Source organism: Paenibacillus sp. J22R56, assembly GCF_056269375.1.
The window spans coordinates 114401-172071 of sequence record NZ_JBWDNV010000009.1; the positions used below are offsets into that span (position 1 = coordinate 114401).

At 46.3% G+C, this 57671-nt stretch carries 53 protein-coding genes (2 of these 53 running past the window's edge); all 53 read right to left on the bottom strand.

Annotation, left to right across the window (positions count from 1 at the left end; translation table 11 throughout):
- A protein-coding gene (miaB, locus tag AC0YNT_RS21655; RefSeq protein ID WP_475806503.1) for a tRNA (N6-isopentenyl adenosine(37)-C2)-methylthiotransferase MiaB crosses the window boundary here: on the bottom strand, window positions 1–636 show its 5' portion. It extends 936 nt beyond the left edge of the window; only the first 636 of its 1572 coding nucleotides appear in the window; the start codon lies at window positions 634–636; its stop codon lies beyond the left edge, outside the window.
- A 144-nt stretch (window positions 637–780) separates the two neighbouring features.
- The gene (pduL, locus tag AC0YNT_RS21660) at window positions 781–1356 is read right to left on the bottom strand and encodes a phosphate propanoyltransferase (RefSeq protein ID WP_475806504.1); all 576 of its coding nucleotides are present in this window, start codon (window positions 1354–1356) and stop codon (window positions 781–783) included.
- An 81-nt stretch (window positions 1357–1437) separates the two neighbouring features.
- Window positions 1438–2304 (bottom strand): 2-oxoacid:ferredoxin oxidoreductase subunit beta, encoded by an 867-nt coding sequence (locus AC0YNT_RS21665; protein WP_441889028.1) that lies wholly within the window; start codon window positions 2302–2304, stop codon window positions 1438–1440.
- 2 nt (window positions 2305–2306) lie between these two features.
- The gene (locus AC0YNT_RS21670; protein ID WP_475806505.1) at window positions 2307–4040 is read right to left on the bottom strand and encodes a 2-oxoacid:acceptor oxidoreductase subunit alpha; all 1734 of its coding nucleotides are present in this window, start codon (window positions 4038–4040) and stop codon (window positions 2307–2309) included.
- Between the two features lie 197 nt (window positions 4041–4237).
- Window positions 4238–5182 (bottom strand): dipeptidase, encoded by a 945-nt coding sequence (locus AC0YNT_RS21675; protein ID WP_475806506.1) that lies wholly within the window; start codon window positions 5180–5182, stop codon window positions 4238–4240.
- Between the two features lie 131 nt (window positions 5183–5313).
- Window positions 5314–5574 carry a stage V sporulation protein S gene (locus AC0YNT_RS21680; protein ID WP_005550495.1) on the bottom strand — a complete coding sequence of 87 codons (261 nt, stop codon included), beginning with the start codon at window positions 5572–5574 and terminating at the stop codon, window positions 5314–5316.
- 139 nt (window positions 5575–5713) lie between these two features.
- Window positions 5714–6511, bottom strand: a complete 798-nt coding sequence (locus tag AC0YNT_RS21685) for a TIGR00282 family metallophosphoesterase (protein ID WP_167280682.1) — start codon at window positions 6509–6511, stop codon at window positions 5714–5716.
- Between the two features lie 72 nt (window positions 6512–6583).
- The gene (gene rny / locus AC0YNT_RS21690; RefSeq protein WP_167280683.1) at window positions 6584–8125 is read right to left on the bottom strand and encodes a ribonuclease Y; all 1542 of its coding nucleotides are present in this window, start codon (window positions 8123–8125) and stop codon (window positions 6584–6586) included.
- Between the two features lie 182 nt (window positions 8126–8307).
- Window positions 8308–8988: a regulatory protein RecX gene (locus tag AC0YNT_RS21695; RefSeq protein WP_475806507.1), complete on the bottom strand. Its 681-nt coding sequence runs from the start codon at window positions 8986–8988 to the stop codon at window positions 8308–8310.
- A 123-nt stretch (window positions 8989–9111) separates the two neighbouring features.
- Window positions 9112–10167, bottom strand: coding sequence for a recombinase RecA (gene recA / locus AC0YNT_RS21700; protein ID WP_167280685.1), 1056 nt, complete (start codon window positions 10165–10167; stop codon window positions 9112–9114).
- Window positions 10168–10432: 265 nt separating this feature from the next.
- On the bottom strand, window positions 10433–11683 hold the full coding sequence (locus AC0YNT_RS21705) for a competence/damage-inducible protein A (protein WP_475806508.1): 1251 nt from the start codon (window positions 11681–11683) through the stop codon (window positions 10433–10435).
- 81 nt (window positions 11684–11764) lie between these two features.
- Window positions 11765–12343: a CDP-diacylglycerol--glycerol-3-phosphate 3-phosphatidyltransferase gene (gene pgsA / locus AC0YNT_RS21710; RefSeq protein ID WP_167280687.1), complete on the bottom strand. Its 579-nt coding sequence runs from the start codon at window positions 12341–12343 to the stop codon at window positions 11765–11767.
- A 219-nt stretch (window positions 12344–12562) separates the two neighbouring features.
- The gene (locus AC0YNT_RS21715) at window positions 12563–13054 is read right to left on the bottom strand and encodes a YajQ family cyclic di-GMP-binding protein (RefSeq protein WP_167280688.1); all 492 of its coding nucleotides are present in this window, start codon (window positions 13052–13054) and stop codon (window positions 12563–12565) included.
- A 23-nt stretch (window positions 13055–13077) separates the two neighbouring features.
- Window positions 13078–14031, bottom strand: a complete 954-nt coding sequence (locus tag AC0YNT_RS21720; protein WP_475806509.1) for a RodZ domain-containing protein — start codon at window positions 14029–14031, stop codon at window positions 13078–13080.
- Between the two features lie 18 nt (window positions 14032–14049).
- A complete protein-coding gene (locus AC0YNT_RS21725; RefSeq protein ID WP_167280690.1) occupies window positions 14050–14823 on the bottom strand; it encodes a DUF3388 domain-containing protein in 774 nt (257 codons plus the stop codon).
- 149 nt (window positions 14824–14972) lie between these two features.
- Window positions 14973–15224, bottom strand: a complete 252-nt coding sequence (locus AC0YNT_RS21730; protein ID WP_167280691.1) for a DUF3243 domain-containing protein — start codon at window positions 15222–15224, stop codon at window positions 14973–14975.
- A gap of 102 nt (window positions 15225–15326) precedes the next feature.
- The gene (ymfI, locus tag AC0YNT_RS21735; protein WP_475806510.1) at window positions 15327–16073 is read right to left on the bottom strand and encodes an elongation factor P 5-aminopentanone reductase; all 747 of its coding nucleotides are present in this window, start codon (window positions 16071–16073) and stop codon (window positions 15327–15329) included.
- The gene (gene yfmH / locus AC0YNT_RS21740) at window positions 16070–17368 is read right to left on the bottom strand and encodes an EF-P 5-aminopentanol modification-associated protein YfmH (RefSeq protein ID WP_475806511.1); all 1299 of its coding nucleotides are present in this window, start codon (window positions 17366–17368) and stop codon (window positions 16070–16072) included. Before yfmH ends, ymfI begins: the two co-directional genes overlap by 4 nt.
- A 5-nt stretch (window positions 17369–17373) precedes the next feature.
- On the bottom strand, window positions 17374–18648 hold the full coding sequence (gene yfmF / locus AC0YNT_RS21745) for an EF-P 5-aminopentanol modification-associated protein YfmF (protein ID WP_475806512.1): 1275 nt from the start codon (window positions 18646–18648) through the stop codon (window positions 17374–17376).
- Window positions 18649–18779: 131 nt separating this feature from the next.
- Window positions 18780–19583, bottom strand: a complete 804-nt coding sequence (gene sleB / locus AC0YNT_RS21750; RefSeq protein WP_475806513.1) for a spore cortex-lytic enzyme — start codon at window positions 19581–19583, stop codon at window positions 18780–18782.
- Between the two features lie 109 nt (window positions 19584–19692).
- The gene (locus AC0YNT_RS21755; RefSeq protein ID WP_475806514.1) at window positions 19693–22416 is read right to left on the bottom strand and encodes an FtsK/SpoIIIE family DNA translocase; all 2724 of its coding nucleotides are present in this window, start codon (window positions 22414–22416) and stop codon (window positions 19693–19695) included.
- 68 nt (window positions 22417–22484) lie between these two features.
- Window positions 22485–22712 carry a YlzJ-like family protein gene (locus AC0YNT_RS21760; protein WP_167280697.1) on the bottom strand — a complete coding sequence of 76 codons (228 nt, stop codon included), beginning with the start codon at window positions 22710–22712 and terminating at the stop codon, window positions 22485–22487.
- Entirely contained in the window at window positions 22712–23446 is a 735-nt protein-coding gene (locus tag AC0YNT_RS21765; RefSeq protein ID WP_475806693.1) for a ClpP family protease, read from the bottom strand. Before AC0YNT_RS21765 ends, AC0YNT_RS21760 begins: the two co-directional genes overlap by 1 nt.
- Window positions 23447–23590: 144 nt before the next feature.
- A complete protein-coding gene (locus AC0YNT_RS21770; protein WP_475806515.1) occupies window positions 23591–25270 on the bottom strand; it encodes a ribonuclease J in 1680 nt (559 codons plus the stop codon).
- 204 nt (window positions 25271–25474) lie between these two features.
- A complete protein-coding gene (gene dapA, locus AC0YNT_RS21775) occupies window positions 25475–26347 on the bottom strand; it encodes a 4-hydroxy-tetrahydrodipicolinate synthase (protein ID WP_475806516.1) in 873 nt (290 codons plus the stop codon).
- Between the two features lie 100 nt (window positions 26348–26447).
- Complete coding sequence (gene dapG / locus AC0YNT_RS21780; protein ID WP_167280701.1) at window positions 26448–27650, bottom strand: aspartate kinase; 1203 nt, start codon at window positions 27648–27650, stop codon at window positions 26448–26450.
- 203 nt (window positions 27651–27853) lie between these two features.
- Window positions 27854–28447, bottom strand: a complete 594-nt coding sequence (locus tag AC0YNT_RS21785; protein WP_167280702.1) for a dipicolinate synthase subunit B — start codon at window positions 28445–28447, stop codon at window positions 27854–27856.
- Window positions 28447–29343: a dipicolinate synthase subunit DpsA gene (dpsA, locus tag AC0YNT_RS21790; RefSeq protein ID WP_475806517.1), complete on the bottom strand. Its 897-nt coding sequence runs from the start codon at window positions 29341–29343 to the stop codon at window positions 28447–28449. The genes AC0YNT_RS21785 and dpsA overlap by 1 nt, the downstream gene beginning before the upstream one ends.
- 190 nt (window positions 29344–29533) lie before the next feature.
- Entirely contained in the window at window positions 29534–29977 is a 444-nt protein-coding gene (gene dut / locus AC0YNT_RS21795; protein ID WP_475806518.1) for a dUTP diphosphatase, read from the bottom strand.
- Complete coding sequence (locus tag AC0YNT_RS21800; protein WP_475806519.1) at window positions 29958–31223, bottom strand: M16 family metallopeptidase; 1266 nt, start codon at window positions 31221–31223, stop codon at window positions 29958–29960. The genes dut and AC0YNT_RS21800 overlap by 20 nt, the downstream gene beginning before the upstream one ends.
- Window positions 31224–31304: 81 nt before the next feature.
- Window positions 31305–32312, bottom strand: a complete 1008-nt coding sequence (locus AC0YNT_RS21805) for a polysaccharide deacetylase family protein (protein ID WP_475806520.1) — start codon at window positions 32310–32312, stop codon at window positions 31305–31307.
- 198 nt (window positions 32313–32510) lie between these two features.
- The gene (gene pnp, locus AC0YNT_RS21810; protein ID WP_167280893.1) at window positions 32511–34592 is read right to left on the bottom strand and encodes a polyribonucleotide nucleotidyltransferase; all 2082 of its coding nucleotides are present in this window, start codon (window positions 34590–34592) and stop codon (window positions 32511–32513) included.
- 278 nt (window positions 34593–34870) lie between these two features.
- Complete coding sequence (rpsO, locus tag AC0YNT_RS21815; protein ID WP_475806521.1) at window positions 34871–35140, bottom strand: 30S ribosomal protein S15; 270 nt, start codon at window positions 35138–35140, stop codon at window positions 34871–34873.
- A gap of 163 nt (window positions 35141–35303) precedes the next feature.
- Window positions 35304–36251, bottom strand: coding sequence for a bifunctional riboflavin kinase/FAD synthetase (locus AC0YNT_RS21820; RefSeq protein ID WP_475806522.1), 948 nt, complete (start codon window positions 36249–36251; stop codon window positions 35304–35306).
- Between the two features lie 35 nt (window positions 36252–36286).
- The gene (truB, locus tag AC0YNT_RS21825; protein ID WP_475806523.1) at window positions 36287–37189 is read right to left on the bottom strand and encodes a tRNA pseudouridine(55) synthase TruB; all 903 of its coding nucleotides are present in this window, start codon (window positions 37187–37189) and stop codon (window positions 36287–36289) included.
- A complete protein-coding gene (locus AC0YNT_RS21830; RefSeq protein WP_475806524.1) occupies window positions 37190–38182 on the bottom strand; it encodes a DHH family phosphoesterase in 993 nt (330 codons plus the stop codon).
- Complete coding sequence (gene rbfA / locus AC0YNT_RS21835) at window positions 38179–38535, bottom strand: 30S ribosome-binding factor RbfA (RefSeq protein ID WP_167280710.1); 357 nt, start codon at window positions 38533–38535, stop codon at window positions 38179–38181. Before rbfA ends, AC0YNT_RS21830 begins: the two co-directional genes overlap by 4 nt.
- A gap of 15 nt (window positions 38536–38550) precedes the next feature.
- Window positions 38551–41400 carry a translation initiation factor IF-2 gene (gene infB / locus AC0YNT_RS21840; protein WP_475806525.1) on the bottom strand — a complete coding sequence of 950 codons (2850 nt, stop codon included), beginning with the start codon at window positions 41398–41400 and terminating at the stop codon, window positions 38551–38553.
- Complete coding sequence (locus AC0YNT_RS21845) at window positions 41366–41716, bottom strand: L7Ae/L30e/S12e/Gadd45 family ribosomal protein (RefSeq protein WP_167280894.1); 351 nt, start codon at window positions 41714–41716, stop codon at window positions 41366–41368. Before AC0YNT_RS21845 ends, infB begins: the two co-directional genes overlap by 35 nt.
- The gene (gene rnpM / locus AC0YNT_RS21850) at window positions 41709–42023 is read right to left on the bottom strand and encodes an RNase P modulator RnpM (protein ID WP_475806526.1); all 315 of its coding nucleotides are present in this window, start codon (window positions 42021–42023) and stop codon (window positions 41709–41711) included. The genes AC0YNT_RS21845 and rnpM overlap by 8 nt, the downstream gene beginning before the upstream one ends.
- Before the next feature lie 48 nt (window positions 42024–42071).
- Window positions 42072–43175: a transcription termination factor NusA gene (gene nusA / locus AC0YNT_RS21855; protein WP_167280713.1), complete on the bottom strand. Its 1104-nt coding sequence runs from the start codon at window positions 43173–43175 to the stop codon at window positions 42072–42074.
- Between the two features lie 37 nt (window positions 43176–43212).
- The gene (rimP, locus tag AC0YNT_RS21860) at window positions 43213–43674 is read right to left on the bottom strand and encodes a ribosome maturation factor RimP (protein ID WP_167280714.1); all 462 of its coding nucleotides are present in this window, start codon (window positions 43672–43674) and stop codon (window positions 43213–43215) included.
- Window positions 43675–43857: 183 nt separating this feature from the next.
- Entirely contained in the window at window positions 43858–48174 is a 4317-nt protein-coding gene (locus AC0YNT_RS21865) for a PolC-type DNA polymerase III (protein ID WP_475806527.1), read from the bottom strand.
- Window positions 48175–48216: 42 nt separating this feature from the next.
- Window positions 48217–49665 carry a proline--tRNA ligase gene (gene proS, locus AC0YNT_RS21870; RefSeq protein WP_475806528.1) on the bottom strand — a complete coding sequence of 483 codons (1449 nt, stop codon included), beginning with the start codon at window positions 49663–49665 and terminating at the stop codon, window positions 48217–48219.
- Window positions 49666–49672: 7 nt separating this feature from the next.
- Window positions 49673–50938 (bottom strand): RIP metalloprotease RseP, encoded by a 1266-nt coding sequence (gene rseP / locus AC0YNT_RS21875; protein WP_475806529.1) that lies wholly within the window; start codon window positions 50936–50938, stop codon window positions 49673–49675.
- An 86-nt stretch (window positions 50939–51024) separates the two neighbouring features.
- Window positions 51025–52164 carry a 1-deoxy-D-xylulose-5-phosphate reductoisomerase gene (locus tag AC0YNT_RS21880; protein ID WP_475806530.1) on the bottom strand — a complete coding sequence of 380 codons (1140 nt, stop codon included), beginning with the start codon at window positions 52162–52164 and terminating at the stop codon, window positions 51025–51027.
- Window positions 52165–52491: 327 nt separating this feature from the next.
- A complete protein-coding gene (locus AC0YNT_RS21885; RefSeq protein WP_475806531.1) occupies window positions 52492–53286 on the bottom strand; it encodes a phosphatidate cytidylyltransferase in 795 nt (264 codons plus the stop codon).
- Window positions 53287–53313: 27 nt separating this feature from the next.
- Window positions 53314–54081, bottom strand: a complete 768-nt coding sequence (locus tag AC0YNT_RS21890) for an isoprenyl transferase (protein ID WP_167280720.1) — start codon at window positions 54079–54081, stop codon at window positions 53314–53316.
- Window positions 54082–54146: 65 nt separating this feature from the next.
- On the bottom strand, window positions 54147–54701 hold the full coding sequence (frr, locus tag AC0YNT_RS21895) for a ribosome recycling factor (protein WP_167280721.1): 555 nt from the start codon (window positions 54699–54701) through the stop codon (window positions 54147–54149).
- Window positions 54701–55429, bottom strand: a complete 729-nt coding sequence (gene pyrH / locus AC0YNT_RS21900; RefSeq protein WP_167280722.1) for a UMP kinase — start codon at window positions 55427–55429, stop codon at window positions 54701–54703. Before pyrH ends, frr begins: the two co-directional genes overlap by 1 nt.
- A gap of 106 nt (window positions 55430–55535) precedes the next feature.
- Window positions 55536–56186: a translation elongation factor Ts gene (gene tsf / locus AC0YNT_RS21905; protein ID WP_167280723.1), complete on the bottom strand. Its 651-nt coding sequence runs from the start codon at window positions 56184–56186 to the stop codon at window positions 55536–55538.
- A gap of 105 nt (window positions 56187–56291) precedes the next feature.
- Window positions 56292–56990 carry a 30S ribosomal protein S2 gene (rpsB, locus tag AC0YNT_RS21910; protein WP_015844998.1) on the bottom strand — a complete coding sequence of 233 codons (699 nt, stop codon included), beginning with the start codon at window positions 56988–56990 and terminating at the stop codon, window positions 56292–56294.
- A 184-nt stretch (window positions 56991–57174) separates the two neighbouring features.
- A protein-coding gene (locus AC0YNT_RS21915; RefSeq protein ID WP_475806532.1) for a hypothetical protein crosses the window boundary here: on the bottom strand, window positions 57175–57671 show its 3' portion. Its footprint extends 49 nt past the window's final position; 497 of the gene's 546 nt are visible here — the last part of the coding sequence; the start codon falls outside the window, past its right edge; the stop codon is at window positions 57175–57177.

Here is a 57671-nt window from a genome sequence, read left to right on the forward strand (position 1 = left end):
GTCGCCTTCTTTGGACCATACCTCAACGACCATCTCTTTGCTGAAATAAGCGTTTTGTAACAAATGCGGTAACCGATGAATGTTATGAGTACCAAAAATCATATCGACAAAAGCATGCTTTTGCAGGATTTTGCCTACTACCGACTCTTCCTGTGACATGCATCCGCAAACACCTAGCAGTAAACCTGGCTTTTGCAGCTTTAACGTCTTCAGATGACCAAGCTCACCAAATACTTTATCTTCGGCATTCTCCCGAATAGCGCATGTATTAAGCAGGATCACATCCGCCTGCTGGCGGTCTTCCGTGGCTGTATAGCCCATTTCTTCGAACATGCCCTTCATCACTTCTGTGTCATGCTCGTTCATTTGGCAGCCGTATGTTTGTATTAAGTAAAATTTCCCCTTACCGAGTGACTGAAGCTCCTCAGGAATGATGAAATCATAATGAACTTCAATGTCTTCTTTGCCGCGTTTCTTTTCTTCTTTGTAATCAGGCGTGGAGTTAATTTGAACGTTCCGGCCTTTAATCCGATAGGTCGTTACCCCGTCTTCCTCACTTAGTACCTTAGCATCCGAGAAGTCAAAGTATTTGGAATAGTCTTTAACCTTGTCGGCTTGAGCTTTACCCTTAGACATGGTTGTTCACTTCCCTCTACATGAAATATCCCTAATACAAAATTATAGCATAACTGCCACATTGATATCTATTAATCCGTGGCCGACAAAAGAGGCTGACAACGGTGTATGACCGCTTGTCAGCCTCTCTATCTACTCATCGACCTAATCGATGATTTCTGCTGTGTCGCCGTTCTTGATGCCTGCAGCGTTCGCCTCGTCGGTATCAATATGCATATCCAGTGCAAAGTCTGGAGATACACGAGCGATTACATGCTCGAATACAACGCCACGCTCGCCTTGGAAGCGAACTTTCAGCTGTTGTTTATCGGCAATTCCCCACTTGTCGGCATCAGAGGTATGGAAATGAATATGACGAGCAGCAACGATTACGCCCTCTTCAATTGTCACTTCACCAGCTGGTCCTTTAAGGGTAATGCCGGCCGAGCCTGCAGTATTGCCAGATTCCCGTACAGGCGGGTTTACACCAAGCGAGAACGCATCTGTACGCGATACTTCCAGTTGTGTAGACGAACGTACAGGACCTAGAATTCTTACTTTCGGGAAAGTACCTTTTGGTCCGATGACTGCAACCGTCTCATTAGCAGCATATTGACCAGGCTGCGACAACGGTTTAGCAACCGTCAGTTCGCTGCCTTCTCCAAATAATATAGCGACATGCTCCGCAGATAAATGAATATGTCTTGCCGATACGCCCACGGGCACTAATTTTTGTTCCATTGATTCTACTCCTTTGTAATCCTATCAAAATTAAAAAGCATACGGCTTTTTGTGAAAAAAGGCCGTATGCCCATCATACACTTATTTAAATTCTGCTACAAGCTTCGCGAAGTGCTCTTCGGACAGCGAAAGATCTTGTTTAGCCAGCGCTTCCGGGCGGAAGCCGGTAATCATATCCTCATACGACTTACGCACCGTATTCTGATAGATCAGACCCGTCAGCATGCCGTTTGTTTCCATGATTTTATTCATCGCGGTTACACGGTTCGTAGGATCGTAATCCGGGAATTGCTCCAGGTTAACGATATTTTCTTTGAACCAGTCGTATGTGTTGATTTTGTTAAACGTTACACATGGGCTGAATACATTGATCAGCGAGAAGCCTTCATGCTTAATACCTGCTTCGATCAAGGCAGTCAACTGTTTCAGATCACTGGAGAACGATTGGGCTACAAAGGTAGCGCCTGCTGATAAGGCAATCTCAAGCGGCGACAATGTCGACTCGATCGAGCCTTCAGGCGTCGATTTGGTCTTGAAGCCTTCAGCGCTTCGTGGAGACGTTTGCCCCTTCGTCAGACCATAGATTTGGTTATCCATTACGATATACGTAATGTTCAAGTTACGACGAATTGCATGCACGGTGTGACCCATACCAATTGCGAATCCGTCGCCATCACCGCCAGATGCGATAACTGTCAGCTCGCGGTTGGCAAGCTTAACACCTTGTGCGATCGGAAGCGCACGGCCATGAATACCGTGAAGGCCATATGCATTAATGTAACCGGAAATTCGGCCGGAACAGCCGATACCCGAAATGACAGCAAGCTCTTCCGGCTCCAGGCCTACATTAGCTGCCGCACGTTGAATAGCTGCTTGGATGGAGAAGTCTCCGCAACCCGGGCACCAGTTCGGCTTCACATTATTTCTAAACTCTTTAAACGTTGCCATAATTAGTCCAACTCCTTGCACGCTTTATAAACTTCAGATGGCAGGAACGGATTGCCGTCATATTTCAGCAGGTTGCGGATTTTTTCAGCAAAACCTGCATTCATTTTGATCTGGCCAGCGAGCTGTGCCGTCGCATTGTTCTCGATAACAACAACTTTTTTCGCCTGTTGCAAGTGAGGAAGCAATTGCTCTGTTGGGAACGGATGAATCTGACGGATCGTAATGTGGTTCGTTGTAATACCATCGTTTGCCAGCCATTCGCGGGCTTGATCGATCGTGCCGCCTGTTGAGCCCATGCCGATAATGAGAAGATCCGGTGTCTCGTTAGGAGTATCAACACGAAGACCTTCACGAATGAAGAGATCATCCAGCTTATGCAGACGTTTATCCATCATTTTCAGACGGTTAGTGGCACTCTCCGAAGGACGTCCTGTCTCGTCATGTTCCACGCCAGTAACATGGTGAATACCATTTTTGGCACCAGGCAGTATACGAGGCGATACGCCGTCTTCTGTGAACTCATAACGCTTGAACAGCTGATGCTGCTCAAGCTCAGGCCCTTCTTCTACCAGCTTGCCGCGGTTGATCTGGATCGAATTAAAGTCAAACGGCTCACAGGATTGTTTGCCGAGCGACAGCTGAAGATCCGTCATCACGATAACTGGAACTTGATACTGCTCAGCTAAGTTAAAGGCTTCGATCATATCATAGAAGCAGTCCTCGATCGATGCCGGTGCGATAACGATCTTTGGAATCTCGCCATGCGTTCCGTATACCATCGCGTTCAAGTCGGATTGCTCCTGCTTTGTTGGCAAGCCTGTGGAAGGACCACCGCGCTGCGTATCCACAATGACAAGTGGAGTCTCCGTCATACCTGCAAGGCCAATTGCCTCCATCATCAGCGACAGACCAGGTCCGGCAGATGCCGTCATCGTACGGACACCGGCATAGTTAGCGCCAATTGCCATCGTAACAGCTGCGATTTCGTCTTCCGTTTGAACAACTGTACCGCCAAGTGCAGGAAGCTTCTTAATAAGATATTCCATAATCTCAGATGCGGGAGTAATGGGATACGCTGACATGAGTCGGCAGCCTGCTGCAATACAACCAAGGCCAATTGCTTCGTTGCCAATCATAAACAGCTTTTGCTGGCCATCTGCATCACCCAGCTTAAACTCGTCAAGCGGTCCACCCGCTTGCTCTAGAACGAACTCCGCACCAAGCTTAACCGCTTCGATATTTTTCTCCACGATTGCTGCGCCTTTACGTCCGAACTCTTCTTCTACTGCTTTATTGAATACTTCAAGCGGCAGCCCAAGCAGTGCCCAGGATGCGCCGGAAGCAACCATGTTCTTCATTAGGGAAGTACCAAGCTCTTCTGCCATCTTCGTAATTGGTACTGCGAAGAGTCTAGCATCGATTCCTTCAGGTACAACCGGATTAAACTTCGCATCTGCCACGATTACGCCGCCGGTGCGAAGCTCTTTTGCATTCAAATCTATACTTTCTTGGTCGAACGCCACGAGGATGTCCAGATCATCGGAGATCGCCCGAATTGGGTATGTGCTGATTCGAATCTTATTATTCGTATGTCCGCCCTTAATTCGCGACGAGAAATGACGATATCCATATAGATAATACCCAAGCCGGTTAAGCGCCGTGGAAAAGATACGGTCCGTACTTTCGACGCCTTCCCCTTGTTGCCCTCCGATCTTCCAAGACAATTGACTAATCAAAACGCCCATCTCCTCTTTTTGATGGCTTAAGCCGCGTACATTACTAAGGCAATATCCAACAATAATTTATATTATGAATAAACAGTCACAACAAGTGTAAAGGTGTGGTTTGAAAATTGCAAGATGTAAACGCTTAATGATCACATAATCATTTTCGATTGAATTTATAGCGGATTAAGATCGGACAAAGCGGTTCATTACACCGGCAAATGGGCAGCTAAAAATGAAAGCGCATTACCCGATAAAAACTGCTTAGTCTGCTGTTCCGAGTACCTTTTCAGCAGAGCCTCCCGAAGCCTGTACACCTCACCAGGATGAGTTAAACCACTTACATATTTATCGATTCCGTCAAAGTCTGATCCAAGCATAAGATGCTGCTCACCGCCAAGCTCACATATGTGTTCGATATGTCTTAGCACATGATCGATTGTGACCTGCTCCCCTTCGGCTACGAACCAAGGTACATATGTCACACCGATTAAGCCCTGCAGAGCGAGAATAGCTTTTATTTGTTCATCCGTCAGATTACGGGGATGGTTAAGAAGCGCTTTTGCGTTTGAATGAGAAGCTATAATCGTCCTTGAGGCTAAATCCGCTACATCCCAAAACGCCCGCTCAGATAAATGCGATACATCCACCAGTATACCCAGATTATCGCATTCTTGGACGAATGCTCTCCCCTTCGCCGTCAGACCCCCTCCACGAGGCTCCATAACGCCGTCTGCGGCCCAGTTTGCATAATTCCAGGTTAGTCCTGCCGCTCGCACGCCAAGGCGTTGTAGAAGCCTTAGAATGGGGATGCTGCCCTGCAGACCGTCTACTCCTTCAAGGGACAGCAAGGCACCTATCTTTCCTGCAGCGAGACTCTCTCTTAAATCAGCTTGATTGCGAATAAGCATCATGTCCGGACAAGTAAGCACCTGTTCATAGAAATGATCGATACTTTCTAGAATAGGTTCAATAGAGCCATTAAGCTTTTCCGGTATGTAGACGGCAAACGTCTGAAGAACAGCACCTGATTCCTTTAATCGCTTATACGTCACATCAAGAGCATTAGATTCACTATCTCGAAAAGAAAGCCTCGGATCGACCAGCAGTTTGCTTAATACATCACAATGAAAATCCGCCACCGTAAAGGTCATTTCGCACCGCCTTTTGCAACCAAGATAAATAACTCGATTAACTCCAACAAAGCAAAAAACCTGTCTACTACGTAAACAGGTTCAAATACCCGGTCTAATTCAGCCCCGCACTTGACGTTTGGTTATTCGAATTACCTAGGTTCTACAATTAGCTTTATCGCTGTACGATCTTCTCCATCAATCACAATGTCAGTAAATGCCGGCACACAGATTAAATCCACCCCGCTCGGAGCTACGAATCCGCGAGCAATCGCTACAGCCTTGATCGCTTGATTTAGTGCACCCGCCCCGATGGCTTGCAATTCAGCGGCGCCGCGCTCACGCAAAACTCCGGCTAGCGCACCTGCAACGGAATTTGGATTGGACTTTGCTGAAACTTTTAATACTTCCATGAAAAAGGACCTCCTCGGGAATGATGGATGGATTCCACTATTTAGATAGTATTCGAGAGAGGTTAAAAAATTCCTGCTATTATCCTAATAACTTTCAACACAATTCAGAATTGACTAAACTTTTCGAATATTCATATAGCTACTGCATGAGCAGCCATTCATCTTCCGTCAACCGGATTTTCTGAATTTTCGTAGCTTCACCAGTCGCATCATCAATGTGAACCGATACCGCATGCAAATGCCAATCCCCTTCGTCCACGACGAATCGAGTAGGCAGCTGCGTCAAAAATTTATGAAGGACAGCATTACGATCCATACCGAGCACACCGTCACGAGGACCAGACATACCCACATCTGTAAGATAGGCTGTTCCGCCCGGCAGAATGCGGTCATCATTCGTCTGTACATGGGTATGGGTACCAACTACAATCGAAGCATGCCCAGCCAAATGCCAACCCATAGCAATCTTCTCAGAGGTAGCTTCTGCATGGAAATCAACCAAAATATTGTTGGTCTTCTCTTTCGCGAGTGTAACTAGATCTTCTGCCTTCCGGAATGGGCAGTCAATTGGCGGCAGGAATGTCCGGCCTTGCAGATTAATAATAGCTAACTGTTTGCCGTTTGCTTTGATTAGTGCATAACCTTGGCCAGGAGTCCCTTCCGGGAAGTTAGCCGGACGCACGATACGTGGCTCTTCATCTATCCATTCAAAGATATCCTTATTGTCCCAGGTATGATTGCCCATCGTAATACCATGAACGCCCCATTCAAAAAACTCACGGGCAATGGTCTGTGTAATGCCACGGCCTGCTGCAGCATTCTCACCGTTCACGATAATAATATGCGGATTATATTTACTTTTAAGTGCCGGAAGCACCTGCTTCAGGGCTTTACGGCCTACACTACCTACGATATCACCAATAAATAATACGTTCACTCTGCCACTCCTTTATTATGCAAAAAAAGTGGCTGACAAGCAGCCACTTTTCGTTCTTGCTATTTGCTTGTGTTACTTCGCATATTCAACTGCACGGGTCTCACGAATAACCGTAACTTTAATATGTCCCGGATAATCGAGTTCACTCTCGATTTTCTTCGTAATGTCGCGTGCAAGTCGGAATGCTTCCGTATCGTCAATCTTCTCAGGCTGAACCATAACACGGACTTCGCGTCCTGCTTGGATTGCGAAAGACTTCTCAACGCCGTCGAACGACTCCGAAATGTCTTCCAGCTTCTCCAGACGTTTAATGTACGTTTCAAGCGTTTCACGACGTGCGCCAGGACGTGCGGCAGATAAGGCGTCCGCTGCTCCTACTAACATCGCGATTACAGAAGTTGCTTCTACGTCTCCATGGTGGGAAGCGATACTGTTGATAACAACAGGATGCTCTTTGTACTTCTTCGCCAGTTCTACGCCGATCTCAACATGTGAGCCCTCAACCTCGTGGTCAAGTGCCTTGCCGATATCGTGCAGGAGGCCTGCGCGCTTAGCCAGAGTAATATCTTCGCCAAGCTCTGCAGCCATAAGGCCTGTCAAGTAAGCAACTTCCATCGAGTGCTTCAGCACGTTCTGACCGTAGCTTGTCCGATACTTCAGACGTCCTAGAATTTTAATCAAGTCAGGATGCAAACCGTGAACCCCAACCTCGAAAGTAGCTTGCTCACCGTATTCACGGATCCGCTCATCCACTTCCTTACGGGACTTCTCGACCATCTCTTCAATGCGAGCCGGATGTATACGACCATCTGCAACAAGCTTCTCAAGTGAAGTCCGAGCAATTTCACGTCTAATCGGGTCAAAGCCTGACAGAATGACCGCTTCCGGTGTATCGTCGATAATTAGATCGATACCAGTCAATGTTTCGAGTGCACGGATATTACGGCCCTCACGTCCAATTATGCGGCCTTTCATTTCTTCGTTAGGCAGCGTTACGACTGATACAGTCGTCTCTGCTACGTGATCCGCCGCACAACGTTGAATAGCGAGTGAAATAATGTCCCGCGCCTTACGATCGGCTTCTTCTTTAGCCTGCTGCTCGATCTCTTTGATCATCTGTGCTGTTTCGTGACGTACTTCCTGTTCCACATTCGACAAAATAATCGATTTCGCATCCTCCATAGTCAAGCTGGAGATACGCTCCAATTCACTAAGCTGCTGCTTGTAAATGGAATCAATTTGTTCTTGTGTGTCATCGATCCGTTTCTCTTTGTTGGCAACTAACTCTTCTTTGCGCTCGAGTGCTTCTATCTTTTTATCCAGCGACTCCTCTTTCTGGAGCAAACGTCTTTCTTGACGTAAAGACTCATTACGCCGCTCTCGGATGTCTTTTTCAGCCTCCGTACGGAGTTTGTGGATATCATCTTTTGCTTCGAGCACCGTTTCTTTCTTCTGAGCTTCTGCTTCCTTCTTCGCATTTTCTACGATGACAACAGCAGCTTGCTCAGCGCTGGAAATTTTGGCCTCGGCAATCGACTTGCGAATAAAATAACCAATCCCAAAGAAAATAACGCCAACAACGAGACAGATCAACACCGTCCAAATAGGGTCCATTTGTTCACCTCCTCGTTGCATTCACCAAGGCAATGCTTGGGATGATATTAGGTTTTTAGCCGGTTTCCATACCGATTCATTCTCAAAACTTATTGACGAAAATAATCGTTTCAAATCAACTTTTGGAAGGAAAATTGATCTGATATAAAAGGAATACAATTTTATTTTATCTTTTGGCAAAATCAATTGTCAAGCAAAAGCCCATCATCGTCATCTACCTGTTCCATTTCCGCTTCATCTATTGCTGCTTTTGCTGCCTCTTTGACGACATCCGAAGGAAACCCTCTTCGCATTAAAAAGGAGAGGAGTTTTTGACGTTTCTCTCTATTTTCTCCTTTAAGAGAGCGCCATTTCTTCTTTGCGGCATGAATCGCTGACGCAAGTTCATCATCCCGGTCGATGGCTTTCAGTGCTTCTGACGCAGCTTGATTTGTTACTCCTCGCTGCTGCAGCTCCTGCTTTATCCAACGGCTGCCCTTTTGACTATAACGGATACGCTGCTTGGCAAATTGCCGCGCATACTCTTCATCATCAACAATATGCTCCGATTCTAAACGTTCAAGCGCATAAGCAATTGGCTCCGGCTCGAACGTCTTGCGCATCAAATATTGCTCAATTTCTTTGCGAGTCCTTGCTTTGAACCCCAAATAGTAAATAGCGAGCGCATAAGCCCTGTAACGATCATCTTCTTCCGTTATCTCTGTAATTTCATCCGTGGTGAGCGACGTGCCCTTAAATAATCGGTGTTTAATTAATAAATCCTCGTGCACCGAGAATAAAGGCTCTTCCATGCCATTCGTAAAGATATTGTAACGCTTTCGTTCCTTGCGGTCCTGCTCGACCGCTGAAATCTCGATAACCATTCAGGACTCACTCCGTTCGTTATGGCGAAAAAGAAGCAACGCCGCCCTCAATGGGACGGCGTTGCTCCTAAGCTATTAACTTAACTTCCGCAGTATGGATTCATAGCTGCGAAAGTTGAATTATTAATCATCAAGTTCCGACTCATCGAAATCGTCGTCATCATCTTTCGAGAAGTCAGCTGGCTCTGCCGTAGCAGACAAGTTGCTTTGTTCACGGATTTGCTTCTCGATTACTGCAGCAATCTGCGGATGGTCCTTCAAGAACTGCTTCGCATTCTCGCGGCCTTGTCCTAAGCGATCACCGTTGTAGGAGAACCATGCTCCACTCTTCTGAACGATGTCCATCTCTGTACCAATATCGACAAGGCTTCCTTCTCTCGAAATGCCCTCACCGTACATAATATCGACCTCAGCCTGCTTAAATGGCGGAGCAACTTTATTCTTAACGACTTTAATACGTGTACGGTTACCGACCATGTCGTTGCCTTGTTTAATTGTTTCAATACGGCGTACATCAAGACGAACGGAAGAATAGAACTTGAGTGCGCGTCCGCCTGGCGTTGTCTCCGGGTTACCAAACATGACGCCGACTTTCTCACGCAATTGGTTGATGAAGATTGCAATTGTCTTCGACTTGCTGATTGCGCCGCCCAATTTACGAAGTGCTTGCGACATCAGACGTGCTTGCAGACCAACGTGGGAATCACCCATGTCGCCTTCGATCTCTGCTTTTGGTACAAGAGCCGCAACGGAGTCGATAACGATAATATCAACCGCGCCGCTGCGTACGAGAGCTTCTGCAATTTCAAGAGCTTGCTCGCCTGTATCTGGTTGAGACAACAGCAACTCATCGATGTTAACGCCAAGCTTATTGGCGTACGATGGATCGAGCGCATGCTCGGCATCAATAAACGCTGCTTGTCCGCCAATACGTTGTACTTCCGCAATCGCGTGAAGGGCAACTGTTGTTTTACCGGAAGATTCCGGTCCATAAACCTCGATAATACGACCTCTCGGCAAACCGCCAATTCCAAGTGCAATATCTAAAGCAAGGGAACCGCTCGGCACGGTTTCAACTTGCATATGTGTGGATTCTCCTAATTTCATGATGGAACCTTTACCAAATTGTTTCTCAATTTGACGTAAAGCCATCTCTAAAGCAGCACGACGATCCGACAAGCCACTCACATCCTTCATTCATTTATAATTGTATGATACCTTGTTTCTAGTCAAAAGCCAAGCTTTTTTTCGAACATACATTCGTCTTTTTATTTCCACGTCCTTTCATTCCTAGGGTGAAACGGTTTTCCCCATCTTAAGTAGCTTTTAAAAATAGACATAAAAAAACCGCAGCAAAGTAATCTTCGCCACGGTTCTTCCGTATACTGACAATTATAACGGAATTGGTACAATCAGGCAAGCTTTTTCACGTTAATCCGACAAATTACTGTTCGCTTAGTTTAAGCCATAATTGATATAACGCAGCTTTAACTGCTCGAATCCGGATAATCGCTCGAGTTCCTGAGAAGTGGCCGGTAAAGACCGCCGTCGGCTTGCCCCGCTCTGCAACGGCATAGTAGACAAGCCCTACAGGATGGCCTTCTGCTTGTGCCGGACCAGCAACACCCGTTAAGGATACACCAAAATCCGAATCACCAATCTGGCGCACTCGCTCAGCCATCATCGCAGCAGTGGACTCACTGATCGCACCTGGTGCTCCATCACCCTCCAGTTGGGCCATTGGAATGCCAAGCAGCTTATGCTTCATTTCGTTTGTATAGGTTACGACACCGCCTGAATATTCGCCGCTGCTGCCAGGAATGCCGGTAATTAGCTCCGCTAGCAGCCCTCCGCTTATACTCTCCGCTGTCGACAGCTTTCTTCTGGAAGCCCTAAGCATCTGTACAACCTGTTCTTCTAATGTGATCTCTTCTCTTGCATATAAGTGTTGACCTACACGCTGCATGATGTCCGCGGTGGTTTTATCGAGTTTCGCCGTTGCATCTGCTTCATTAGCCGCTTTCGTTGACACACGGATCGCTACTTCCCCCTCCTTCGCATAAGGAGCAATAGTAGGATCAGATTGTGCTTCGATAAGATCAATAAGCTTCGCTTCAAGCGTAGATTCGCCAATACCTGCAAACATAAGAACCCGTGAATACAGCGGCTCTTCCGTACTGAGGATAGATCGCAGCCACTCTGCACCCGGGCCTTCAATCATCGGCTTCATTTCGCGCGGCGGACCAGGAAGCAGCAAATAATGTGTCCCCTCTTCAGAAAGCCCATTCCCAACGGCGAGTCCCGCTTCATTATCGATTGGTGCGCAGCCATCAATCATCAACGCTTGCCGCCTATTGCTCTCCACCATATGAATGCCTCGGGAGCTGAACATTTGCTCGATCTTATCCATGGATGGCTGGTGGATAGACAGCCCCCGATTCAAATATGCTGCGAGCACATCCTTCGTCAAGTCATCCTGTGTAGGACCAAGACCACCAGTAAAGACGAGCAAATCTGCACGTTCACGCGCAATCTCAATTGCTTCACGAATGCGGGCGGGATTATCGCCAACTACCGTTTGGAAGTAAACATCAATGCCAAACGAAGCAAGCTTTCTTGACAAGTACTGTGCGTTTGTATTTACTATCTGACCAAGCAGCAGCTCCGTACCAACTGCAATAATTTCCGCTTTCATTCGATTTCCCCCTTGATTTTTAGCATTAGGAAGCAAAAGCACCTCTCCTCTTCAGGAAAGATGCTTTATCATTACTTATGTTTATTGCACAGGAATCAAATGTTTATTCTTGAAGAAATAATCAAAACCGGAATACACCGTAATCAGAACGGCCAGCCAGCTAATGATCTCGTCAAACGGAAAATCGATAAACGAGAACGGGAAGTTGTTGAGCAAGAGCGAAATAATCATCGTAATTTGAACAGCTGTCTTCCATTTGCCCCAAGTGCTCGCAGCCATAACACTGCCATCAAGCAAAGCAATCTGACGCAAACCTGTTACAGCAAATTCACGGCTGATAATCACGATCGCCATCCACGCCGCAAGCTTGTCCATTTGCACAAGTGAGATCAGGACAGCCGCAACAAGCAGTTTGTCTGCAAGCGGATCAAGCAGTTTCCCAAGATTCGTAACGATCTTGTTCTTACGTGCGATGTAGCCATCGAGCCCATCAGTACTTGCCGCTATGATAAAAATAATAGCAGCTATGATCTGATTGTATGTAATGGAGTAATCGTCGCCAAACTCAAGCGGCTTAATATCAATGTTGACGAGCAGAAATACCATAATGATTGGCACTAAAATAATTCTGGCCAGCGTTATCCTATTCGCCAGGTTCATTTGTTCACACCCCCGGTCAAATCCGAATTGCGTTTAGCCCTGTTCCTGCAATGATGCATGATTGCTTGTACTGTCATTTGTATGTCCCCCGGATCGTTTCCAAAAGCTATCAACTAGTATAATACATGCCATTTCCTGTGTCAAAACACGAAAGCATCATCGTTCGAAAGCCCTTCAACCGCCGCGTGGAGCGTCAGCGAAGGGCCGGATTAAGGCGTATTAACGGTAGTTCGTGAACTGCAGCTCGATTTTCAAATCCGCACCGCGAAGCAAAGCCATAACAGCCTGCAAATCATCACGGCTTTTTCCGGTTACACGGATCTGGTCGCCCTGAATTTGGCTCTTCACCTTCAGCTTGGAATCACGAATAAGAATATTGATTTTTTTGGAATCATCCTGCTCAATACCTTGCTTGAGCTTAATCTTTTGACGAACGGTATGCGCAGAAGCCGATTCGACCTTACCATACTCCAGGTTTTTAATCGGAACTCCGCGCTTAGCCATCTTCGACTTCAGAATATCAAGAACACTCTCCAGCTTGAAATCATCATCGGAAACAATGATAAGTTCTTCCTTCTCAAGCTTGATGCTGCTCTTGCTTCCTTTAAAGTCAAAACGCGTCTCGATCTCGCGTTCCGCTTGTGTAATGGCATTGTTTAATTCTTGCATATCCATCTTCGATACAATATCAAATGAACTTTCTGAACTCATCTTTAAACAACTCTCCCTTTGTTCTATTCCGTTCCTTGTTGGTTATCTGTGTCTGCTGTATCCCCAGGTGTTGATGTATTATCAGGACTTTGGCTTTGTGTTCCCTCTGTCCCTTCAGCACCCTCAGCAGGGTTTAGCTGGATTTTCTTCGAGCCGGCACGGTCGCCATCATTAATGGCTACGCCGTCAACTGTGATGGCACTGAGGTCTGCACGACCCACGTTAATGTAGAGCGGCTGATCAAGATCATAAGTAAATGCCGATCCATCAGGTGCTGTTTCCGCGATAACCTTTTCACCATCTTTACTGCCCTTACGCACTTCTGTCCAGCTTGGGCCGCCTGAGATTTTGATCTCCACTTTATGCAGCACACCTGCCGGAGCGACGTCATAATGATCCACCTTACCGATCTTAGACGAGAATGTTAGCGTAGTTGGGTCTTGACTTGGTGTTGGCGTAGGTGTCGAAGTTGGAGTTCCAGTACTTGTACCGCCATTCGACGTGTCCGGCGATTGAGTCTCAGCAGGCGGTGATGCCTGATCCGTAATATTGGTATCATCCATTTCTTTTGTATCACTGGATTTGTTATTAACGAAATAAACCCATACAACAACGACGATCAAGATCAAGAACGACCACATCATCACGTTGAAGCTGAGCTTGCTAATCCGTTCCGATGAGCGTGTTTGAACCCGCTTTGGCTGTCTGGCTGGTACCGCTTCAACAATCTGATCGGTCACCGAGGCAGGAACCTCATGCTGATAGAGACGCAGCACTTCATCTGCATCCAGGCCAACAGCTTCACAATAGTTTTTAACAAAAGCACGTAAATAGAAGGTTCCAGGCAGCACGCTGTGATCGCCGCTTTCGATTGCTTCCAGATAGCGTTTGCGTATTTTCGTCGTTTCCTGAACATCCTCAAGCGTTAATCCGCGTTCTTCCCTTGCTTGACGCAGTAACGCTCCTAAATCTGACATGGTGTCTACTCCTCTCTGCTAGAATTCATTATCAGAATAATTTGCTGTGAATGATTCATATGTAATTTCTTCGTCTGGTGTATTACGAAGCTCAATAATCATATCAAAATGGCTGTAGTCATATTGCGATTCCTTAATAAAAATGTCCGGATGCTCAATCACTTTCGTAGACGGCATCGCCATGATCTCCTGCAGCAGTGAGTAATGCTTCTCATTTGAGCGGATTGTGCTGACAATACCGTCAATGATAAAGATATTGTTATCCGTCATCTCATCTTCGGAGAGTTGACTTCTTACGGTTTGTCTGAGCAGCGTTGACGATACAAAGGTCCACCGCTTATTGGAGCAAACACTGCCCGCAATAATCGATTCCGTCTTACCTACACGAGGCATACCGCGAAGCCCAATCACCTGATTGCCATCCCGTTTGAATACTTCACCAAGGAAATCAACCAAGAGACCAAGCTCATCCCTTGTAAAACGGAACGTTTTACGATCATCGGAATCCCTTTCGATATAACGTCCATGACGAACAGCCAATATATCAACAATTGTTGGCGTACGAAGCTTGTTGACTGTAATATTATCGACCTTCTGAAGCATTTTGCCAAGCAGCACGATCTTCTCTTCGTCGTCAGTCTGAAGCAGCATCCCCCGTGTACGATCCTCTACACCGTTAATGGTCATAATATTTACTTCAAGCATCCCAAGCAATGATGCGATATCACCGAGCAGGCCCGGCCTATTCTTATGTATTTTATACTCCATATAATATTGCTGCTTTGATCCCATCTCACACCGTCCCTTGTTGTCACCAATCCCAATCGATTGAATCGCTTATAAAAATTTATTCTACAATTTTCGCCACATTCCTGCAACCTATACATAGACATTGCAGAAAAGCCTCCAATTTGGGAGGCTTTTCTGCAAGATGCCATCAATTAGGTTGTTTCGACCAATTTAACCATCAAACCAGCTACGGTTTTGCGTTCGTTCTCATCGCCCGCATCCCAAAGCTGCTTCAGCACGCGTTGCTGTTCATTCTTAGGATCGACCTTTTCATCAAGGAAGGATCCGATTTCATACGCCAAATTTTTAATGGTGTCTTCCGACATCCCGTTAGTTTTGGCTTGAGCTACGCGATCCGACAAAAACTCTTTCCAATTGTCGAAGTTAGAAAGGACGTTGGACATTTAGGTTCGCCTCCTGGAATAAGAACAATTTGAGAAGAGGTAAGTGAATTACGCTCAACAAATGTTATTCTGCGTAGAGGCGAAACGGATTATACCATGATTTTAAGTATGCCAGCCTCCGTTAGGACTTATGATTTGACCTGTTATGTAAGAGGATTCCGGTAAAGACAAGAAATAAACAAGGGAAGCCACTTCATCAGGTTGTCCAAAACGACCGAGCGGAATTTCCTGTTCCAAAGCTGCCTTCTCTTCCTCATTGAAGCTGCTCATCATCCTTGTATCCACCGCACCTGGAGCAACTGCGTTAACGGTAACACCGGATGGTGCAAGCTCTTTGGCAAGAGCCTTTGTAAAGGCATTCATGCCGCCTTTGGTTGTAGAATAAAGAACCTCACAGGATGCGCCGGATATTCCCCAAATTGACGATACATTGATAATTCGGCCAAATCTGTTCGCTATCATATTCGGCATAAAAATTTGGCTGCATAAAAACATGCCCTTCAAATTAACCGCCATCACATCGTCCCATTCCTGCTCCGTCACATCCATCAGCATACCATAATGGGAGATACCACCATTATTAACGAGAATATCAGGAAGCATATTATGGGCTTCAAGCTTCTCTTTCATGCGAAGAAGCTGCTCACGGGAACGCAGGTCCGCGGATATAGTCATCACGTTTGCCCCAAATCTCATGCAGGTACGTGCTGTTTCATTAGCCGCTTCATGTGATTCACGGTAATGAATGACGATGTTAAGTCCCTCCGCGGCAAAGCGCTGCGCGATGGCAGCGCCGATGCCCCGGCTTCCCCCGGTAATTAACACCGTCATTTCTTTAATTGTCTTCATGAAACCGGTTGGTCGTCTGGTTTCTCCACGATCGAAACCGCCAGTTGATTAAAGTCAAAATGCTCGCGGAGCCGTTCATTGACTTGCTCCAGTGTACAGTTCTCATACAGAGACAGCAAATCAAACATATCGCTGTCACGGAACCGATAACGTGTAAATTCACCAGCAATTGCTTCAGGGGAGTTCAGCATTCGTAAATATCCGCCGATTTTTTTCTTCTTCGAACGTTCGAAGGTTGCCGGCTCAATTCCTGTACGGAGCGCTTCTTCTACAGCTGTTCGAATCTGGTTCAGTAATTCATCTGGATTTGGCGTATCGCCGCCGATGACGGAAAAGGCATAATCCGTACTTACATTAAATTCTGTTCCAAAGGAATCAGAGATTAAATTTTGCTCATACAAATCTTGATACAAGGCTGTGCTCGCACCAAACAAAGCATCAAGCATAAGTTTGGTCGTCACTTCATGGCGAAGCAGCGCTTCACCGGTGTGTCCTGTTTGCTTTTCTTTAAAGCCGAACATCACTTTCGGGAGCGATACAGGAAGTTTCGTTACCTTCCGCGGAATCTTCACACTCACCGGTTCCTCTTCGAAGAAACGCTTGATTTCCCCTTGCGGCCTAAACGTCTTGCCTTCCTGGTTATTACGAACAAGCTCAAATACTTCATCCGCCTTTACCCCGCCTACGACAAAGAGCAGCATGTTAGACGGGTGATAAAACGTTTCGTAGCAGCGATACAGCGTTTCCTTGTCGATCTGATAGATCGACTCCACCGTACCTGCAATATCGATATGAATCGGATGGTTATGATACATGGCATCGATGAGGCCAAAGTATACGCGCCAATCCGCATTGTCTTTGTACATATTGATTTCTTGAGCGATAATGCCTTTTTCCTTATCAACATTAGTATCCGTGAAGTAAGGATTTTGCACAAAATCAATCAAGGTCTCCAGGTTAGCCGGAATTTGTTCGGTTGCGGAGAATAAATAAACGGTTCGGTCAAAGCTGGTAAATGCATTTGCGGATGCACCTTGTGAAGCAAAAGTAGCGAAAATATCGCCTGTAGGCTCTTCGAACATCTTGTGCTCTAGGAAATGGGCAATACCGTCTGGCACACGAATAATGTCCTCCGTACCTACTGCGAACTGATTATCTACTGAGCCGTATTTCGTTGCGAAAGTAGCATACGTCTTCTGAAAGCCTTCCTTCGGCAGTACGATCACTTCGAGGCCGTTATCCAGCACTTCGCGGTATAGCGTTTCTTGAACGCCTTTGTAATCGAGCGTCTCCATTGCTGTTACGCCTCCTTCTGGTCACGTAAAAAGTAAATCGTATCCAGCTGCGCCAAATGCGCAACTCGAACGATATCGTCTGCCGTTACGGCTTCTATCTGATCAAGCAGCTGCTGAGCGGTTCTTTCCTTACCGGATAACACCGCATTGAAATCATAAGCGATCATCTCATAAGCCGAATCCTGCAACTCTCTAAGATGATTCGCAATCATGGCTTTCGTCTGGTTCAGCTCAAGATCAGTAAGCTGGCCTTGACGCATAGATTCAAGCTGCTGCTTAATAATCGTTACTGCCTTCTCATAATTCTCGATTTCAATACCAGACTGAATGGTCAGCAAGCCCTTATGTCCGTCAAGCCTTGATGCTGCGTAATAGGCCAAGCTTTCTTTTTCCCGGACATTTAGGAACAGCTTCGAATGAGGATAGCCGCCTAATATGCCGTTATACATTAAGGAAGCGGCATAGTCTTTGTCTCCGTAACCAACATTAGTCCGAAGCCCCAGATTCAGCTTGCCTTGATTGACATCCATTCGCTCCACGATCGTCTTCACGTTTCGTACTTCATGTGAAATAGAAGGTGTAGAGTAGCTTGCTGGCGTCCCTTCTTCGATTCGGAAAGCTTCCTGCGCTAACGCCTTCACTTCTTCCAAAGAGGTATCGCCAACTACATATAGATCGAATGCAGCTTCACTTAGCCACTGTTTATATTGACTGTATAGAGATTCAGGTGTGATCGATGCAATCTCATCAAGTTTACCCAGCGGATGCAGTCGGTAAGGCTCATCTGCACACATTTCCTCCATGCAGCGTTCTGCCGCATAACGGATTTTATCATTAACGATAGATTCCAGCCGCTTGGTCAATGTTTGCTTCTCTGCATCAACATACTTGCGGCGGAAAGCCCCATTCTCTGTTACTGGTTCTGTAACGACCTCTCCAAGAAAACGCAAGGAAGAACTGAGCAGCGGTACATCAGACGATACAAAATGATCGTTAATAACGTCCATACGGAATTGAACGATCTGCGAATCGCCTCTCTTATATACATCAAAGCCGAAACCGGCGCCATATAAATCATCAAGCCTCTCACGGAAAGCTTTTGTCTCTGGTGTAGACACCGTTCCGCGGCGTAATACAAATGGGGCAAGCGCGGTCTTCGTTACAGCGTTTTCAGATAAAGGCAGTCCTGCGAATAACGATATTGCAAACGTCTTGAAACGTTTTGTTGGCAGCACATGTAACCTAATTCGGCCTATTTGCCCTCTTTCGAATAATGTCACTACGTTTGCTCCTTCCGAGTGAAATGGAATATAGTAATGTATTCCATTTTCTTGCTTCCTATACCATTCTAACCGATACGAAATGGAAGAAGCAACCTGCCTGCCTAGGGCAGAAAGGCTGCTTCTCGTCATTACATACAGAAGATATGCTTGCCAATCGTTTTCACTTGTGGTCTAGACCAAATCCACTTGGATGTAGCTGTTTCTGGGTTGAAATAGTACGTGCATCCGCCAGTCGGATCCCAGCCATTTATGGCATCCTGTACAGCTTTACGAGCCGATTCATTAGGAGTCAGCCAAATTTGTCCATCAGCAACCGCAGTAAATGCGAGTGGCTGGAATATTACGCCCGATACTGTATTCGGGAAGCTTGGTGACTTCACGCGGTTCAAGATAACCGCAGCAACAGCAACTTGACCTTCATAAGGTTCCCCGCGTGATTCACCATACACGGCATTCGCCATGATTTTCAAATCGCTTTCAGAAAATCCAAGGTTATTCGATTTCGAAGGTGTACTTCCAGAGCTGCCCGAGTTCGAGGAGCCAGAATCAGAGCCGCTGTTACTGCTGCCCGATCCGGAAGAGCTGCTGCCTGAATCTGCAGCTGTTGGTTTCCAGCTCTTTGTTGCTTCCCACAGCTTCAGCTTGGTCTTTGCCCCAACTACACCATCGGATTTCATTCCGAATTTCCATTGGAACCATGTAACGGCATTTTTCGTTTTTGTACCAAAACTGCCGTCAATCGCACCATTATAATAGCCCAAATATTTGAGCCTTCCCTGCAGCTCATATACATCCTGACCGGAGGAACCTACCGTAATTGTAGCGTTACTGAACGTTGCTTCTGCACCATCTTGCGTGTACCTCTGAAGGGAATACATTCCGAACAATATGGTTACAAGGATGGTGGTCACGACAATTAATCGATTTTTCATTAGGAATCTGCCTTTCTCTTGCAAGTTAGTCCGCGATTAGCTGCGTTACCTAACTCTAGTATGAGAAGGGATTCCTGCTTCTATTCATCAACTATTGGATGCAATCCCTCTAGGATGGGATGCGGCTCGCTTGATATTGCTCGATTGACATCAATACTTCCCTCGGCTTACTGCCTTCATAAGGGCCAACTATGCCGCGTGCTTCCATCTGATCAACAAGCCTTGCTGCCCTTGTATAACCGACACGCATACGGCGTTGCAGAAGGGAAACAGAAGCTTGCTTCGCTTCAACAACGATTTGTACGGCCTGATCATAAAGCTCATCCACTATTTCACTAGGGTCTGTCGATTCTTCCTCCACTTCGGGCACCAAATCTTCTTTGTATTCCGCTTCAGCTTGTCCTCTTGCATACTCGACAAGCGCCTCCACTTCTTGATCAGACAAGAAGGCACCTTGGACACGAATCGGCTTGGACATGCCAACCGGCAAGTAAAGCATATCCCCTCGACCCAGTAGCTTTTCTGCACCGACCATATCAAGAATGGTACGCGAATCGACCTGTGAGGATACCCCGAAGGCTATCCGTGAAGGAATATTCGCTTTGATTACACCTGTAATAACGTCAACCGAAGGGCGCTGTGTAGCGATAATGAGATGGATACCCGCGGCACGAGCCATTTGGGCAAGCCTTGCAATCGAATCCTCAACGTCGTTAGAAGCTACCATCATAAGATCGGCAAGCTCGTCAACAATCACCACAATATATGGAAGTAAAGCTTTTGGATTTTCGGCCATTAAGGCATTATAACCCTCAATATTACGCGTAGCGGACTTGGAGAATAATTCGTAACGCTTCTCCATCTCAACTACAATCTTTTTCAGAGCAAGTGCAGCACGCCGTGGATCGGTCACAACCGGTGCCAGCAAATGCGGAATACCGTTATAGACATTTAACTCAACCATCTTCGGATCGACCATTAGGAACTTCACTTCATCCGGAGCGGCTTTGTACAAAATACTTGTAATGATCCCGTTGATACAGACGGATTTACCTGAACCTGTTGCTCCTGCTACAAGCAAATGGGGCATTCTTGCCAGGTTGCCGATAATCGGCTGACCCGAAATATCACGGCCAAAAGCGATCGACAGCTTGGAAGGTGCATTGTGGAACGTTGTTGTCTCCATGACTTCACGCATCGTAACGACGGACACTTCCATGTTCGGCACTTCAATCCCGATAGCAGATTTACCTGGAATCGGCGCTTCCATCCGAATATCCTTCGCTGCCAGCGCTAAGGCAATATCATCCGTTAAGCTGACAATACGGCTTACCTTCACACCTGTTGCAGGTTGAACCTCGTAGCGTGTAACCGCTGGCCCTCTAACCACATCAAGCACCTTCGCTCGTACGCCAAAGCTTTCTAGCGTTGCCTCAAGCTTCCGCTTTGAATCGATAGCATCCGTACCATCACCGCCTCTTCCCATCATGCTTGGCTTAGACAGTAAAGAGAATGGCGGTAGTAAATACGGCTTCTTGGCCGGGATATCCGATACCGGATTAGGTGTTGGGGCTGCTGGTTTAGGTTTATTCTCACCTGCCGCCTCTTCTTTCAAGTCATCACCATCAAGTTCCTCACCTAAGCCAGGATCAAGCTCCTCGTTATCCAGGTCATCCGTATATTGCACTGGCACAGCAGGAATCGGTGTAAACTCCTCTTGCTCATCTTCATCGTATGTATCTGCACGAGGTACAATCCTTGTTATAACCTCTGGCACATCATCTTCCTCAAATTCATTATAAACAGGATATACCGGAACAGAACGCTGCTGTTCTGGCTGCTGCTCCCAAGGCGGGGTATCATCTTCTTGTTCTTGTTTTATTGCAGCATTCACTTGTTCCCCATTACGATCCCATTCTTCTTCCCACGCCTCAGCATTCGCCCAATGAGGCTTGACAGCATTATCATGACCACCGCTATAATGCTCGTCATTCATGGTCCAGTCATCCTGTGAAGTCTGTGGCTCTTGCTGACTAGGCTGTTCTTGATTCCTCCAGGAGAAAAATAACGACTTCTTCCTTCTTGGCGGCATGGATGCCGCATAATCGTCATCCTCATCGTCATCAATGGCATCGGAATGAACAAATACCGGTGGCTTAACCGGCTTCGATGTCTTGTTGGATGAACTTCGAAGTGATGCACCTTTTGACCATTTGGCAGACAGCAGCTTATACACCCGTATACTCCGGTCTCTCCCGATTCGTGCTAATTCCACATAAGATTTGCCTGTTAGCAGCATAAGCGCGATGGCATACATGACACCTGCGATAAGCTTCGAACCGAAGTAGCCAAATAACGAGTACAGCATCGAATATTCCATTGCGCCTACATATCCCCCGCTAATTGCCCGTTGGCTAATTGGCCGGGTATCTGTGCTGTCAAAAGACAGAAGTTCATCCTTCACATCCAAACTCAGCTGATGCAGAATCTCCCTTCCACTCAGCTCTGTTACTGGCAGCAGCTTACGGTCAATTTCTGCGATGGAGCTGGATAAGGTCAATGCGAGCACAAACACAAGCAGGCCTGTCCGCCGATTTGTCCAACCACGCGGCCAAGCCCTTTTGACCATAACAACTAATCCTACATATATGCCAACTAGCGCCAATACAAAATAAAACTTGCCGAGGAATAAGCCAAACAGCTTGGACAAAGAGCGGCCAACCGTTGCTTCCCCCGACATTGCGATAACCGACACTGTAATTAATAAAATCCCATAAACTTCATATTTTAAGTGAGTCGCTATCGATTTCTTTTTCCGTCGTTTCTTAGCCAATGATTCGTCACCTCTGGGTAACATTATACCATATGTTACTAACGGAGATAAGAACCTTTGTACGTATTTTATGACGTCGGAGGATGTCCGAACATGACGACATTGCCTGGTGTAAGCTCTGGCCTTAGGTAATCATCCAAGGAGCATTGGAGCAGGCGGACGATTTTACCCATACCTGGCGCAATTGGCTGCACTTGCATATATACGCCGTTAACCCATACCTCATGGGAAGCCTCCGGCTCCGTATTTAATCCGTCCAGCACGGCTTCAAGCGGCATAATCGTATAGATCGTCATTAGTTATATACCCCCGTTTGAGGAGCAGATTTCTGTTCTGAGATCCGACGGTTAAGTTCTCTCAGGGCATCTCCCAAGCCGCCAACAGCATCAATCAGTCCATGTTTAACCGCATCAGAACCAATAACTGTCGTACCGATATCTCTTGTCAATTCACCTGTCTTAAACATCAGCTCTTTAAAGGTTTCTTCTGTCACATTGGAATGCATCGTAACGAATCGTAAAATTCGCTCCTGCATTTTATCGAGATACTCAAAAGTTTGAGGTACACCAATCACAAGACCATTCAGGCGGATAGGATGGATCGTCATTGTAGCTGTAGCAGCAATAAAGGACATGTTGCCTGCCACTGCAATTGGAACCCCAATGGAATGACCGCCTCCTAGAACAAGGGTAACGGTTGGTTTAGATAATGAGGAGATCATTTCTGCTATTGCAAGTCCCGCTTCCACATCGCCGCCTACTGTGTTAAGAACAATAAGGATCCCTTCAATCTTTGAATTCTGCTCTGCGGCAACAAGCTGTGGAATGAGATGCTCATACTTTGTTGTTTTATTTTGCGGCGGTAATACGATATGTCCTTCCACCTGACCGATAATAGTCATGCAAAATATATTTGATTCGGATGCAGGTGTTGTGGTTTGTCCTAATTGCTGAATCGTCTCTACGATTGAATTTTGCTTCTTCTTTTCATCGGATACAGGCTCTTGCTGCGGCTGCGCTTCTTCGTTCATATAGTTCATATTAAATCCCCCCATCAAGATATAGCTCGTCATAGTATGAGGTGGAACGACGAATTTATACCGCTTCCAGCGCACACAAAAAAAGATCGCCTTGCAGGGATACTTCTCCCCTTAGACGATCTCTAAAATTTAGGATTAGACTTCCATAATGATCGGAAGGATCATGGGACGGCGTCTGGTTTGCTCATATAAGAATCGGCCAAGTGCTTCCTTGACCTGTGTTTTGAGTGAAGCCCATTCATTCACTTTATCATGCATCAGTTTATTTAATGTTAAGGTGACGATCTTGTTGGCCTCTTCCAATAGTCCTTCGGATTCCCGAACATATACAAATCCACGGGAGATAATATCCGGTCCAGATACGATTGACCCACCATCCTGCTTACTTAAGGTTACGACAACCACAAGAATACCATCTTGTGATAAAAGCTTACGATCACGCAGCACGATATTGCCAACATCCCCAACACCAAGGCCATCAATCAGCACGTTGCCTGCTTGTACTTTTGCTCCTTTACGGCCAATTCCGCCTTGGAATTCAACCGTTTCACCATTCTCAATAACGAATATTTGATTCCGTGGAATGCCCACATCTTCACCAAGCTGAGCGTGCTGCTTGAGCATGCGGTGTTCACCATGAATAGGTATAAAATATTTCGGCTTTATTAAATTAAGCATCAGCTTTAATTCCTCTTGGCTTCCATGACCCGATACGTGAACACCAGATACAGAACCAGGACCATAAATGACATTAGCTCCAAGCCGGAACAACTCATCGACGGTTCTTCCAACATAACGTTCATTCCCCGGAATCGGAGTTGCAGCAATAATGACCGTATCTCCTGGTAAAATGTCCACTTTGCGATGCGTTGAGCGCGCCATACGTGTCAGAGCCGACATAGGCTCTCCTTGACTGCCCGTACACAAGATAACAACTCGGTCCGCTGCAAGCTTGTTTACTTCCTCTGGCTCTATGAGCATGCCATCTGGAATTCGCAGATAGCCAAGATCAGAAGCTATTCCCACCACGTTCACCATACTGCGCCCAATGACTGCTATATGACGATTAGTCGCAATTGCAGCATTAATCACCTGCTGAATGCGATGAACATTCGATGCGAATGTGGCCACAACAACACGTTGTATAGATTTATGAAAAATATCTTCCAGTTCTTCCCCTACATTTTTCTCCGAAGGAGTGTAGCCTGGACGTTCTGCATTTGTACTATCCGACAATAACGCTAGAACGCCACGTTGACCAATCTCTGCCATCCTCTGCAGATCGGCATACTGATCATTGACTGGAGTATAATCAAATTTAAAGTCACCTGTATGAACAATGGTACCTTCAGGTGTATCCAGCGCAACCCCGACCGAATCCGGAATACTATGATTAGTCTTGAAGAAGCTTGCCTGGATCGAGCCTAATTGAACTTCAGAATCTGCTTGGATCAGAATACGCTTGGTCTCGCCAAGTAAGCCCGCTTCCTTCAGCTTTCCTTCGATTAATCCTAGTGTCAGTTTTGTTCCATACACAGGAACATTTAACTGTCTGAGTAAATACGACAAGCCGCCAATATGGTCTTCATGACCATGTGTGATAAGAATACCTCTAACCTTCTCGCGATTTTCTAACAAATAGGAAATATCCGGAATGACAATATCGATCCCGAGCATATCTTCTTCCGGGAATTTAAGACCTGCGTCTACGACAACAATATCGTTCTCGTATTGAATGACATACATATTTTTCCCAATTTCGCCTACTCCGCCAAGGGCAAATACAAGTAATTTATCCTGATTTTTTTTCGACAAGTGCTTACCTCCTTCGAATGTACAACCATTCTCCGTTCCAGCCAATTGATGAAATTGAATCATTTTCCGTCCGTTTCACTTGCATTCATTATACATGAAGAAAAAGATGGAATACAAGGAAATACCTGATGCTTGTACAAATCCAAATAAGCAGGTCGGAGTTGATCTCCGCCTGCTTGAGTTATTTGGGTTGAAATGATGAAATTAGACCAGTTTGCTAATAAAAGCTGCCTCAGCCTCAGTTACCGTTACGAGAGGAAGTCTTACACCGCCGACCGGCATACCACGTAAGCCAAGCGCATATTTAACCGCAACAGGATTCGGTACCGGGTGAGGACATTCGAAGAGTCCTTTGAAGACCGGATAGCATTCAGCATGCAGGCTGGCTGCTTGCTTTACATCGCCGCTCAAATACGATTCGATCAACTTTTTCATCTTAGCACCAATAATATGGCTGGCTACACTAACAATACCGTAACCACCAATTGCAAGTGTAGTAAGTGTTGCACTGTCATCGCCGCTGTATACTCTGAAGCTCTCAGGTGCAGCCGAAATAATCTGTGTCAGCTGCTCGAAAGAAGCGCAGTCCTTCGTCGCTACCACATTGTCCAGCTCTGCCAGACGAAGAGTGGTTTCAACCGAAATATTAATGCCTGTACGTCCAGGAACGTTATACAGCATCACAGGTAATTTGGTAGATTCAGCGATTGCTTTGAAATGCTGATACAAACCTTCTTGGTTTGGCTTATTGTAGTATGGTGCAACAAGAAGCACCCCATCTACTCCCGCATCTTCTGCTACCTTTGTCAGATGAATCGAATGAGCAGTATTGTTGCTGCCAGTGCCAGCAATAACTTTGCAGCGGCCTGCTGCATGCTCAACGACAAAACGGAACAACTCCGCTTTCTCATCTTCTTCCAAGGTTGGAGATTCTCCAGTCGTACCGGATACAACAAGCGAATCGCTTTGCTGTTCTTCAATCAAATAATCGATCAAACGGCTGGTCGTGTCCCAGTCAATTTGACCATTCTCATCAAAAGGCGTGACCATTGCAGTAATTAATCTACCAAATTCCATTGTTATGACCTCCTGAAAAGTTTACGAAGTAAACTTGACTTCGTAAGCGTAAGCTAAAGAGTTTGCAGAGCTAACTCTGCATCGTAAGCATTAACTTAAACTATATATGAAGCTCGAACTTCGTATGAAGAGCTCTTACCGCTGTGACCATATCCTCTGCTCTCACCAACACCCATATCGTTGTATTGGAGTCTGCGGACTGCATGATCGTAATCCCTTCCTCTGTCAGTGCTTCAACGATGCGAGCCATGACACCCGGTACACCGTTCATCCCTCCGCCGATAACGGAGACTTTCGCACAGCCTCGGATAGCTAGCGGATCATATCCGCAATCTTGAAGGACGGAAACAGCTCGTTCGGCATCATGATCAAATACGGTATATACAGCACCACTTGGCGTTACATTAATGAAATCGACACTAATATGATGCCTAGCCATCGTCTGGAATACCTGTAGCTGAACATCGTTTCTGCCCTCAATGGCTTTCACCGATATTTGGGTAACGCCAGATACATGTGCAATTCCTGTCGCCTGACGATCCGACACAGGAGTCAGAACCGCATCGGAGACAAGTGTACCTTCATCCATCGAAAACGTTGATCTCACACGAACCGGTATCCGGGCTTGCTGTGCGATCTCAACTGCACGAGGATGAATAACTTTAGCCCCTTGCCTTGCCATATTGCATATTTCAGCGTAGCTGACAATCTGCAGTGGCTTTGCATTTTCTACAATACGCGGGTCTGCGGTCAGTATACCATTAACATCGGTATAAATATCAACCATCTCTGCACGAAGGGCGGCACCTAATGCGGTAGCCGATGTATCACTTCCGCCTCGTCCAAGAGTAGTCATATCGCCATTCTCTGTACTGCCTTGAAAACCTGTCACAATAACGACCTTGCCATCCCTTAATTGGTGCAAAACTTTCTCAGGACGAAGCTCTTTAATACGAGCATGGCCATATTGATCATCTGTAACAATTCCTGCTTGGCCGCCGTTTAACACGACGGATGGTATTCCTTCAGAGCAAAGTAAACTGCACAAAGCTGCGGCTGAAATAATTTCCCCGCAGCCGAGCAGCATATCCCGCTCTCGCGGCGGCAGCTTATCGCCGTTGTTACGAATGAGTTGCAGCAAAGTATCCGTAGCATACGGATCACCTGTGCGTCCCATAGCCGATACAACGACCACAACGCTGTAGCCATTTGCGAGCTCTCTTGCAATATGTTGAAGACAAAAGCTTCTAGCATGATCGGTCGAAAGTGAAGTGCCCCCGAATTTTTGTACCAGGATGCGCATTACGGTCTTTCCTCCGTTACCGATGCAAAGATGTCTTCTCTAAGGCATCTTCCAGATCGTAGTTGTTTTGTACTGCAAGGTAATTAGGGATTATCAATAGATGGAAAAACAAGCGGCGTATAAGGTCCATAAAGCCCCGGCGAAATCACCAGTTCCTTACTTCCATCGCCGCCTGCTTGAATGATAAACCATATAAGGGCTTCTTAGTAATTAAATCGCTCAATCAATAACGGCTGCAGTTGTTTCCCTTGCAATGCTGCTTCACATGTTTCCAGAGCCAGATCCATTCTCGCAACAAGCGAGTTTGGCTTTTGAACCGGGTTATCTTGGCCAAATGGCACAAAATAAATATGTTTAGCTGCCAACAGTTTTGCGATATTAGCAGCGTTCAACCCGAGACCATCATTCGTAGAAATGGCGAGTACGACAGGTCTTAAATTACGCATTTGGGCTTTCGCCGCCATGAGTACAGCACTATCGGTGATCGCATTAGCAAGTCTGCTAGTTGTGCTTCCCGTACATGGCGCAATCAGAAGCACATCAATCAGCTTCGATGGTCCAAGAGGCTCAGCATCTACAATTGTGTGAATAATATCGTTGCCGGTAATCGCCTTAAGCTGCGTCTGCCAGTCTGCCGACTTTCCAAAGCGCGTATCAGTTGTCATAATCGTGTTTGACACGATAGGCACAACATTCGCACCAGCGTCTACAAACCGTTGAATTTGCGGCATAATCTCCGCCAATGTACAGTGCGAGCCAGACAACGCATACCCGACTGTTTTTCCCGTCCAATCCATTACCCATTCCCCCGCTTTATCGAATCGTCCGTAATCAACTGAGTCAAGCATTCCGCTATGATTCGTCCAGCTGTTTTGGGTGCGACGATACCGGGAAGTCCGGGCGCGAGGATCGCTTTAATGCCTCTCTTCTCAGCAAAGCGGAAATCTGTTCCGCCTGGCTTCGTTGCAAGGTCAATAATAACGGTTCGCGAGGGCAAATTTGCTATAATTTGCGCTGTGACTATCATAGTCGGAATTGTATTAAAAAGCAAGTCAATATTACCCGTATTTTGGAGTAGTTGACTTGTGTAAAATGGCACAAAACCCATCTCAGCAGCCCTTGCAAAATGCTCACTCCGCCTTACTCCCACAAGCACTTTTGCTCCTAAGTTAAGAAGCGTGCGTGCCATCGTAAAGCCAGTTCGCCCAAAGCCTAGAACCATACATGTAGAACCATGTATCGTAATGTCGGTGTTCTGAATGGCCATCATAACGGCGCCTTCTGCAGTAGGTATCGCATTATAAATCGCTACATCATCCCGATCAAACAGTTCGACGAGAGCAATCTGATGCTGTGCACAAAGTTCCCGCAAATAAGGCTTTGCCATTCCAGCATATACTTTGCTATGCTTAGGAAGTTTTGCAATATGTTGATCAAGCAGCTGCATTTGCCGATCGCTGAATACAGCATGAATAAACCCATTATCGTCCGTCCCCACTGCCGGCAGCAGCAATGCGTCTACGTCAGTAAACAAGCTATCGTCAAATTCTGCGTGCACCGCCCCGTCAAGGGAGGAATGCAGTCCGTCAAAGCCGGACACCGTTACAGTCGCATCCAATTCGGTTAATTTGCGAATAACCTCAAGCTGTCTTGCATCGCCTCCTAGCAGCAGTATTCGAACGCCTGTTAGCATATAGGCTTCACTCCTTTCTGCGCACTAGTTATAGACCATCTTATGCCCTGTGCCCAGAATGGTGAAAACCAATATTTTGGAACGCAAAAAAACGCCAAAACCATTACTTTGGTTTTGACGCTTTTATTGTCTTTTGGAAATTGGCCAGTTGACAGGGACTTTACACCACAAGCTTCCAAATGAAGACCAACTACACGCCGGTATGCCCAAATCCACCGGCGCCGCGAACCGTATCCGGCAGCTCATCGGCTTCTTCAATCGTAATTTCCGGAAGCTGCTGGATCACCATCTGAGCAATCCGCTCGCCGCGATTGATTGTAAATGGCTCTTGCCCATGATTAATGAGCAGTACCTTCACTTCACCGCGGTAATCCGCATCTATGGTGCCTGGTGAATTCAGGCAAGTAATCCCATGCTTGAATGCCAGCCCGCTTCTAGGGCGTACCTGAGCTTCAACTTGCGGTGGCATAGCCATTGCAAGTCCAGTAGGAATTAATTTGCGCTCACCTGGTGCAAGCACAACTGGCTCGCTTACCGCTGCTTGCAGATCAAAGCCTGCTGCCCATTCGGACATTTTACTCGGCAATGCTATATCTTCGTTACCTTCCAGCCGTTTAAATAGAATTTGAAACAAAACGGTCCCTCCCGATCTGTGCTGCAGCTTTATCGTTTGTTCCAACCATCGCAACGGCAAATGGGACAGACAACAGACGTTCCGTTACATCACGTACATCCTTCATCGTAACATTATCAATGCGTTGCAGCATTTCATCTAATGTAAAGTGACGCCCAATCATCAACTCGTTTTTGCCTAGACGGTTCATTCGGCTGCTTGTGCTTTCCAGACTTAAAATCAAGCTGCCTTTCAACTGCTCTTTGCCGCGGTGAAGCTCTTCATCGCTAAGGCCTTTCACCGCAAGCTCTTCCATCTGAGCAAGAGTCAGATCCAGTACCTCTTTCGTTTGCTTAGGAGCAGTACCGGCGTACAGGGTAAACAAGCCGCTGTCTGCATACGAAGTGTGGTAGGAATAAACGGAATAAGCAAGTCCCCGCTTTTCGCGAATTTCTTGGAACAGACGAGAGCTCATGCCTCCGCCAAGCGCGTTGTTTAACAAAATCATAGCATACAGTTGCGGATCCGAGTTCGAGCAGCCAGGGAACGACAAACAGATGTGATTTTGCTCTGTCTTTTTCTTAAAGAATACATAATCGCCGTGGAACTTCGGAACTTCAATCAAGCTGCTCTGTCCTTTGTTCTGGAAACGGCCAAAATATTTCTCAAGCAGTTCAAGAAGCTTACCTTCCTCAACATTGCCTGCCACGCTGATAACCGTGTTTTCAAGTGTATATGTATCATTCATATAACCGCGGAGCGAATCAGAATTCATCGCTGTAAGACGTTCTTCAAGCCCCAGAATCGAGTAAGCAAGCGGATGATCACCATACGCAGCACGGGACGATTCATCATGTACTTTGTCATCCGGAGTATCTTCGTACATCGAGATTTCCTCAAGGATAACATTTTTCTCCTTGGCCAGCTCTTCTGCATCAAGCTTCGACTCGAAGAACATATCCGCCAGGGCGTCTACCGCGATCGGCAGATGCTCATCAAGAACTTTTGCAAAATAACAAGTGTACTCTTTAGATGTAAATGCATTCACATTGCCGCCAATTCCATCAAATAAATCAGCAATATCTTTGGCTGAACGACCATTTGTTCCTTTGAACAACATGTGCTCGACAAAATGAGAAATACCGTTGTTCTCGGGTGTTTCATTCCGTGAACCTGTTTTTACCCATATGCCGAAGGATACCGACCGGAAAGTTGGCAGATATTCCACAACGACGCGGAGGCCATTGCTAAGCGTATATTTATTCACTTCGTATCCTCCTCGAATGAAATTTGGTAATTCATGCTACGTAAGCATGGTCTAAACATGAATGATTTCACTATAACAAATTTAGGGAGCATGCTCAACCGCAGCCGGAATTCGATCCGAAGACAAGGTCTCACTAACTGTCCCTAATGCATAACCTTGACGCTTAGCTTCTCGAATCATCCCTAGCAGAGCATCTCTTGACGATGAGGTTGGATGCATAAGGATAAGAGCACCTGGTTCGAGCTTAGATGATATTTTCTGAATGATCCAATCAGGGGACGGTTTACGCCAATCCACAGTATCAATCGTCCAAAGCACCGTCATTAAGCCTTGTTCCCCTGCCACCTGAACCGTCATCTGATTGTAGGAGCCGGACGGTGGTGCGAACCATTTGTTTTGTACGCCAAGTGTTCCTTTTAGAAGATCTTCTGTTCGCGAAATCTGGGTATAAGCAGTTTGTCTGCTTAGGGTTTTCATATCGGGATGAGAATACGCATGATTCGAGATTTCGTGGCCTCTCTCTTGAATTTGCTTCGCGACATCCGGATACTTCTTGAGCCATGAGCCATCAAGAAAAAAAGTCGCTTTTACATTTTCCTTATCAAACGTATTTAAAATAGCCGGCAAATATTCATTTCCCCACGCTACATTGACCATTATCGCAATCATCTTCTTATTGGGATTACCCTTATAGATTGGCCACGGCCCCAGATCTCTTAATGAGATTTTTGGCGGAATTTCCTTGTACACAAATTGAATTGGAGAGGTTTTACCGCTTGCGATTGTTTGCTGAAAGGTCTTCTCTACATCTACTTCAAGTCCGTTATAACCTGGGATCGCTTTCCACACGCGGTCAATACGTGCATCAATAGGCTCAATATATTGTTGCTGAGCTGCTGCTTCTATTGTCTCGCGTAGTGTGGCCTTATCCTGATCTGATAATGCGGCTTCCGTGCCGGCCTCAACAGATTCCTGTCCTTTGACAGATTCAATATAGTTCATAACGCCCCCGACATTCAGTCGGATAAAAACAAAAAGTACGATAAAGGAAGCACATAGAGCAATGATCTTGTTCCGCATCTGCATCATTCCAGCTCCTACCTATCGGTATACGCCACTCAACAATGGCTTGGCAAACGCAGCATGCCGCTGCGCTTGTCTAATAGGTATGAATGCTTGGACGAGATTATTCCGGGATAGGTGGACAAAACAAAAAAGACGCAGACAAAACAAAAAGAGACAGATCTTATCTGGCTCTTTGCTTCATTTCTATAGAAGCGCAGTTGATTACTGCGCTGGTACTTCTGGTGTCAAAACAGCTTTACGGGACAGATTAATACGACCCTGCTGATCGATTTCAGTTACTTTTACCGTAATTTGGTCACCAATCGCAACAACGTCTTCTACCTTCGCTACGCGCTCGGTAGACAGCTGAGAGATATGAACAAGACCGTCTTTGTTCGGCAAAATTTCAACAAATGCGCCGAATTTCTCGATCCGTTTAACCGTTCCGAGGTAAACCTCGCCAATTACGACTTCTTTCACGATGCCCTCGATAATAGCTTTCGCCTTCTGGTTCATTTCCTCGTTCGAAGAAGCGATGAAGACCATGCCATCCTGTTCGATATCTATTTTTACGCCGGTTTCTTCAATAATTTTATTGATGATTTTACCGCCGGAACCAATAACGTCACGGATTTTATCAGGGTTAATGCGGAGTGTCAAAATTTTCGGAGCATATTTAGACAAGTTCGTGCGCGATTCAGACATTACTGCCGTCATTTTGCCGAGAATGTGCATACGGCCGATACGTGCTTGTTCCAGTGCTTGCGACAAGATCGCACGGTCAATACCGTCAATTTTGATATCCATTTGAATAGCCGTTACACCTTTCGCAGTACCAGCAACTTTAAAGTCCATATCTCCAAGATGATCTTCCATCCCTTGAATATCAGACAAAATCGAGAAATGCTCGCCGTCTTTGATCAGACCCATTGCAATACCCGCTACAGGAGCTTTAATCGGAACGCCGGCATCCATCATCGCAAGTGTACTTGCGCAAATACTAGCCTGGGAAGTCGAACCATTCGATTCAAGCACTTCTGATACAAGACGAATTGTGTAAGGGAATTCTGTCTCATTAGGAATAACCTTCGACAAGGCACGTTCACCAAGTGCACCATGGCCAATCTCACGGCGGCCCGGAGGACGAAGTGGACGAGCTTCACCTACGCTGAATGGCGGGAAGTTGTAATGATGCATGAAGCGTTTGGTCTCTTCAGGGCTGATCCCATCCAAGATTTGAACATCGCCAAGTGCACCAAGTGTACAAATACTAAGTGCTTGAGTTTGTCCACGTGTGAACAAGCCAGAGCCGTGTGTACGCGGAAGCAGAGCTACGTCACATTCAATCGGACGAATCTCGTCAAGTCCACGTCCGTCAGGACGTACTTTATCATGCGTGATCAAGCGGCGAACTTCTTCTTTCACGATATCATACAAAACTTCTTTCACATCGCTCAGAAGCTCAGGTGTCTCTGCATACACTTCTTCAAAATGAGCAACCGTCTCACTATTAGCAGCGTCAATTGCTTCTTGGCGTGCATGTTTCTCAGGGATACGAATTGCTTCAACCAATTTCTCCGAAGCAAATGCACGAACAGCAGCGTTCACTTCAGCGTTAACAGCATGAAGCTTCACTTCCATCTTCGGTTTGCCGGACACAGCTTGAAGTTCTTCGATGGTTGCTACGATTTTCTTAATCTCGTCATGGCCAAACATGATTGCTTCGAGCATCACGTCTTCCGCTACTTCATTGCCTTCTGCTTCTACCATCATGATCGCATCTTTCGTACCTGCAACCGTAAGGAAGATTTCAGTCTCCTGTGCTTGCTCTGCAGTCGGGTTAATGATGAATTGACCATTAATACGACCCACATTCACGCCTCCGATAGGACCGTTAAACGGCACATCAGAGATACTCAGCGCTGCAGAAGTACCAATCATTGCTGCGATTTCTGGCGTGCAATCTTGATCCACGCTCATTACGATATTCGCCACTTGAACATCATTACGGAAACCTTCCGGGAACAGTGGACGAATCGGACGGTCTGTTAAACGGCTGGACAAAATCGCTTTTTCGCTAGGGCGTCCTTCGCGTTTAATAAATCCGCCAGGGATTTTGCCTACAGCATATAAACGTTCTTCATAGTTCACGGTTAATGGGAAAAAGTCCAAATCTTTCGGTCCAGTGGAAGCTGTAACCGTACAAAGGACAACTGTATCCCCGTAGGTAACCGTTACTGCAGCATTAGCCTGCTTAGCCAAACGGCCTGTTTCCAGCACAAGCTTTCTGCCGCCCAATAACATCTCTACTCGTTGCAAACGTATTCCCTCCTAAAAAGAATTGTGAAGCAATTCTTACTTCGTAAGCTTGTGCTTAAAGAATTGTGAAGCAATTCTTACGTCGTAAGCATTTGCTTAAAGAATTGTGAAGCAATTCTATGTAGCCATTGCTTTTCATACCATTCGTGGGCAGCAATGGTATATCCTGCTGAATCTTGTGATATTACAAAAAGCAACCCGATTCTGCCGGCTCCGGTAGCCCGGACGGCAAGACAACCAGGTTGCTTTTCATGAAACATGTTCTAGCGGCGAAGGCCGAGTTTTTCGATCAATGCGCTATAACGTTTAACATCTTTGTTTTTCAGGTATGCCAACAGCTTACGGCGTTGACCAACCATCTTGAGCAGACCACGGCGGGAATGATGATCTTTCTTGTGCTCCCGCAAATGTTGCGTCAAGTTCACGATGTTTTCCGTCAGGATAGCCACTTGAACTTCCGGGGAACCCGTATCGCTCGCATGTGTTTTGTGAGTGTCGATCAGTTGTGTTTTACGATCTTGTGTAATTGCCATCCTCGTTCACCTCCTATTTCAGTTAATCGCCATTAGCCTCGAAATCGCCGGTGAGAGCAGAGATCCAAGCTAAGGTTCGTTTGTGCGCTGTAACGGACAAGCCGTACTCGCTCACAACGTTGTCTAGTATACCATAATTGATTAGGCAAGTAAATGCCAACGCTTAGGCAATACCAAAGAATTGCTTCGCCTCTACAGCGTCAGCACCTATTTGTTGAATCAATTCATCAATAGATCCAAATCTTTTCTCCGAACGGATAAAGGAATGGAACTCAATTGTAATTGGCTCTCCATAAATATCTTGGTGGAAATCAAACAAATGAGCTTCTAGTACCGGGCGAATCTCTTCCTTATTAAAGGTTGGCTTCATCCCATGGTTTAATACTCCACAAAATGTCTTGCCGGCAACCGTTACTTTTACAGCAAATACTCCTAAACAAGGCGTAACATACGGCTTAGACAATTCAACGTTTGCTGTTGGAAATCCAATTGTTCTGCCACGAGCATCGCCGTGAACAACGATGCCATCCAATTCATATGGACGTCCAAGCAGCGTGGTTGCAAGGGCAACGTCGCCTTTTTCCAATGCTGCTCGAATTGCAGTGCTGCTCACCTTTTCCCCGTTCTCATAAAGCGGCTCAACAATATCCACTTTAATATCAGGATTACCTAAACTTCTCATCATTTCAGCATTCCCTCTTCCTTTGGAGCCGAATGTAAAGTCAAACCCGACAATTACATGCTCCGCTTGAAGCGGTCGCAGCACTTCATCCACAAACTGCTGTGGGCTGATTGAAGCAAAATTCAGGTCAAACTTCACAACGAGCATAATGTCTACACCTAGTTCAGCAAATAAAGCCTGCTTCTCTTCAGGTGGCGTTAAACAGCTGTAATAGTGATCCCCATGGCCAAGCACTTCTTTTGGATGTGGCAGAAAAGTCATCACAGCAGATAGTGATCCTGATTGCTTCGCAATTTGTACCGCTTGGCGAATCACATTCTGATGACCGCGATGTACCCCATCAAAGTGCCCGATCGCTACGGCTAGCTTCTTATTCTGAAGCAAGTCTGAGCAATCATTCAAAGGGTAAGTAAGTGATATAATTTCCATGCTGATACACCTGCAATTCCTCTATATAATCCCGGTTAGGAGAATACTTTGACCGGTTTAAGTGCCAATGCTTCGTCATCGGCCTTGTATATCCCGATAAAAGCATCATTCTCGCCATATAGGCGTACGAGACTGCTGGAATCGAAGGAATCGGTAAACCGATTGTAAGGTATTTTCTGCCCTCGAAGCGCCATTTCTGTAACAGCAGCATCTGCTTGAACTCGAGCAAGATGTTCAATCGCGATTTCAGCCGGCAGCATACGCTCTTCTAAACGGCCCGCCGCCTGAAGCTCCTCAAGCTCTTCCAGTGTTACGCATTGCTCTCTTGTAATACCGCCAGACATCGTCCGGATCAATTCAGCCATAGCAGCAGGTACACCAAGTGCTCGCCCGATATCCACGCATAATGTACGAATATAAGTACCCTTTGAGCAAATCACTGAAAAAGAGAATCGAGGACGGTCTGAATCCAGATCACATGAAAGCAAATCGATTTGGTGAATAGTCACCTTACGCGATTTCCGTTCAACCGTCTTGCCTTCACGAGCTAGTTCATACAGTCGTTTGCCATCCACCTTCACAGCCGAATACATCGGTGGAACTTGGTCAATCTCGCCAACAAAGCTTTGCAGCACTTGCAGTACCTGCTCTTGCGTGACTTTAATGTCCGACTGTTCTTCAAGCACTGTACCCGTCAAATCCTCTGTGTCCGTTGCAATACCGAGCTGAATGACTGCTTCATAGGCTTTTGGCCGTTCTTGCAAGTATTCCACAACCCGTGTCGATCGCCCTAAGCATAACGGTAGTACGCCAGTAACCATTGGATCAAGCGTGCCCGCATGCCCAATACGTTTCATCCGAACGATTCGCCGTACCTTCGCCACTACATCATGAGAGGTCCAACCAGCAGGCTTCCATACGGCAATAATTCCGTCCATCTATCCATTCAACGCCTTTCTAACCGCTTCAACAAGCTCTTCAATCGCTTCTGTTAGCGTCCCTTGTATCCGGCAGCCAGCTGCACGGATATGTCCGCCTCCACCGAAGGATTGTGCAATAGCCGCCACATCTGCCTTGCCGGCAGATCGAAGGCTGGCTTTGACGCCACCATCTTCCGTTTCCTTGAAGAGGATGCCAACTTCAACACCATCTATATTAAGGGCATAGTTGACGATCCCTTCCATGTCATCGGAAACAGCTCCGGTGTCCTTCATATCGTCTTTGGCGATATAGAGCCAGCCAATTTGCTGATCTTCGGTAAACGTCAGTCTAGCCAGGCTGCGTTGAAGCAGCTTCAGCTTGGCCATTGTCATCTTTTCCAGCAAATGATCGGCAAGTTTATGACCTGGTGCCCCTAATGCTAGCATACGTGATGCAACATCCATAACCTTAGGGCTTGTATTCGAATAGCGGAAACCTCCCGTATCCGTCAGCAAACCTGTATAGATAGCCGTTGCACACTCAACATCTATCGCACAACCAGACTTTTCTATGATATCGAATAAAATTTCAACCGTTGCTGCAGCTTCTGGAAGAATAACATTAACGGTACCAAACCCGTTATTGGTAGGATGATGATCAATATTTAGCAATTTCACATCCTGCGCAAACAAGGCTGAAACCTCGCCAATACGCCGAAAATCGGCGCAATCGACCGCAATCACATGCGTGTACGTCTGCACCGGTTTATCCTTGCGATAATTAACGATTTGATCATAGCCTCTTAAGTAGCTGAGTCGTGAAGGTGATTCCCCTTCATTAATCAGTGTTTTGGATTTGCCTAGTTGATCAAGCAGCCAGCCGATTACCGATGTGGAACTGATCGCATCTCCATCGGGCTGCACATGGGAGACGACTAAAAAGTCGTCTCCTTCCTGCATAAATGCAAGTGCAGCTTCTAGCTGTTGCCCGTATGTCGCGCCGGCCGTCATTGACCTTTGCTTCCGCGGTTAATCTCTTCAAGCAGCCCTTCGATGCGGCTGCCATACTCGATACTGCTGTCGAACTTGAACAGCAGCTCTGGTGTATGACGGAGACGCATCCGCTTGCCAAGCTCCGAACGGAGGTATCCATTCGCTTTGCCAAGCGCTTTTAGGGTTTCTTCCTTTTGTTCCTCGCTGCCGAGTACGCTGAGGTAGACACGCGCCTGAGACAGGTCGCTTGTCGCCTCAACACCTGTGACGGTAATAAAACCGATACGAGGATCTTTAAGCTCTGATTGAATAATGAGGCTCAGCTCTTTTTTAATCTGTTCGCCGACCCGTCCTACACGAATTTTAGCCATGTGTTATTTTCCTCTCTACCGCTCTACCGATTCCATGATGAAGGATTCAATAATATCTCCTTCTTTGAAGTCGCTAAACCGCTCGATCGTAATACCACATTCGTAACCTTGCGCGACTTCCTTCACATCGTCTTTGAAACGTTTCACTGTATCCATTTTACCTTCGAATACAACGATACCGCCGCGGATGACGCGAACTTCGGAGTTACGAATAATTTTACCGCTAATAACCATACAACCAGCGATAGCGCCAACTTTGCTAAGTTTGAAGACGTTGCGGACTTCAGCTTGGCCTTGTACAGCCTCTTTGAAGATTGGATCCAGCATACCTTTCATTGCTTGCTCGATCTCTTCAATCACGTTATAGATAACGCGATGCAGACGAACATCAACTTTTTCTTGTTGTGCAGCCAGATCAGCTTGTGGTTCAGGACGAACGTTAAAGCCGATTACGATTGCATTAGATGCCGCAGCCAAGTTAATATCAGACTCGGTAATTGCACCTACACCGCTATGAATAATTTTGATACGAACGCCTTCGATTTCAATCTTCGCAAGGGAGCCTTTAAGCGCCTCTGTTGAGCCTTGAACGTCAGACTTAACAATAATGTTGAGATCTTTGATCTCGCCTTCTTGGATATGCTTGAACAGGTCGTCAAGAGTAACACGGGAGTTTGCGCCAAGTTCCGATTGACGTTGCTTGATCGAACGACGATCTGCAATCGCTCTTGCTTTACGCTCGTCTTCGAATACCATAAACGGATCGCCAGCAAGAGGCACTTCTGTTAAGCCTGTGATCTCTACTGGTGTAGATGGACCCGCTTCTTTGATACGGCGGCCTTTGTCGTTGACCATTGCACGGACACGACCGAAGCAGTTGCCGGCAACAAATGCATCACCGATCTTAAGCGAACCATGCTGTACAAGGACGCGTGCTACTGGACCTTTACCTTTATCCAGCTCGGCTTCAATAACCGTACCACGTGCACGTTTGTCTGAATTCGCTTTGTAATCATTTACTTCAGCTACGAGCAGAATCATCTCAAGCAATTCTTCAAGACCAAGACGCTGTTTCGCGGATACGTTAACGAAGATCGTGTCGCCGCCCCACTCTTCTGGTACCAGTTCATATTCTGTCAAAGCTTGTTTGATTTTATCAGGATCCGCATCAGGTTTATCGATTTTGTTAACCGCTACGATAATTGGCACGCCAGCCGCTTTCGCATGGTTAACTGCTTCAACCGTCTGAGGCATAACGCCGTCATCGGCTGCTACTACGATAATCGTAATATCCGTTACTTGAGCACCACGTGCACGCATAAGCGTAAACGCTTCGTGACCTGGTGTATCGAGGAACGTAATTTTCTTCTGGTTAACTTCAACTTGGTATGCACCAATATGCTGCGTGATACCGCCTGCTTCGCCGCCAGTTACGTTTGTATGACGGATAGCGTCAAGAAGCGTTGTTTTACCATGGTCAACGTGACCCATAATAGTTACAACTGGAGGACGAGTAGACAGATCCGCTTCGTCATCAACCTCTTCCACTGTTTCGAAAGTATCTTCTTCAACAGGGATCTTCACTTCAACTTCAACACCAAATTCAGAAGCAATCAGAAGGATCGTATCCATATCTAGCTCTTGGTTGATTGTAGCCATTACACCAAGAGTAATAAGCTTCTTAATAACTTCAGATGCATCTTTATGAAGCAGTTTAGCCAAATCGCCTACTGTCATTGTACCGCGTACAATAATTTTCTTAGGCGTGTTGTCAATTTTCTCACGTGGAGGCTGTTGCGAATGGTTACGGTTATTTCTTCCGCCTCTGCCGCGATTATTCGGGTTCGTTCTATAGTTTGGTTTGCCATCGTCAAAACGCTTTTGGCTGCCATTGTTTGTATTTGACTTCGCTTTATTGTTTACGTTATTGCTTTTGCGATTCGTTTCTGCTGCTGCAGTACCACGCGATGTTGGAGCTGGACGCGATTCGAATGAACGCGCTTGGCCGCCGCCTCCACCACCTTGGCCTTGTGGACGATTGCCACCTGGAGCACCGCCGCCTTGTGGACGGTTGAATCCACCGCCTTGGCCGCCGCCTTGACCTTGTGGACGGTTGAATCCGCCGCCTTGACCTTGCGGACGACTTCCGCCTTGGCCGCCACCTTGACCTTGCGGACGGTTAAACCCGCCGCCTTGACCTTGTGGACGACTTCCGCCTTGACCGCCACCTTGACCTTGTGGACGGTTGTACCCGCCTCCGCCTTGTGGACGACTGCTGCCTTGGCCGCTGCCTTGACCTTGCGGACGGTTGCCTTGGTATGACGAACCACCCTGACGGTTACCGCTGTGCTGCGGTCTATTGTTGCCGGAATTGCTGGAGCTATTTGAGCTAGCGCTGTTCGTGCTTGCGCCTGCATTAGTCGTGCTTGCATTAGTTGTAGGTGCGCTTTCCTGCTGACTTTGTGCCGGACGTTGTTCTTGTTGCGATTGGTTAGTTTCGGATGTCGTTTTAATAGAATTCATAGGCCCCTGTCTGTCCTGAGATAAATTTTTGTTTGCTTGTGGTGCTTGCGTCTGCTGCGGCTTGCTTGACGACTGAGCTTGTGGCTGAGGCGTGGCAGATACCGTCGCGTTGCCTGATTCTTGAGCACGCTTCGCTGCAGCATTTGCTTTAATATCGCGGAAGAAGCCTTCCACTTTATGAACCATTTCGTTTTCCATAACACTCATATGATTGTTAACAGGCAAGTTAAGCCGCTTAAGAATCGTTATAATTTCTTTACTGCTCATGTTTAGCGATTTCGCGTATTCGTATACACGTGTTTTATCTTTATTGTCCTTGCTGTTGTCCTGTTGTTTGCTCAATATGATCCACCTCCGAATTTTGACTCAGATGACCTGCAATCATTTTTCCGAACTTTGCGTCAGTTACCGCCAGTACGACTCGTTCCGGCTTTCCTATGGCCTTTCCAAGCTGATCGCGGTCAAATGCTTCGGCGAGTTGTACCCCGTAGGTGCTGCATTTGTCGCGAAATTTCTTCTTCGTGTTTGGCGAAGCGTCGCCCGCAATAATAACGAGCTGAGCTTCCCCTTTACGAACCGCCTTGAGCACAATTTCATCACCAGTAATGAGTTTGCCAGCTCTCATGGCCATGCCGAGCGAGGACAAGAATTTATTCATTTTCATCGCTTTCCCGCTCCTTGCCTGCCAGAAACTCGTCTTCTACTGCTATGAAATCCTGTTCAAGCTGGTCGTAAATCGATGCGTTAACTGCCTGCTTTAATGCCCGATCAAGCGCCTTTGACTTCTTGGCTAGCTTAAAGCAGCTTACCTGCCCGCACAAGTAGGCGCCGCGACCGGCTTTTTTCCCCGTCAGGTCAATTAGCACTTCTTCGTCTGGTGTCCGAACAACGCGGATCAGTTCTCTCTTTGGCTTCATTTCTTGGCATGCAACGCACTTGCGAAGCGGCACTTTTCTCGGTCTCACCGTTCACCCCTCCTTTGCCCGTAAATGGACCCAAGATGAAAGCCTGCCCTACATCTGATCGATGGAAACAGAGTCCTGGTGCATCGTACCTGTCGTCGTTTTCGGACGTCCGTATTCCTGCTCCGCTTGCGTCTCACTCTTAATATCAATTTTCCAGCCAGTAAGCTTCGCAGCAAGGCGTGCATTCTGACCCTTGATACCAATCGCAAGAGACAGTTGGTAATCAGGAACAATTACGCGAGCCATTTTCTCTTGTTCGAATACGATAACCTCAAGCACTTTCGATGGGCTAAGCGCATTCGCTACATATTCCTCAACGCTCTCTGACCAGCGAACGATATCGATCTTCTCGCCAGTAAGCTCGTTTACGATTGTTTGTACACGCATCCCTTTTGGACCAACGCAGGATCCAACCGGATCTACTTCCTCGTTACGGGAGAATACGGCAATCTTCGAACGATAACCTGCTTCGCGGGCAACCGAGCGAATCTCAACAACGCCGTCGTAGATCTCAGGCACTTCAAGTTCAAACAGACGCTTCAAGAGACCAGGATGAGTACGGGACAAAATAATTTGAGGTCCTTTGGTTGTATTCTCAACCTTTGTAATATACGACTTAACGCGGTCGCCGTGCTTAAATTTATCTGTAGGCATCAATTCTGTAAGTGGAAGCACTGCTTCTACTTTACCGAGATCTACAAACAAATTACGAGTATCCTGGCGTTGTACAATACCATTAACGATATCTTCTTCTTTATCGATAAAAGCATTATAGATCAGTCCACGCTCAGCTTCACGAATACGTTGGGTAACGACTTGTTTTGCTGTTTGTGCAGCGATACGGCCAAAATCACGAGGTGTAACCTCGATATCGGCGATATCATCCAACTGATAGTGAGGGTTGATCTCACGCGATGCGTCAACTGTAATTTCAAGACGAGGGTCGAGTACTTCGTCTACAACTGTTTTACGAGCGTATACTTTAATAACGCCGCTGTGGCGGTTAATGTCTACGCGAACATTCTGTGCAGTGTTGAAGTTGCGCTTGTAGCTCGATATCAAAGCCGCTTCAATCGCTTCTAACAGCACTTCTTTGGCAATCCCTTTATCCCTCTCGATTTCCGACAATGCTTCAATAAAATCCATGCTCATTGGAATGGAGTTCCCCCTTTCAAAAATAAACCGCTATTTAAAACACAATCGCAAGGCGTGCGCCCGCGACCTTGGCATATGGAATTACATGCTCTTTTTTACCGATTTTCACCGTAGCTTGTTCGCCATCAAATGCAGTAAGCTGTCCTTCAAATTCCTTAGAACCGTCAATCGGCTCGTAAGTCGTTATGTAAACATGCTTACCCACCGCTTTGCGAACATCTTCTGGTTTCTTAAGCGGGCGTTCCGCACCCGGAGATGAAACCTCTAAGAAGTAAGCGTCGGATACCGGATCGTTCTTATCCAATTCTTCACTCAAAAATTCGCTGACTTTGCCGCATTCGTCAATATCAATGCCGCCTTCCTTGTCTACGAACACACGAAGGAAATAGTTGCTGCCTTCCTTGACGTACTCAATATCAACAAGTTCAAATCCATTGCTGTTGAGGAAAGGTGTTACCATTTCTTCAACAACGGTTTTGATTTTGGATGTGCTCAATCGGTGTAACCTCCTGTTTCTTCATACATGTAAACGGGATTTCGTATTTGAAAAAAGCCGTTTACAAAACGTAAAGAGTGGGTTTCCCCACTCTCTGCTTCAAGTCTCTATCCACATCATTGCCACAAAAATTATATCATAACCGCATAGGGGTGACAAGAAATGTTTTCTTGCATTGGGCGTTTAAAACAATGACAACTGGTTGGATTCCGGCAGTCCGCGGAAGCATCCCATGCCCGTTAACACCTCAATAATCGTCTTGCTGGCCTTCGATTTTTGCTGGAAGTCTTCAATCGACAGGAACTCGCCTTGATCACGTGATGCTGCGATATTCCGTGCCGCATTCTCCCCGATACCCGCAATAGCCGCATAAGGAGGAATGAGCGAGTCGCCATCAATAATAAATTTCGTTGCATCCGAACGATACAAATCAATCGGCTTGAACGAGAAGCCGCGTGCTGTCATCTCAAGAGCCATCTCGAGCAGTGATATACTATTCTTCTCTTTCGTTGTTGCATTAAAGCCTTTATCCTCAATTTCGATAAGCTTCTTCTGAATCGCATCATAACCTTGGCAGAGCAGATCCAGATCAAAGTCCTCAGCCCGTACTGTAAAGTAAGTCGCATAATATGCAATTGGATAGTACAATTTGAAATAAGCGGTCCGTACCGCGGAAATAACATAAGCGGCAGCATGCGCCTTCGGGAACATGTACTCGATACGAAGACAAGAATCGATGTACCATGCTGGTACTTTACAACGTTTCATCTCTTCGATCCATTCCGGCGTTAGGCCCTTACCCTTACGAACACTTTCTGTAATCTTGAATGCGAGTCCGGCATCCATTCCCGCTTTATATATCAAGTATAACATAATATCATCACGACAGCCGATAACTGTCTTAATGTTACAAGTGCCCTTCTTGATCAGCTCTTGTGCGTTGCCCAGCCATACCCCTGTACCATGGGATAATCCTGAAATCTGAAGTAAGTCGGCAAACGAAGATGGCTGTGTCTCTTGAAGCATCTGGCGAACGAATTTCGTCCCCATCTCTGGCACGCCATACGTAGCAACTGGTGTGCGGATCTTCTCAGGCGACACTTCAAGCGCCTTCGTCGAGTTGAACATACTCATAACCTTCGGATCATTCATCGGAATCGTCGTTGGATCAACACCCGTCAAATCCTGAAGCATCCGCATCATCGTCGGGTCATCATGACCCAGTATATCAAGCTTCAGCAAGTTCGCTTCAAAAGCGTGATAATCGAAATGCGTGGTCTTCCATTCTGCATTCACATCATCCGCCGGATATTGCACCGGAGTAATGTCTTCGACTTCCATATAATTCGGAACAACAACTATACCGCCCGGATGCTGACCTGTACTCCGCTTAACGCCGGTTACACCAGAAGCTAGCCTGTTAAGCTCGGCACCACGCCAAGTTTTATTATGATCTTCAGCATATTTTCTAGCAAAGCCATATCCTGTCTTCTCGGCTACCGTACCAATCGTGCCCGCACGGAAAACGCACTTGTCGCCGAACATAATTTTAGTAAAATTATGCGCCGTTGGCTGATATTCACCAGAGAAGTTTAGATCGATATCGGGAACTTTATCGCCCTTGAAACCAAGGAAGGTCTCAAACGGGATATCCTGACCTTCACCCTTCATCGGCTTGCCGCAATTCGGACAGTTCTTATCTGGCAAGTCAAATCCACTTGGGACACTGCCATCAAGGAACCATTCGCTATGGCGGCATTCCGAATTGATACATAAATAATGCGCAGGCAATGGATTAACCTCGGATATGCCAAGGAATGTCGCAACGACAGAAGAACCTACCGAACCCCGTGAACCTACGAGATATCCGTCAGCATTGGACTTCTTAACGAGCTTTTCTGAGATCAAATAGTTAGCGGAGAAGCCGAATTTGATAATCGGTACAAGCTCTTTTTCCAGACGGTCAATTACAACCTGTGGGAGATCATCGCCGTACATGGATTTCGCAGTGTCATAGCATGTATTCCGGATTTCTTCTTCCGCCCCTTCGATAATTGGGGTGAATAGTTTATCTGGGAACATTTCGAACGGCTCGAACCGATCAGCAAGCTCCACAGTGTTCTTCACGACAACCTCATAAGCCCTTGCTTCACCTAAGAAGGCAAACTCCCGAAGCATTTCTTCGGTAGTGCGCAGATGCGCATCCGGCTTACGCAAATCTTTTAGCGGACTGAAACCAGTTATCCCGTGGATGGCGATATCGCGATACAGCTTATCCCGTGGATTCAAATAATGGACGTTACCGGTAGCGATAACCGGCTTGCAGAGCTCATCACCAATTTCACAAATGCGTCGGATTGCCTGTTCAATTTCAGCACGGCTGCCAACAAATCCTTTATCAACAAGGTGCATGTAGAAGTCAATCGGTTGAATCTCTAGCGCATCATAGAATCGAGCGATTTCAAGCGCTTCTTCGTATGATTTGTTAAGCACTGTCTCGAAGAACTCTCCCTTTTCACAGCCGGAAATGACAAGAATACCTTCACGCATGTCGACAAGTTTGCTTTTCGGAATACAAGCAACACGTTTAAAATGCTCCGTATGCGAGATCGACACCATTTTAAACAGGTTTTTCTTGCCAGCCGCATTTAGCGCGTAAATATTGCAATGGAATGGCCGGGAGTTCGAAATATCGAGACCAACATAATCATTTAATTGATGAAGTCCGGTAATATTGCGTTCAGATGCATCATTAATGAGTCCGTATAATACGCCACCAAGGGCAACCGAGTCGTCTACGGCGCGGTGATGGTTATCAAGAGAAATCTTATATTTTGCAGACAATGTATTAAGTCGATGGTTCTTCATGGACGGATGTAGGAATCTTGCGAGCTCCAGCGTATCCAGTACAGGATTTGTAATCTCAGGAAGTCCCAAAGACTTCAAATTTGCTTGCATGAATCCCATATCGAATCTTGCATTATGTGCTACGAGAACGGCATCGCCAATAAAAGTAATAAATTCGCGCAGCTTAGGTTCGAGTTCAGGGGCATCCTGTACCATCTCATCATTGATATTCGTCAGCTGTTGAATATGATAAGGAATTTTCTCATGCGGATTAATGAAGGTGGAGAATCGGTCGATTTCCTTACCGTTCACCATCTTAACGCCTGCAAGCTCGATAATTTTATTATTTATAATAGATAAGCCCGTCGTCTCGATATCAAATACAACATATTCGGCAGAGGCCAGCTGTTCTTCCCTTGAATTCAGCACCATCGGCACCGCATCATTCACAACATTGGCTTCAAGGCCGAATAAAACTTGGATCCCATTTTTCTTCGCTGCTTTGAAAGCCTCTGGATAACAGTGAATATTGCTGTGATCGGTAATAGCTATCGCTTTATGACCCCATTTAGCAGCCATCTTTACATATTCGCCAATAGGAGTAACCGCGTCCATCGCACTCATTGTGGAATGGAGGTGGAACTCAACACGTTTCTCCTCGGCATTGTCCTTACGGTCAGGCGGCGAAGATATTTCTTGGAGATCATTTGGTATCATGACCAGCTCTGGCTCCTGCATGAAGCGGTCATAATCGACCTTACCACGTGCTTTCACCCATTTACCATTCGACAATAGGCTAAGCATCTTCACGTCTTCTTTGTTCTTGGCAAACATCTTCATCGCCATCGAATCGGAAAAGTCGGTTACGTTAAACGTAAACAAGGTCATACCGTTACGAAGCTCTTTCACTTCGAGGCCAAACACAGCGCCTTGTACTGTAATTTTCTTTTCTTCTTCACGGATGTTCATAAGTGGAGTAGGCTCATCACGAATGTCATAGCCCATCGCCAATTTGGTAGGCGCTTCATCGCCTTCGCCCTCAGAGGCTTCAGTAGCGACGCTTTCCATGATCTGAATGACCGCTTCCCGCTCCGCTTGTTCCCGCTTCTGCTGGAACTCCTCATAAACTTCCGGTCTAGCTTGCTCGCCGACTTCCATTTTCACACGATACGTCCGGTCGAAGTTACGCTCATAGAAGCTGCTGATCGCTTCATCAATTTTCTTCTTCTTGGCTAACTCCAGGCCCATACCATCGAGCAGCGATACGGTGATCATCTCATCCGTTGGTTCCATTCCTGCTTTACTCAGCCAGCCATTAACCGAAGCATTCTCTTGTTGAACCCACTCCAGGAACATCGGCCAATATTCACGGGCAATCTCTACAGAAGGAACCGTTGTTTCGTATTGAAGCTGAAAAGAAGTTTCAGCAATATGCGAAAACTTCATGTTTACGGCTTGGGTCAGCGCCATAAAGGCCTTATAAGGAATTAAGGACGTTTTGCGAATGCAAAACGTCCATTTTCTATTGCTTTTTCCTACAAGAACTTGCTCGATGTAACCGTCCTTGTAATAGGAATTTATTATTTCTTGCGGCAGTCCCGCTTGCTGCATCAGCAATTCAAAGCGCTGCCGTTTGTCTCCGGTTTGGCTCATGGCAATCAATCACTCCTGTACGATCCAATCCGATCGAAGCTATTAGTATGCACGTGCAAATACGACCGTGTGCTCTGCATGTTCTCCGCAGACGAGACATTTGCTCTTCTTCTTCTCCGGTTCAAAAGGAATGTTACGGCTTGTTGCGCCTGTTTCTTCCTTCACTTGCTTCTCGCAAGCTCCGGAACCACACCAGCCAGCTAGTACAAATCCACGTTTCTCTTCCATCGAAGCTTTCATCTCGTCAAGTGTATCTACATCATAGAAATTATCTTCACGGAATTTCTTCGCCTTCTCATACATTTCATGTTGAATATCAGCGAGCATCGTTTCCACTTCAGCAATTAGGTTGTCCTGGCGAACGATTCTCTTCTCCCCGCTAATCCGTGATACAAGTACGACTTGGCCATTCTCCATATCGCGAGGTCCAAGTTCAAGGCGAAGCGGAATACCGCGCATTTCGTATTCGTTGAATTTCCAGCCTGGGCTGACGTCCGAACGGTCGTCTACACGAGTACGGATGCCGGCTTTCTTAAGCTCAGCAAACAGTTCGTCAACACGGCCAACGACTTGATCACGGGTTTTGGCCGGACCAATTGGAATCATAATGACTTGAGTTGGTGCAACCTTAGGCGGCAAAGCCAGACCACGGTCGTCACCATGAACCATAATCATAGCACCAATCAGACGTGTACTCACGCCCCAAGATGTGGTATGCGCGAATTGAAGCGTGTTCTCACGGTCCAAATATTTGATGTCGAAAGCTACTGCAAATTTAGTACCAAGATAATGGGAAGTACCGGCTTGAACCGCTTTACCGTCTTTCATCATCGCTTCGATCGAATAGGTGTTTACCGCACCTGCAAAACGTTCGGAAGGAGTTTTCTCCCCTTCGATTACCGGAATTGCAAGGAATTCCTCAACGAACTCACGGTACACGCTAAGCATCTTCATCGTTTCTTCGCGAGCTTCGTCTTCTGTCTCATGAGCCGTATGGCCCTCTTGCCATAAGAATTCGCTTGTACGAAGGAATGGCAGTGTACGTTTTTCCCAACGTACAACATTCGCCCATTGGTTAATCAAGAGCGGCAAATCGCGATACGATTGGATCCATTTCGAATACATATGTCCAAACATCGTTTCTGAAGTTGGACGAATAGCAAGACGTTCTTCCAGCTTCTCGCCTGCAGCTTCCGTTACCCATGGCAGCTCAGGATTAAAGCCCTCAACATGCTCTTTCTCCTTTTGGAAGAAGCTCTCCGGAATAAAGAGCGGGAAGTAGGCGTTGCGATGACCGGTTTCTTTGAAACGGCGGTCCAGATCGCGTTGAATATTTTCCCATAGCTCATAGCCTTCTGGACGGAAAACAATACAGCCCCGTACCGGCGAATAATCCATGAGCTCTGCTTTTTTAATAACATCTAGATACCATCTTGAAAAATCCTCACCTTGCGGCGTAATTTCGGTAACAAACTGTTTATCCTTAGACATAACCGACTTATGGCTCCCCTCGTACCAATCGCAAAATATCGTTGTAAGTCACAACAAGCATCAGCAGCATAATTAATGCAAATCCGATGAAGTGGACCATGCTCTCCCGGTTTGGATTAACCGGACGTCCGCGTACCGCCTCGAGACCAAGGAATATAAGCCTGCTGCCATCAAGCGCGGGAATAGGCAACAAGTTGAAAATGCCAAGATACAGGCTTAATAAAGCCGTCCATGACGTTAAATCGGTAATACCTTTACGAGCAATCTCACTTGTCATTTCAGCTGTGCGGACTGGGCCGCCTAAATCGTCAAGCTTGAAATCTCCAATAATAATCTTCTTGAAGCCTTCAAAAATACTCACTGTCATGGTCTTCATCAGCTTGGCTGCACCTGTAATGGTCTCGCCAACCGTGGCGCTGCGGAATTGATAAGCAGCCGTTATACCTACCTTACCGACACCTTGATCATCCGCTACCGGAGTCAATTTAATAGGTTGAAGAGCTCCATCGCGGATTACATTGAGTTGAATAGCTTTACCAGCAGATGCTCCGATGATATCTATCATTTTGTCATAATCGGTACCGATCTTGACTCCATTAACAGTATCAATCAAGTCTCCCTGCTGCAGCTGAGCTTGCTCAGCCGGCATCCCTTTGGTTACTTTATCAACGAGCAAACCTTGCGGCGTGCCTGCCATCTGTATGTATACCATGAACAAAATAAACGCAAGCACAAAGTTCATCAGTGGGCCGGCGAAGATCGATAACGCACGTGCGCCAACCGATTTGCTTCCGAATTGACGGTCAATCGGAGCGATTTGGGTCTCTTTCCCTCTTGAAATAAGAAGCGCGGTTGGATGAACAGCGAACCGTTCCTGATCCCCTTCCACATCAAGGGTAACGAACAAATCCTTCTCCAAATCAATCGCAGTTACTTCTCCTCGAACAACACCACTGCGTTCATCCAGCCGATCGAGATATATTCGGGTAACCTGGTTGTTCTTCACACGAAGAGCAATCGTCTGTCCGACAGTAACATCTACAATCTCTGGATCCTCTCCTGCCATACGGACGAATCCGCCGGCCGGTACGAGTCTTAGCGTAAATCTGGTTTCACCACGCTTAATTGAGAACAGCTTTGGACCAAAGCCAATTGCAAATTCCCGAACTAGTATTCCAGCGCGTTTGGCGAAATAGTAATGTCCCCATTCATGGATGGTTACAATAACAAAAAATACGAGCACGGTCATAAAAACGACCCGAATCATCTCCATAACGAGCCTCCTGTTCGTAACGGCCTGTACATAGATTATCATTATTCTCCCGTACGACACAAGAGAACCGCAGGTTACAGCTGAAGCTAGATGACTGTTGCTTCTTTACGAGCCCATTCATCCACTTCTGCTATCGCCTGCAAATCATTTACTGCTGTTACGGAATGTCGCTCCAATACGCGTTCCAGCACTCGTTCAATGCCTAAGAAATCAATTTCTCCATCTAAAAATCGAGCTACAGCAACTTCATTCGCAGCATTGAAGACCGTTGGAGCTGACAGCCCTGCTCTTCCGCAATCAAATGCGAGCTTCAAACAAGGATATCTCACAAAATCCATCTCACGGAAATGAAGCTTGCCTATGGCAGCAAGATCAAGCCTGCCTGTAGGTGTTGGATAACGTTTCGGATAAGTTAGCGCATATTGAATAGGAACACGCATATCCGGTAATCCAAGCTGTGCTATGACGCTGTTATCACTGAATTCAACATACGAATGGATAATACTCTCCGGATGGATGAGTACGTTAATCTGATCGTATGTCACATCGAATAGCCATCTCGCTTCGATTACTTCAAGACCTTTGTTCACCATTGTTGCGGAATCAATTGTAATCTTAGCTCCCATTGACCAGTTCGGATGATTCAGCGCTTCCTCAACCGTTACACCAACCAACTGTTCCCGTGAACGGTCACGGAATGAACCGCCAGAAGCCGTGAGAGTAAGCTGTTGTAACGCTTTACGGTCTTCACCATTTAAGCATTGGAATATTGCCGAATGCTCGCTATCGACTGGAATAATGGAAACACCTTTCTGCTTGGCACGTTCCATTACAATATGACCTGCCGTTACAAGCGTTTCTTTATTCGCTAGACCGATTGTTTTGCCTGCTTCAATCGCTGCAAGTGTTGCGGGTAATCCGCGGCTTCCAACAATAGCTGTAACAACGACATCCGCATCATTATTCGCTGCAATCTCCACAAGCCCTTCTTCACCGTACAGCACCTGAATGCCAGATGGCAATTCAGCCTTGGCCTGCTCCGCTAAATCTTTAGTGGATAGGCATACAGTTGAAGGACGAAATTGCTTCGCCTGCTCGATCACCAGAGGCAAGTTATTGCCTGCTGATAAGCCGACGACTTGGTAACTCTCCGGATCATTCGCGATAACATCCAGCGTCTGAGTGCCGATGGAGCCGGTTGAGCCTAAGATGGTGATTTTTTTCATGGATTCCTCCTGGAACTCGTTTGATGCGTGTTACTGTTCTACTGATGGGACTGGGTCTCTGCGCAAAAATGTCATGGCTTCGATTGCAGTTGTCTCTGAATTTCTTGATCTCAATCCGCTTAGCGGTTGAAATTCATAGACAAAGGCGAACACTTCGTTTCTCCACCATGACACTCTCGCTCCGCTCTCATGCCCATGAGCAAACACTTAAGGCACTCCTTCCAAGTCGGAGACGCCAAGAAATAAATGATGGAGAGCAGTGTAAACATTATGAACATGTCATTATTACCATGTTTACGTTTATCCACACCAGCATACTTCAATTCTTTATGTAGGTAGAAGATCTGTAAGGATTAACAACGGGAATACGATAATCCAACTGTCGAAACGATCGAGAACACCGCCGTGGCCTGGTAAGATCGAGCCAGAGTCTTTGATGTTGCGGACGCGTTTGTAAGCGGATTGAATAAGGTCCCCTAGTTGTCCGGCTACCGCTACAATGAGACCAATCAATAATGCATTAGTGATCTCTATGATATGAGGCGCACAGATAGCGAATACAAAAGCTGTAATGACCGACAGGACAACACCACCGACAGCCCCTTCAATTGTCTTGTTAGGGCTTATAGACGGCCATAGCTTATTCTTGCCGATTGCTCGTCCGACGAAGTAAGCTCCCGCATCGGATGCAACGTTACAAGCTATAATAAGAAACGACCAGAAGATGCCGTGATGTTCGAGATCCCTTACTGCATTCATCGAACTGAAGCCGTAACCTACATATAAAGCGCCTAACAACATTAGCGAGGCGCCGTCGATGGTTATTTTGTTTTTGGTGAATACCGTGACAGCTAAGAGCAAGAATGCCAATGTCCAAAGAACGGTAATCGCAGAGGGTGAATCTACGCCCATAAGCTTCCACGGAAGCACGAACAACAGCACACCTGCATAACCCAGCAACGAAGCCGGTTCATTCCATGTGTGCCCATTCATCTTCGTATACTCGTTAAAGCCGAGTAAAGCCAGCAATACAAGCGTAGCTGCATACAACCATCCGCCGGCAAGCAGTAATGCGACAAAGGCCGCACCGGCAAGAAGTCCCCAAATGATTCTTTGTTTCAAGTGATGGTCACACTCCGATATCGATGCTTATAAACCGCCATAACGCCTAGCGCGGCGCTGGTACTCTTGTATTGCTTCTTGCAGATGTGTCTCATTGAATTCTGGCCAGTACACGTCCGTAAACCACATTTCGCTATAGGCAAGCTGCCACAGCATGAAATTACTAAGCCTTAATTCGCCACTTGTACGAATCAATAAGTCCGGATCCGGAATATCCCCGCTGAGCAAACGGCTGGATAACAGCTGTTCATCAATCTGTTCCGTAGATAATCGTCCATCCTGTACATCGGCAGCAATTTCTTTAATAGCCTCCAGCATTTCCCTACGACCGCCATAATTAAGAGCAAAATTAAGTACGAGTCCCGTATTATTAGCTGTCTTCGTAATCGCTTCTTCAACAGCATTCAAGGTAAACGACGGGAGGTTTTCTTTGTGACCCATCATGCGTACCTGAACGTTTTTTTCAACGAGCTCTTCCAGCTCAATTTCCAAAAATTGCTGAGGAAGCTTCATTAAGAAATCAACCTCGTCCTTAGGCCTCTTCCAGTTTTCTGTGGAAAAAGCGTACAATGTCAAATACTTGACACCAAGACGATCTGCTTCCATTACGATTCGCTTCACCGTCTTCATACCAGTATGATGGCCGGCGATCCGTGGAAGTCCACGTTTCCTCGCCCAACGTCCGTTACCATCCATAATGATGGCGATATGCTTCGGAACATTGTCAGTTGCCAAAAACGGTTCAGCCTCTTTCGAGGACGATTTGCCAAGTTTGGCCAAAATTCGACTGATCATGCTTGTTCCTCCCACCCGGATTTCAAAAAACCAAACCCCACCTTACGGAGGGGCTGTAGGTGCAATTATACTTCCAGAATCTCTTTCTCTTTTGCAACAAGTACTTTATCAACTTCCGCAATGAAACGATCTGTTGCTTTTTGAATGTCTTCTTGATGGCGACGTGACTCATCTTCAGAAACAGTCGTTTTCTCCATCTTTTTAATATCATCATTTGCATCACGACGGATGTTACGGATCGCAACCTTAGCATCTTCACCGAATTTCTTCGTTGTTTTCACAAGGTCATTACGACGCTCTTCCGTCAGAGGAGGCAATGTAATACGGATAGCCGAGCCATCATTGGATGGTGTAAGGCCAAGATCGGATTTCATAATCGCTTTCTCGATTGCTGCGATTGATGTTTTATCCCAAGGCTGAATAAACAGTGTACGGGAATCCGGTGTATTAATATTCGCTAATTGCGCAACGGGCGTAGGTGCCCCATAATATTCAACTTGAACACGATCGAGCAAAGCAGGCGTTGCCCGTCCTGCACGAAGTGTAGCCAGATCACGTTTCAAAGCGAGAATTGCTTTCTCCATACGATCTTCTGCATTCTTTTTAACGGTTTGCGGCATTATTTCGCACTTCCTCTCACAATAGTACCAATCTTCTCACCAAGCACGACTCTCTTAATATTCCCTTTTTCAGTAATCGCGAACACGACGAGCGGAATATTGTTATCCATGCAAAGCGACGATGCCGTTGAATCCATAACACCAAGGTTCTTGTTCAGAACTTCCATATACGTTAATTCTTCGTATTTCTCAGCTGTTGCATCTTTGAATGGATCAGCAGAGTATACGCCATCCACTTTGTTTTTAGCCATTAGAATAACTTCTGCTTCAATCTCAGCCGCACGAAGTGCTGCAGTTGTATCCGTCGAGAAGAACGGGTTACCCGTACCAGCTGCGAAAATAACAACGCGGCCTTTCTCAAGGTGACGGATTGCGCGGCGTCTTATGTAAGGCTCCGCAATTTGCTGCATAGCAATTGAAGTTTGAACGCGAGTTGGCACTTCAATTTGCTCAAGTGCGTCTTGCAGTGCAAGTGAGTTCATAACAGTTGCCAGCATGCCCATGTAGTCAGCAGTAGCACGATCAATACCTTTCGCCGTACCGGCGATACCACGCCAGATGTTGCCGCCGCCAACAACGATAGCGACTTCAACGCCAAGTGCAACTACTTCTTTCACTTGATCAGCGATTTCTGAAATGACCGAAGCTTCAATGCCGTAGCCTTGATCTCCTGACAAAGATTCACCGCTTACTTTCAGAACTATTCTTTTGAAAACAGGCTGTCCCATCGTCCCTACCTCCATCTTGTACCTCGCGGGCGAGGTAACATCCTATAATGATCTTTATTTAGAAAAAGGGACGGGGCGAACGCCCCGCCCCGCCTGTGCGTTCGGTTTACAGTTTTGCTTGAGCCATAACTTCTTCAACGAAGTTATCCACTTTTTTCTCCAAGCCTTCGCCCAGTTCATAACGAACAAAGCGACGGATCGAGATGTTTTCACCGATAGCGCTGATTTTCTCGTTCAGAAGAGCCGAGACAGTTTTGTCAGGGTCTTTAACGAAGGATTGCTCCATCAAGCAGTACTCTTCGTAGTATTTAGAGATACGGCCATCAACCATTTTCTCAACGATTTTTTCTGGTTTGCCTTCGTTCAGCGCTTGAGCTTTCAGAATCTCGCGCTCTTTTTCGATTTCGTCACCAGGAACTTCTTCGCGACGAACGAATTTAGGGTTAGCTGCAGCGATGTGCATAGCGATATCACGTGCGAAAGTACGGAATTGATCTGTTTTCGCAACGAAGTCAGTTTCGCAGTTGATTTCTACAAGTACGCCGATACGGCCGCCTGCATGGATATACGATTCAACAACGCCTTCAGTTGCAATACGACCAGCTTTATTTGCAGCTGCGGACAGGCCTTTCTCACGAAGCAATTCGATTGCTTTTGTGATATCACCGTTTGTTTCGTCCAATGCTTTCTTGCAATCGAGCATACCTGCTCCAGTTCTTTCACGAAGCTCTTTAACTGCACTAGCGGATACTGCCATAATAAGCCCTCCTGGAAATTCCATTTTTAGTTTTTACGTTCAAAAAAAGGGCGGTGAGAGGCTTTCACCTTCTGACCACCCTTTGTTGTAGCAATTTATTTCGGATTAAGCAGTTGTTTGCTCGCCTTGGTTAGCTTCAACGATAGCGTCAGCCATTTTGGACGTCAGCAATTTAACTGCGCGAATCGCGTCGTCATTGCCTGGGATTACATAATCGATTTCGTCCGGATCGCAGTTAGTATCAACGATACCTACGATTGGGATACCGAGTTTGCGTGCTTCAGCAACAGCGATACGCTCTTTACGAGGATCGATGATGAACAAAGCGCTAGGCAGACCTTTCATGCCTTTGATGCCGCCGAGGAATTTTTCCAAACGGTCTTTTTCTTTGTTAAGAATGATAACTTCTTTTTTAGGCAGAACTTCGAAAGTTCCGTCTTCCGACCATTTTTCGAGTTGACGCAGACGGTCAATACGCTTTTGGATCGTTTGGAAGTTAGTCAACGTACCACCCAACCAACGTTGGTTGATGTAGAAGTTGCCACAACGCTCAGCTTCTTCTTTAACTGAATCTTGAGCTTGTTTTTTCGTACCTACGAACAGCATAGTGCCGCCTTCAGCAGCTACAGAACGTACGAAGTTGTAAGCTTCTTCGACTTTCTTAACTGTTTTTTGCAGGTCGATAATGTAAATTCCGTTTCTTTCTGTGAAGATATAACGATCCATCTTAGGGTTCCAACGACGAGTTTGGTGACCGAAATGCACACCAGCTTCGAGAAGTTGTTTCATGGAAATAACCGCCATATTCAACACACCTCCTGTTATGGTTTTTGAGTAATTACCTCCGCCCATCGCATCTTCCGCTAAAACTTCCGGCGACCGGAAGCACCATTAACGGAATTAATAGGCGTGTGTTTTTAACACCGACAATTAATATAACATATATGACAACACGGTGCAACAGAAGTTTGTCGAAAATTTCCGGTGCCTACTTCTCCTGATCAAATTCTGCCTTTGAAACGGGCTGGCTTGTAATAATCTGAATGACTTCATCTACGGTTGGATTGCCTTCAAACAAGAAATAACCTGCGCGAACAGGCTTCTTCTTCATCTTAGCGATAAAAGCCGATTTATCTGCAATCAGTTTCTGCTCCTTAAGCAGCTCAGCCGTATCTGTTAAGTTCATACCGCCTGTAATATGGATTTTACGCTTAGTCTCTGCCCTCACTGTGACTGTTGCTTGCTCTTCTGCCTTGGTATCCTTTTCCTCAGCTGCTGGCGTGGCTGCAGCTTCATCAGTTGGAGTCTCCGATGGCTTGGCTGATTCAACAGCATCTACATCAGCAGCCTTTGCACGTTCCTCAGCAATCCTATCATCTAGTTCCGCTTGCGTATAGAGCTTAGGCTCTCCATCCTTATATCCATCAGAAAGCTTCTGCTGGCTCTCGTCCCCAATCTGCATAATCTGCAGAAGAATAGCACCAG

What these genes read in the sequence shown, in the direction of transcription:
- AC0YNT_RS21675 (WP_475806506.1), bottom strand. Translation starts at nt 5,182, where the DNA reads ATGACCTTTACGGTGGCGGATTTTCATTGTGATGTATTAAGCAAACTG.
- AC0YNT_RS21730 (WP_167280691.1), bottom strand. Translation starts at nt 15,224, where the DNA reads ATGTCCAACGTCCTTTCTAACTTCGACAATTGGAAAGAGTTTTTGTCG.
- nusA (WP_167280713.1), bottom strand. Translation starts at nt 43,175, where the DNA reads ATGAGCATGGATTTTATTGAAGCATTGTCGGAAATCGAGAGGGATAAA.
- AC0YNT_RS21785 (WP_167280702.1), bottom strand. Translation starts at nt 28,447, where the DNA reads ATGGATTGGACGGGAAAAACAGTCGGGTATGCGTTGTCTGGCTCGCAC.
- AC0YNT_RS21720 (WP_475806509.1), bottom strand. Translation starts at nt 14,031, where the DNA reads ATGTCAGATTTAGGAGCGTTACTGCGTCAAGCAAGGGAAGAACGCGGA.
- pnp (WP_167280893.1), bottom strand. Translation starts at nt 34,592, where the DNA reads ATGTTATTGGGCGGCAGAAAGCTTGTGCTGGAAACAGGCCGTTTGGCT.
- pyrH (WP_167280722.1), bottom strand. Translation starts at nt 55,429, where the DNA reads ATGGGACAGCCTGTTTTCAAAAGAATAGTTCTGAAAGTAAGCGGTGAA.
- dapA (WP_475806516.1), bottom strand. Translation starts at nt 26,347, where the DNA reads ATGGAATTTGGTAGATTAATTACTGCAATGGTCACGCCTTTTGATGAG.
- truB (WP_475806523.1), bottom strand. Translation starts at nt 37,189, where the DNA reads ATGGACGGAATTATTGCCGTATGGAAGCCTGCTGGTTGGACCTCTCAT.
- rpsO (WP_475806521.1), bottom strand. Translation starts at nt 35,140, where the DNA reads ATGGCAATTACACAAGATCGTAAAACACAACTGATCGACACTCACAAA.
- AC0YNT_RS21695 (WP_475806507.1), bottom strand. Translation starts at nt 8,988, where the DNA reads ATGGTTATCGAGATTTCAGCGGTCGAGCAGGACCGCAAGGAACGAAAG.
- rpsB (WP_015844998.1), bottom strand. Translation starts at nt 56,990, where the DNA reads ATGGCGGTTATTTCCATGAAACAACTTCTCGAAGCTGGTGTGCATTTC.
- AC0YNT_RS21680 (WP_005550495.1), bottom strand. Translation starts at nt 5,574, where the DNA reads ATGGAAGTATTAAAAGTTTCAGCAAAGTCCAATCCAAATTCCGTTGCA.
- pduL (WP_475806504.1), bottom strand. Translation starts at nt 1,356, where the DNA reads ATGGAACAAAAATTAGTGCCCGTGGGCGTATCGGCAAGACATATTCAT.
- rny (WP_167280683.1), bottom strand. Translation starts at nt 8,125, where the DNA reads ATGGACCCTATTTGGACGGTGTTGATCTGTCTCGTTGTTGGCGTTATT.
- AC0YNT_RS21880 (WP_475806530.1), bottom strand. Translation starts at nt 52,164, where the DNA reads ATGAAAAAAATCACCATCTTAGGCTCAACCGGCTCCATCGGCACTCAG.
- dpsA (WP_475806517.1), bottom strand. Translation starts at nt 29,343, where the DNA reads ATGCTAACAGGCGTTCGAATACTGCTGCTAGGAGGCGATGCAAGACAG.
- yfmH (WP_475806511.1), bottom strand. Translation starts at nt 17,368, where the DNA reads ATGGAGACGCTCGATTACAAAGGCGTTCAAGAAACGCTATACCGCGAA.
- AC0YNT_RS21760 (WP_167280697.1), bottom strand. Translation starts at nt 22,712, where the DNA reads ATGACGATCTATACGATTATGCCGCTTGAAGCCGTGCTGGACGGATTA.
- rbfA (WP_167280710.1), bottom strand. Translation starts at nt 38,535, where the DNA reads ATGGCTAAAATTCGTGTAGGACGGGTCGGCGAACAGATTAAAAAAGAG.
- AC0YNT_RS21765 (WP_475806693.1), bottom strand. Translation starts at nt 23,446, where the DNA reads ATGAACGAAGAAGCGCAGCCGCAGCAAGAGCCTGTATCCGATGAAAAG.
- AC0YNT_RS21805 (WP_475806520.1), bottom strand. Translation starts at nt 32,312, where the DNA reads ATGATGCAGATGCGGAACAAGATCATTGCTCTATGTGCTTCCTTTATC.
- dapG (WP_167280701.1), bottom strand. Translation starts at nt 27,650, where the DNA reads ATGCGCATCCTGGTACAAAAATTCGGGGGCACTTCACTTTCGACCGAT.
- proS (WP_475806528.1), bottom strand. Translation starts at nt 49,665, where the DNA reads ATGTCTAAGGATAAACAGTTTGTTACCGAAATTACGCCGCAAGGTGAG.
- AC0YNT_RS21705 (WP_475806508.1), bottom strand. Translation starts at nt 11,683, where the DNA reads ATGAAAGCGGAAATTATTGCAGTTGGTACGGAGCTGCTGCTTGGTCAG.
- frr (WP_167280721.1), bottom strand. Translation starts at nt 54,701, where the DNA reads ATGCCGCAAACCGTTAAAAAGAATGCAGAAGATCGTATGGAGAAAGCA.
- ymfI (WP_475806510.1), bottom strand. Translation starts at nt 16,073, where the DNA reads ATGAAGACAATTAAAGAAATGACGGTGTTAATTACCGGGGGAAGCCGG.
- rseP (WP_475806529.1), bottom strand. Translation starts at nt 50,938, where the DNA reads ATGGAGATGATTCGGGTCGTTTTTATGACCGTGCTCGTATTTTTTGTT.
- AC0YNT_RS21865 (WP_475806527.1), bottom strand. Translation starts at nt 48,174, where the DNA reads ATGAGCCAAACCGGAGACAAACGGCAGCGCTTTGAATTGCTGATGCAG.
- sleB (WP_475806513.1), bottom strand. Translation starts at nt 19,583, where the DNA reads ATGAAAAATCGATTAATTGTCGTGACCACCATCCTTGTAACCATATTG.
- AC0YNT_RS21820 (WP_475806522.1), bottom strand. Translation starts at nt 36,251, where the DNA reads ATGGAAATTATATCACTTACTTACCCTTTGAATGATTGCTCAGACTTG.
- tsf (WP_167280723.1), bottom strand. Translation starts at nt 56,186, where the DNA reads ATGGCAGTATCCGCTAGTGCAGTTAAAGAGCTTCGTGAAAGAACTGGA.
- AC0YNT_RS21890 (WP_167280720.1), bottom strand. Translation starts at nt 54,081, where the DNA reads ATGATCAGTCGAATTTTGGCCAAACTTGGCAAATCGTCCTCGAAAGAG.
- AC0YNT_RS21830 (WP_475806524.1), bottom strand. Translation starts at nt 38,182, where the DNA reads ATGACGGCCGGCGCGACATACGGGCAACAGCTAGAAGCTGCACTTGCA.
- AC0YNT_RS21665 (WP_441889028.1), bottom strand. Translation starts at nt 2,304, where the DNA reads ATGGCAACGTTTAAAGAGTTTAGAAATAATGTGAAGCCGAACTGGTGC.
- pgsA (WP_167280687.1), bottom strand. Translation starts at nt 12,343, where the DNA reads ATGAACCTGGCGAATAGGATAACGCTGGCCAGAATTATTTTAGTGCCA.
- AC0YNT_RS21725 (WP_167280690.1), bottom strand. Translation starts at nt 14,823, where the DNA reads ATGGGATCAAAGCAGCAATATTATATGGAGTATAAAATACATAAGAAT.
- AC0YNT_RS21715 (WP_167280688.1), bottom strand. Translation starts at nt 13,054, where the DNA reads ATGAGTTCAGAAAGTTCATTTGATATTGTATCGAAGATGGATATGCAA.
- AC0YNT_RS21845 (WP_167280894.1), bottom strand. Translation starts at nt 41,716, where the DNA reads ATGAATAAATTCTTGTCCTCGCTCGGCATGGCCATGAGAGCTGGCAAA.